General features: G+C 59.3%; 52 protein-coding genes (1 of these 52 running past the window's edge). 27 read left to right on the plus strand and 25 right to left on the minus strand.

The features are described from left to right. Window positions 1-506 precede the first annotated feature (506 nt). A complete protein-coding gene (gene tyrS / locus B0D71_RS21965; protein WP_103396598.1) occupies window positions 507-1706 on the minus strand; it encodes a tyrosine--tRNA ligase in 1200 nt (399 codons plus the stop codon). A gap of 213 nt (window positions 1707-1919) precedes the next feature. On the opposite strand from tyrS, the gene B0D71_RS21970 reads away from it, so the two are divergent. Further along, window positions 1920-3338, plus strand: a complete 1419-nt coding sequence (locus tag B0D71_RS21970; RefSeq protein WP_103396599.1) for a peptidoglycan DD-metalloendopeptidase family protein — start codon at window positions 1920-1922, stop codon at window positions 3336-3338. 2 nt (window positions 3339-3340) lie between these two features. Further along, complete coding sequence (locus tag B0D71_RS21975) at window positions 3341-4432, plus strand: anhydro-N-acetylmuramic acid kinase (protein WP_103396600.1); 1092 nt, start codon at window positions 3341-3343, stop codon at window positions 4430-4432. Between the two features lie 68 nt (window positions 4433-4500). Here the strand turns inward: B0D71_RS21975 and erpA are convergent, their stop codons facing one another. Both erpA and argC read right to left on the minus strand, forming a co-directional pair. Continuing rightward, window positions 4501-4851: an iron-sulfur cluster insertion protein ErpA gene (gene erpA, locus B0D71_RS21980; RefSeq protein WP_007906865.1), complete on the minus strand. Its 351-nt coding sequence runs from the start codon at window positions 4849-4851 to the stop codon at window positions 4501-4503. Window positions 4852-5018: 167 nt separating this feature from the next. Further along, window positions 5019-6053 carry an N-acetyl-gamma-glutamyl-phosphate reductase gene (gene argC / locus B0D71_RS21985; protein ID WP_103396601.1) on the minus strand — a complete coding sequence of 345 codons (1035 nt, stop codon included), beginning with the start codon at window positions 6051-6053 and terminating at the stop codon, window positions 5019-5021. Window positions 6054-6188: 135 nt separating this feature from the next. Here argC and hemJ point away from each other — a divergent pair, with 135 nt between their 5' ends. The 6 genes from hemJ to coq7 all read left to right on the plus strand — a co-directional run bounded on the left by hemJ (window position 6189) and on the right by coq7 (window position 10748). Continuing rightward, window positions 6189-6620, plus strand: coding sequence for a protoporphyrinogen oxidase HemJ (hemJ, locus tag B0D71_RS21990; RefSeq protein ID WP_103396602.1), 432 nt, complete (start codon window positions 6189-6191; stop codon window positions 6618-6620). A 33-nt stretch (window positions 6621-6653) separates the two neighbouring features. After that, window positions 6654-7622: an NAD(P)H-dependent flavin oxidoreductase gene (locus B0D71_RS21995; RefSeq protein ID WP_103396603.1), complete on the plus strand. Its 969-nt coding sequence runs from the start codon at window positions 6654-6656 to the stop codon at window positions 7620-7622. Between the two features lie 93 nt (window positions 7623-7715). Beyond that, a complete protein-coding gene (locus tag B0D71_RS22000; RefSeq protein ID WP_103396604.1) occupies window positions 7716-8681 on the plus strand; it encodes a DUF805 domain-containing protein in 966 nt (321 codons plus the stop codon). Between the two features lie 61 nt (window positions 8682-8742). After that, window positions 8743-9531, plus strand: a complete 789-nt coding sequence (locus B0D71_RS22005) for an SDR family NAD(P)-dependent oxidoreductase (RefSeq protein ID WP_103396605.1) — start codon at window positions 8743-8745, stop codon at window positions 9529-9531. 80 nt (window positions 9532-9611) lie between these two features. Then, a complete protein-coding gene (locus B0D71_RS22010; protein ID WP_008027110.1) occupies window positions 9612-9950 on the plus strand; it encodes a histidine triad nucleotide-binding protein in 339 nt (112 codons plus the stop codon). Window positions 9951-10100: 150 nt separating this feature from the next. Next, the gene (coq7, locus tag B0D71_RS22015; protein ID WP_008051652.1) at window positions 10101-10748 is read left to right on the plus strand and encodes a 2-polyprenyl-3-methyl-6-methoxy-1,4-benzoquinone monooxygenase; all 648 of its coding nucleotides are present in this window, start codon (window positions 10101-10103) and stop codon (window positions 10746-10748) included. A 183-nt stretch (window positions 10749-10931) separates the two neighbouring features. On the opposite strand, the gene speD is transcribed toward coq7, so the two are convergent. Together speD and B0D71_RS22025 are read right to left on the minus strand one after the other, a co-directional pair. Continuing rightward, window positions 10932-11723, minus strand: coding sequence for an adenosylmethionine decarboxylase (gene speD / locus B0D71_RS22020; protein WP_103396606.1), 792 nt, complete (start codon window positions 11721-11723; stop codon window positions 10932-10934). Window positions 11724-11962: 239 nt separating this feature from the next. Further along, window positions 11963-12385: an OsmC family protein gene (locus B0D71_RS22025; protein WP_092277352.1), complete on the minus strand. Its 423-nt coding sequence runs from the start codon at window positions 12383-12385 to the stop codon at window positions 11963-11965. 228 nt (window positions 12386-12613) lie between these two features. Here B0D71_RS22025 and crp point away from each other — a divergent pair, with 228 nt between their 5' ends. Then, a complete protein-coding gene (gene crp, locus B0D71_RS22030; RefSeq protein ID WP_103396607.1) occupies window positions 12614-13258 on the plus strand; it encodes a cAMP-activated global transcriptional regulator CRP in 645 nt (214 codons plus the stop codon). Window positions 13259-13268: 10 nt separating this feature from the next. Here the strand turns inward: crp and B0D71_RS22035 are convergent, their stop codons facing one another. The 4 genes from B0D71_RS22035 to B0D71_RS22050 all read right to left on the minus strand — a co-directional run bounded on the left by B0D71_RS22035 (window position 13269) and on the right by B0D71_RS22050 (window position 16555). After that, on the minus strand, window positions 13269-13970 hold the full coding sequence (locus tag B0D71_RS22035; protein ID WP_103396608.1) for a lipoate--protein ligase family protein: 702 nt from the start codon (window positions 13968-13970) through the stop codon (window positions 13269-13271). A 99-nt stretch (window positions 13971-14069) separates the two neighbouring features. Then, the gene (gene trpC / locus B0D71_RS22040; RefSeq protein WP_103396609.1) at window positions 14070-14906 is read right to left on the minus strand and encodes an indole-3-glycerol phosphate synthase TrpC; all 837 of its coding nucleotides are present in this window, start codon (window positions 14904-14906) and stop codon (window positions 14070-14072) included. Further along, complete coding sequence (gene trpD, locus B0D71_RS22045) at window positions 14903-15952, minus strand: anthranilate phosphoribosyltransferase (protein WP_103396610.1); 1050 nt, start codon at window positions 15950-15952, stop codon at window positions 14903-14905. Before trpD ends, trpC begins: the two co-directional genes overlap by 4 nt. A 9-nt stretch (window positions 15953-15961) precedes the next feature. Then, the gene (locus tag B0D71_RS22050; RefSeq protein WP_085727855.1) at window positions 15962-16555 is read right to left on the minus strand and encodes an aminodeoxychorismate/anthranilate synthase component II; all 594 of its coding nucleotides are present in this window, start codon (window positions 16553-16555) and stop codon (window positions 15962-15964) included. Window positions 16556-16963: 408 nt separating this feature from the next. Between B0D71_RS22050 and estP the strand changes: the two genes are divergently transcribed. Next, window positions 16964-18874, plus strand: coding sequence for an esterase EstP (gene estP, locus B0D71_RS22055; RefSeq protein ID WP_103396611.1), 1911 nt, complete (start codon window positions 16964-16966; stop codon window positions 18872-18874). A 232-nt stretch (window positions 18875-19106) separates the two neighbouring features. Here estP and trpE read toward each other — a convergent pair whose 3' ends face one another. The 10 genes from trpE to B0D71_RS22105 form a co-directional block, all read right to left on the minus strand. Then, window positions 19107-20588, minus strand: a complete 1482-nt coding sequence (gene trpE / locus B0D71_RS22060) for an anthranilate synthase component I (protein ID WP_103396612.1) — start codon at window positions 20586-20588, stop codon at window positions 19107-19109. 70 nt (window positions 20589-20658) lie between these two features. Further along, entirely contained in the window at window positions 20659-21477 is an 819-nt protein-coding gene (locus B0D71_RS22065; protein WP_103396613.1) for a phosphoglycolate phosphatase, read from the minus strand. Beyond that, window positions 21474-22148, minus strand: a complete 675-nt coding sequence (gene rpe / locus B0D71_RS22070; protein ID WP_053162900.1) for a ribulose-phosphate 3-epimerase — start codon at window positions 22146-22148, stop codon at window positions 21474-21476. The genes B0D71_RS22065 and rpe overlap by 4 nt, the downstream gene beginning before the upstream one ends. An 80-nt stretch (window positions 22149-22228) precedes the next feature. After that, on the minus strand, window positions 22229-23377 hold the full coding sequence (locus B0D71_RS22075; protein ID WP_103396614.1) for an iron-containing alcohol dehydrogenase: 1149 nt from the start codon (window positions 23375-23377) through the stop codon (window positions 22229-22231). A gap of 223 nt (window positions 23378-23600) precedes the next feature. After that, on the minus strand, window positions 23601-24425 hold the full coding sequence (locus B0D71_RS22080; protein WP_007980200.1) for an ABC transporter permease: 825 nt from the start codon (window positions 24423-24425) through the stop codon (window positions 23601-23603). A 12-nt stretch (window positions 24426-24437) separates the two neighbouring features. After that, the gene (locus B0D71_RS22085; protein ID WP_103396615.1) at window positions 24438-25685 is read right to left on the minus strand and encodes an ABC transporter permease; all 1248 of its coding nucleotides are present in this window, start codon (window positions 25683-25685) and stop codon (window positions 24438-24440) included. A 182-nt stretch (window positions 25686-25867) separates the two neighbouring features. Continuing rightward, window positions 25868-26911, minus strand: a complete 1044-nt coding sequence (locus B0D71_RS22090; RefSeq protein WP_103396616.1) for an ABC transporter substrate-binding protein — start codon at window positions 26909-26911, stop codon at window positions 25868-25870. Window positions 26912-26959: 48 nt separating this feature from the next. Next, window positions 26960-28084: an ABC transporter ATP-binding protein gene (locus B0D71_RS22095; protein ID WP_103396617.1), complete on the minus strand. Its 1125-nt coding sequence runs from the start codon at window positions 28082-28084 to the stop codon at window positions 26960-26962. A gap of 318 nt (window positions 28085-28402) precedes the next feature. Continuing rightward, a complete protein-coding gene (locus B0D71_RS22100) occupies window positions 28403-29056 on the minus strand; it encodes a response regulator (RefSeq protein ID WP_205886023.1) in 654 nt (217 codons plus the stop codon). A gap of 101 nt (window positions 29057-29157) precedes the next feature. Next, entirely contained in the window at window positions 29158-31554 is a 2397-nt protein-coding gene (locus B0D71_RS22105; RefSeq protein WP_103396618.1) for a PAS domain-containing sensor histidine kinase, read from the minus strand. A 73-nt stretch (window positions 31555-31627) separates the two neighbouring features. Between B0D71_RS22105 and B0D71_RS22110 the strand changes: the two genes are divergently transcribed. Next, window positions 31628-32617, plus strand: coding sequence for an alpha/beta hydrolase family protein (locus tag B0D71_RS22110; protein ID WP_103396619.1), 990 nt, complete (start codon window positions 31628-31630; stop codon window positions 32615-32617). A 138-nt stretch (window positions 32618-32755) separates the two neighbouring features. On the opposite strand, the gene B0D71_RS22115 is transcribed toward B0D71_RS22110, so the two are convergent. From B0D71_RS22115 to B0D71_RS22125, 3 genes are read right to left on the minus strand one after another with little or no spacing between them, the layout of a single operon-like run. Beyond that, on the minus strand, window positions 32756-33523 hold the full coding sequence (locus B0D71_RS22115) for a TerB family tellurite resistance protein (RefSeq protein ID WP_103396620.1): 768 nt from the start codon (window positions 33521-33523) through the stop codon (window positions 32756-32758). A 1-nt stretch (window position 33524) separates the two neighbouring features. Continuing rightward, entirely contained in the window at window positions 33525-34196 is a 672-nt protein-coding gene (murU, locus tag B0D71_RS22120) for an N-acetylmuramate alpha-1-phosphate uridylyltransferase MurU (RefSeq protein ID WP_103396621.1), read from the minus strand. Then, window positions 34193-35212 (minus strand): aminoglycoside phosphotransferase family protein, encoded by a 1020-nt coding sequence (locus B0D71_RS22125; protein ID WP_103396622.1) that lies wholly within the window; start codon window positions 35210-35212, stop codon window positions 34193-34195. Before B0D71_RS22125 ends, murU begins: the two co-directional genes overlap by 4 nt. Before the next feature lie 130 nt (window positions 35213-35342). Between B0D71_RS22125 and B0D71_RS22130 the strand changes: the two genes are divergently transcribed. The 11 genes from B0D71_RS22130 to B0D71_RS22180 all read left to right on the plus strand — a co-directional run bounded on the left by B0D71_RS22130 (window position 35343) and on the right by B0D71_RS22180 (window position 49543). Continuing rightward, window positions 35343-38156, plus strand: a complete 2814-nt coding sequence (locus tag B0D71_RS22130) for an LPS-assembly protein LptD (RefSeq protein WP_103396623.1) — start codon at window positions 35343-35345, stop codon at window positions 38154-38156. Further along, window positions 38137-39453: a peptidylprolyl isomerase SurA gene (gene surA / locus B0D71_RS22135; RefSeq protein WP_165798745.1), complete on the plus strand. Its 1317-nt coding sequence runs from the start codon at window positions 38137-38139 to the stop codon at window positions 39451-39453. Before B0D71_RS22130 ends, surA begins: the two co-directional genes overlap by 20 nt. Next, window positions 39450-40439: a 4-hydroxythreonine-4-phosphate dehydrogenase PdxA gene (gene pdxA / locus B0D71_RS22140; RefSeq protein ID WP_103396624.1), complete on the plus strand. Its 990-nt coding sequence runs from the start codon at window positions 39450-39452 to the stop codon at window positions 40437-40439. The genes surA and pdxA overlap by 4 nt, the downstream gene beginning before the upstream one ends. Beyond that, complete coding sequence (rsmA, locus tag B0D71_RS22145; protein ID WP_103396625.1) at window positions 40436-41254, plus strand: 16S rRNA (adenine(1518)-N(6)/adenine(1519)-N(6))-dimethyltransferase RsmA; 819 nt, start codon at window positions 40436-40438, stop codon at window positions 41252-41254. Before pdxA ends, rsmA begins: the two co-directional genes overlap by 4 nt. Window positions 41255-41370: 116 nt before the next feature. Then, the gene (apaG, locus tag B0D71_RS22150) at window positions 41371-41751 is read left to right on the plus strand and encodes a Co2+/Mg2+ efflux protein ApaG (RefSeq protein WP_007980214.1); all 381 of its coding nucleotides are present in this window, start codon (window positions 41371-41373) and stop codon (window positions 41749-41751) included. Continuing rightward, the gene (locus tag B0D71_RS22155; protein ID WP_103396626.1) at window positions 41751-42632 is read left to right on the plus strand and encodes a symmetrical bis(5'-nucleosyl)-tetraphosphatase; all 882 of its coding nucleotides are present in this window, start codon (window positions 41751-41753) and stop codon (window positions 42630-42632) included. The genes apaG and B0D71_RS22155 overlap by 1 nt, the downstream gene beginning before the upstream one ends. Before the next feature lie 33 nt (window positions 42633-42665). Beyond that, entirely contained in the window at window positions 42666-42995 is a 330-nt protein-coding gene (gene glpE, locus B0D71_RS22160; protein ID WP_007982657.1) for a thiosulfate sulfurtransferase GlpE, read from the plus strand. A gap of 297 nt (window positions 42996-43292) precedes the next feature. Continuing rightward, window positions 43293-45215, plus strand: a complete 1923-nt coding sequence (locus B0D71_RS22165) for a PrkA family serine protein kinase (protein ID WP_053162938.1) — start codon at window positions 43293-43295, stop codon at window positions 45213-45215. Between the two features lie 204 nt (window positions 45216-45419). Further along, on the plus strand, window positions 45420-46691 hold the full coding sequence (locus B0D71_RS22170; RefSeq protein ID WP_085727806.1) for a YeaH/YhbH family protein: 1272 nt from the start codon (window positions 45420-45422) through the stop codon (window positions 46689-46691). Further along, entirely contained in the window at window positions 46688-48250 is a 1563-nt protein-coding gene (locus B0D71_RS22175) for a SpoVR family protein (protein ID WP_103396627.1), read from the plus strand. The genes B0D71_RS22170 and B0D71_RS22175 overlap by 4 nt, the downstream gene beginning before the upstream one ends. Before the next feature lie 63 nt (window positions 48251-48313). Beyond that, entirely contained in the window at window positions 48314-49543 is a 1230-nt protein-coding gene (locus B0D71_RS22180) for a multifunctional CCA addition/repair protein (protein WP_103396628.1), read from the plus strand. 80 nt (window positions 49544-49623) lie between these two features. Here B0D71_RS22180 and folK read toward each other — a convergent pair whose 3' ends face one another. Further along, window positions 49624-50142, minus strand: coding sequence for a 2-amino-4-hydroxy-6-hydroxymethyldihydropteridine diphosphokinase (gene folK / locus B0D71_RS22185; RefSeq protein ID WP_103396629.1), 519 nt, complete (start codon window positions 50140-50142; stop codon window positions 49624-49626). Next, window positions 50133-50489, minus strand: a complete 357-nt coding sequence (folB, locus tag B0D71_RS22190) for a dihydroneopterin aldolase (protein WP_008051601.1) — start codon at window positions 50487-50489, stop codon at window positions 50133-50135. The genes folK and folB overlap by 10 nt, the downstream gene beginning before the upstream one ends. 74 nt (window positions 50490-50563) lie before the next feature. On the opposite strand from folB, the gene plsY reads away from it, so the two are divergent. Further along, the gene (plsY, locus tag B0D71_RS22195) at window positions 50564-51133 is read left to right on the plus strand and encodes a glycerol-3-phosphate 1-O-acyltransferase PlsY (protein ID WP_007993197.1); all 570 of its coding nucleotides are present in this window, start codon (window positions 50564-50566) and stop codon (window positions 51131-51133) included. 23 nt (window positions 51134-51156) lie between these two features. Here the strand turns inward: plsY and tsaD are convergent, their stop codons facing one another. Then, a complete protein-coding gene (gene tsaD, locus B0D71_RS22200; RefSeq protein WP_103396630.1) occupies window positions 51157-52182 on the minus strand; it encodes a tRNA (adenosine(37)-N6)-threonylcarbamoyltransferase complex transferase subunit TsaD in 1026 nt (341 codons plus the stop codon). Between the two features lie 199 nt (window positions 52183-52381). On the opposite strand from tsaD, the gene rpsU reads away from it, so the two are divergent. From rpsU to B0D71_RS22225, 4 genes are all read left to right on the plus strand, one after another. After that, a complete protein-coding gene (gene rpsU / locus B0D71_RS22205; protein WP_002551877.1) occupies window positions 52382-52597 on the plus strand; it encodes a 30S ribosomal protein S21 in 216 nt (71 codons plus the stop codon). Between the two features lie 481 nt (window positions 52598-53078). Further along, window positions 53079-55046, plus strand: a complete 1968-nt coding sequence (gene dnaG / locus B0D71_RS22210) for a DNA primase (RefSeq protein WP_103396766.1) — start codon at window positions 53079-53081, stop codon at window positions 55044-55046. A gap of 67 nt (window positions 55047-55113) precedes the next feature. Continuing rightward, entirely contained in the window at window positions 55114-56961 is a 1848-nt protein-coding gene (rpoD, locus tag B0D71_RS22220) for an RNA polymerase sigma factor RpoD (RefSeq protein WP_103396631.1), read from the plus strand. Between the two features lie 124 nt (window positions 56962-57085). After that, window positions 57086-57671, plus strand: the 5' end (the start) of a protein-coding gene (locus B0D71_RS22225; RefSeq protein ID WP_103396632.1) for an EAL domain-containing protein. The gene runs 3161 nt beyond the window's last position; 586 of the gene's 3747 nt are visible here — the first part of the coding sequence; the start codon lies at window positions 57086-57088; its stop codon lies beyond the right edge, outside the window.

Raw genomic sequence — 57671 nt, forward strand, 5'->3', positions numbered from 1 at the left:
ACTCTTCAGTTCAAACATCTTTGGGTTTTGAGAAAACCCTAAACTTGGCTCAGCAATCGTTGGTTACATCTTTGATTTCTCGCGGAGTAACTTGTGATGCTGATAATCTGTTGACTAGCAGTCTGACCCCACAAGCACCCACACGAATTGCTTGATTCAGTTGTTAAAGAGCGGTTGGTTAAGATCTTTCGTCTCAACCGAGGCGCGCATTCTACAGCAGCCTCATTTGCTGTCAAGTGATTATTTTCAGAAGTTTTCAAAGTTTCCCTTGTAACTTCAACCACTTGCGCTTCAGATCTCTCATCAGCGGGAGGCGAATTCTACAGCGTTACACGCTGCTGTCAACACCTCTTTTTCAACTCCCTTTCGGCTTCGATGAACTGAAGCGACCCACTGTCGAAAACCGCGTAACTCGTTGTTTACCAAGGAGTTTTCCGTTTCGACTGCGCCGGAAGTGGGGCGAATTATAGACATCTAAAATTCGCCGTCAACCCCTTATTTCAACCTTATTCGGATTTGAGCGTAATACGCGCAAATGCCTTCTTCCCGGCCTGGCAAACATGGGTCGCGCCCAGCGCATATATAAAGGTGCGATCAACAACCTCACCATCTATACGCACACCACCCGAACCAAGCAGATCACGAGCCACCGCCGAATTCTTGACCAGCCCTGCCTTATTAAGGACAGCAGCGATCGGCATATCCTCGGCAGCAGTCAATTCGATTTCCGGCAGATCATCCGGCAGCTCGCCATCCTTCATACGATTACCGGCAGCACGATGAGCATTGGCAGCAGCCTCCTCACCATGGAAGCGCGCAACGATTTCTTCAGCCAGCTTGATCTTGATATCACGCGGGTTGGCACCCGTCTCGACATCAGCGCGGAACGCATTGATCTCATCCATGGATCGGAAGCTGAGCAACTCGAAGTAACGCCACATCAGCGCATCCGGAATGGAAACCAGCTTGCCATACATCACGCCCGGCGCCTCCTGGATACCGACGTAGTTGCCCAAGGACTTGGACATCTTCTTCACACCATCCAGACCTTCAAGCAGCGGCATGGTCAAAATGCACTGAGCCTCCTGACCATAACCACGCTGCAGCTCACGCCCCATCAACAAGTTGAACTTCTGATCGGTGCCGCCGAGCTCGACATCTGCGCGCAGGGCTACAGAGTCGTAACCCTGAACCAGCGGATACAGGAACTCATGAATGGCGATTGGCTGATTGGTTGTGTAGCGCTTATCGAAGTCATCGCGCTCAAGCATGCGAGCCACGGTGTACTGCGAAGTCAGGCGAATGAAGTCGGCCGGCCCCATCTGATCCATCCAGGTGGAGTTGAAGGCCACTTCGGTTTTTGCCGGATCCAGAATCTTGAAGACCTGAGTTTTGTAAGTCTCGGCGTTCTCGAGGACTTGCTCGCGAGTGAGCGGCGGGCGCGTAGCGCTCTTGCCGCTCGGATCACCGATCATTCCGGTGAAGTCACCAATCAGGAAGATCACCTGATGCCCCAGATCCTGGAACTGGCGCAGCTTATTAATAAGCACGGTATGACCCAAGTGTAGATCCGGAGCCGTTGGATCGAAGCCCGCCTTAATACGTAGCGGCTGGCCACGCTTGAGCTTTTCAATCAGCTCGGACTCGACCAACAGTTCTTCCGCACCACGTTTGATCAGCGCTAGCTGCTCTTCAACCGACTTCATAACCAACCTGCAAGGCTCAGATTCAAAGGGAACCAACCATACAAGATCGCACGTCAAATACAAGGTTTGCCCGGCGCACGGACGCCAATCCGCAGGCGGAGCACCTATGGACTTGCTTCAGAGATGATTTGGTTATATTTTATACAGTTATTTCATCTTCATCATGTCATTCATCTTTTCCAATTCATCCTTTTTTCAAAGTCAAAGCCACTTATGACCACAGAATCGTCTAAAGCGCCGCCGCTTTACCCGAAAACCCACTTGCTCGCCGCAAGTGGCATCGCCGCCCTTCTCAGTCTGGCGCTCCTGGTATTCCCTTCCAGCGATGTTGAAGCCAAAAAGACGACCCTTAGTCTTGAACTGGAAAGTCCTGCTGAACAACTGACACAAGATCAAGACGCTGCTGACGTCGTTCAAGCCACAAATGAACCAACAACATCTCCCTTCGCGCAGATCGACAACAGCGCCGAGGACACCCAGCCAACCGCTCAAGCAGAGCCGGCGCCGGTCGTCGAAGAAAAGAAGCCGGCAAGCCACAGGGAAGTGATCGTCGCCAAGGGCGACACCCTCTCTACGCTGTTCGAGAAAGTCGGCCTCCCCGCCACCTCAGTGCATGAAATACTGGCTAGCGACAAACAGGCCAAGCAGTTCAGCCAGCTCAAACATGGGCAAAAACTCGAATTCGAACTGGGCCCGGACGGCCAGCTGACCAACTTGCACAGCAAGCTCAACGACCTCGAAAGCATCAGCCTGACCAAGAACGACAAGGGCTACACGTTCAACCGCATTACTGCGAAACCGACCGTGCGCTCCGCTTACGTCCACGGCGTGATCAACAGCTCGCTGTCGCAGTCTGCGGCCCGAGCAGGCCTGTCTCACAGCCTGACCATGGACATGGCCAGCGTGTTTGGCTACGACGTCGACTTCGCCCAGGATATTCGCCAGGGTGATGAGTTCGACGTGATCTACGAGCAAAAGGTGGTAAACGGCAAAGCCGTCGGCAATGGCCCGATCCTGTCTGCGCGCTTCACCAACCGCGGCAAGACCTACACCGCCGTGCGTTACACCAACAAACAAGGCAACAGCAGCTACTACACCGCTGACGGCAACAGCATGCGCAAGGCGTTCATCCGCACACCGGTGGACTTCGCACGCATCAGCTCGAAATTTTCCATGGGGCGTAAGCACCCGATCCTGAACAAGATCCGCGCCCATAAAGGCGTCGACTATGCTGCGCCGCGTGGCACGCCGATCAAGGCTGCCGGTGATGGCAAGGTGTTGCTGGCCGGCCGCCGTGGTGGCTACGGCAATACTGTGGTCCTCCAGCACGGCAACACCTACACCACTCTCTACGGCCATATGCAAGGCTTCGCCAAAGGTGTGAAGACTGGCGGCACGGTGAAACAGGGCCAAGTGATTGGCTACATCGGCACCACCGGCCTCTCCACTGGCCCGCACCTGCACTATGAGTTCCAGGTCAATGGCGTGCACGTCGACCCGCTGGGCCAGAAACTGCCGATGGCCGATCCGATTGCCAAGGCCGAACGCGCACGCTTCCTCGCCCAAAGCCAGCCACTGATGGCGCGCATGGAACAGGAAAAAGCCACTCTGTTGGCTTCGAGCAAGCGTTAAGCATGGCGCTCTATATAGGTGTGATGTCCGGAACCAGCCTTGATGGCCTGGACATTGCGCTGATCGAGCAAGCCCCGGCGATCAGGCTGATCGCCTCCCACTACATCCCCATGCCCGACTCCCTGCGCGCCGAGCTGCTCAGCTTGTGCGCCAGCGGCCCGGACGAGATCGCCCGCTCCGCCATCGCCCAGCAGAACTGGGTGAACCTGGCGGCCCAAGGCATCCACACCCTTCTCGTTCAGCAGCAACTGAAGCCTGACGATATTCGTGCGATTGGCAGCCATGGCCAGACCATTCGCCACGAACCGGCACGCGGATTTACCGTGCAGATCGGCAATCCGGCCTTGCTCACAGAGCTGACCGGCATCACCGTGGTCAGCGACTTTCGCAGCCGCGACGTCGCTGCCGGCGGACAAGGCGCACCGCTGGTTCCTGCCTTCCACGAGGCACTGTTTGAAGAACGGGGCGGCAATCGCGCCGTGCTGAATATCGGTGGATTCAGCAACCTGAGCCTGATCGAGCCCGGCAAGCCTGTCGCCGGCTTTGACTGCGGCCCTGGCAATGTCCTGCTGGACGCCTGGATTCATCAGCAACGTGGCGAAAACTATGACCGCGGTGGCCAATGGGCTGCCAGCGGCAAGGTTCAACCAGCTCTATTGAATGAACTGCTCAGCGATCCTTTCTTTGTAACCACGGGCCCGAAGAGCACCGGCCGGGAAGTGTTCAACCTGCCCTGGCTGACACAGCACCTGTCAAAACTGCCAGCCTTCGCCACCGAAGATGTTCAGGCGACGCTGCTTGAGCTGACCGCGCTGACCATCATCGAATCACTGCAAAGCGCCCAGACAGACACGCTGGAACTACTGGTCTGCGGTGGCGGCGCCCACAACACCGCGTTGATGAGTCGCCTGGCCAGCCTGCTGCCAAACGCAAGCGTCGGCAGCACCGCTACTTACGGTGTAGACCCTGACTGGGTCGAAGCCATGGCCTTCGCATGGCTGGCTCATTGCTGCCTAGAAGGCATCGCAGCCAACCGTCCGAGCGTTACCGGTGCCCGTGGCCTGCGCGTACTCGGCGCCATTTACCCCTCATAAACCCTCCAGACAGCAAAACGCCGCAAGACCCTGAGGCCATGCGGCGCTTTGTGAAACTGGCGCGCTGATCAGATCGAGAACGAAGAACCGCAACCACAGGTGGTGGTCGCATTCGGGTTCTTGATAACGAAGCGTGAACCTTCCAGGCCTTCCTGGTAGTCCACCTCTGCACCTGCCAGATACTGGAAGCTCATCGGATCGACCACCAGACTCACACCTTCGCGCTCGACGATGGTGTCGTCATCGGCCACTTCTTCATCGAAGGTAAAGCCGTACTGAAAACCTGAACAACCGCCGCCCGTAACGAATACGCGCAGCTTCAAGCGATCATTCCCCTCTTCATCGACCAGGCTCTTCACCTTGTGCGCGGCACCGTGGGTGAATTGCAAAGCCGTGGGGGTGAAGGATTCGACGCTCATGCTGACTATCTCCCGGCGTTACGCCGTCATATTGCGTGATGACGCGCATTATCCGCTTCTCCTAGAAAAGCGGTCAACTATTGTTATGGTATATCAACCAATCCAATCGCCGGCCCGGAATGCAAAAAGGCCCGTCAGACGGGCCTTTTGCTGTGCAGGATAATTCCTTACGGCAACATGCCAGCGTGAGACAGGCCCAGACGCTCATCCAGCCCGAACAGAATGTTCATGTTCTGCACGGCCTGACCCGACGCCCCTTTGACCAGGTTGTCGATCACCGACAGCACCACCACCAGATCGCCATCCTGAGGGCGATGCACGGCAATACGGCAGACGTTGGCACCACGTACGCTACGCGTCTCCGGATGGCTGCCGGCCGGCATGACGTCAACGAACGGTTCGTTGGCATAACGCTTTTCAAACAGCGCCTGCAGATCCACCGAGCGATCAACGACGGTTGCGTAGAGCGTGGAGTGAATGCCGCGAATCATCGGCGTCAGGTGCGGAACGAAGGTCAGGCCGACGTCCTTGCCCGCCGCGCGACGCAGGCCCTGGCGGATTTCCGGCAAATGACGGTGCCCTTTGACCGCATAGGCTTTCATGCTTTCCGATGTCTCGGAGTACAGCGAACCTACAGAGGCACCACGGCCGGCACCGCTGACGCCGGATTTGCAGTCAGCGATCAGATGCGCAGCATCGGCCAGGCCGGCTTCGAGCAATGGCAGGAAACCCAATTGCGTCGCAGTTGGGTAGCAGCCCGGCACGGCAATCAGGCGCGCTTTCTTGATCTGCTCGCGATTGACTTCCGGCAAGCCGTAGACCGCCTCGTCCAGTAATTCCGGCGCGCCGTGCGGCTGGCCGTACCATTTGGCCCACTCATTCGCGTCTTGCAGACGGAAGTCGGCCGACAGATCGATGACCTTGGTCCCGGCCGCGAGCAATTCGCCCGCCAACGCATGGGCAACGCCGTGCGGCGTGGCGAAGAACACCACATCGCAAGCGCCCAGGGTCTTGATGTCCGGAACACTGAATGCCAGGCCGTCGTAATGGCCTCGCAGGTTCGGGTACATGTCGGCCACGGCCAGGCCGGCCTCGGATCGGGAAGTGATGACTACCACTTCAGCTTGCGGATGCTGTGCCAACAGACGCAGCAGTTCGACACCGGTGTAACCCGTGCCGCCGACGATACCGACCTTGACCATAAACCTGCCCTCAACGAACCCACTGGAAAGCCGTCGATAATAGGGCCCGCGCGCCCCTGCGACAACCGGCAAGGTGACGTGCGGAGCGTCAAGCCTCTACTATTCCGGCTACCGTGAATTGGGGAATAACTAAAAATGCTCTATCTGTGGCTCAAAGCGTTTCATATCGTCAGTGTCGTGTGCTGGTTTGCCGGCCTGTTCTACCTGCCACGACTGTTCGTTTATCACGCACAAAGTGAAGACACGATCAGCAAAGAACGCTTCAGCGTCATGGAGCGCAAGCTGTATCGGGGCATCATGGGGCCAGCGATGATTGCCACGCTGATATTTGGCGGCTGGTTGATCAGCCTCAACCCGAGTGGGTACTTCACTCAAGGTGGCTGGATGCACGCCAAGCTGACGCTGGTGGTGATTCTGATCGGCTACCACCATATGTGCGGCGCGCAGGTAAAACGTTTTGCCCGTGGCGAAAACACCCGCAGCCATGTCTTTTTTCGCTGGTTCAATGAAGTGCCGGTTCTGATATTGCTGGCAATCGTAATTCTGGTCGTCGTTCGGCCGTTCTAAATCCAACAGGCACAACTCACCGGGGTACTTCCAATGTCGCTGCCCGCTCTGCTCGAACAACGTTTGCGTCTGCCCGTAGTAGCAGCACCGATGTTCCTGATTTCCAATCCGCAATTGGTACTCGCCTGTTGTCGTCAGGGCGTGGTCGGCAGCTTCCCGGCGCTGAATCAGCGCGAAAGCAGCGGTTTCAAGGCCTGGCTGGAAGAAATCGAAGCCGGGCTGGCGACACTGGAAAACCCCGCGCCCTATGCCGTGAACCTGATCGTGCACAACAGCAACCCACGGTTGCAGGCGGATCTGGATATCTGCGTCGAACACAAAGTGCCGATCGTGATCACCAGCCTTGGCGCTGTGAAAGAACTGGTCGACGCAGTGCACAGCTACGGCGGCTTGGTGTTCCACGATGTGACAACTCGCCGTCATGCCGAGAAAGCGGCCGAAGCAGGCGTCGATGGTTTGATTGCCGTGGCTGCCGGAGCCGGAGGACATGCCGGGACCTGGAGCCCGTTTTCGCTGATTGCCGAAATCCGCCAGTTCTTCGACAAGACCCTGTTGCTGGCCGGCTGCTTGAACCACGGCCACGAAATTCTTGCTGCTCAATTACTCGGCGCCGATTTGGCCTACTTCGGTACACGATTTATCGGCACAACCGAAAGTCACGCACCCGACGCCTACAAAGAAATGCTGCTGACATCCAAAGCGGCAGACATCATCCATACTCCAGCTGTGTCAGGTGTTCCCGCGAGCTTCATGCGCCAGAGCCTGGAGGCCGCCGGTTTCGATATGGCCGCCTTGCAAGGAAAGGGCGAGATCAACTTCGGCTCCAAGCTCAAACCTGTGAGCGATGAGGCCAAAGCCTGGAAAACCGTTTGGTCGGCAGGCCAGGGTGTAGGAGAAATCGAGGACTTGCCGAGTGTCGAGCAATTGATTGCCCGTCTCGACGCGGAGTACCGTCAGGCCCTGGAACATGCCGCCCTGTTGACCAAACGCTGGCCGCGCTGACAGCAAACCTTGGCCAGTCTTGCCCGGCTGGCCTTACACTCGCCCGATCACAACATTCTTCTTTCAACCTCTCGCGACAAGGATGCTTCGCACATGGGCGAAAATCATTTCAAGATCGTATTCGAAGGCGCCTTGCTGCCCGGTGTCGACATCACCACGGCAAAACTCAATCTCGCCGAGTTGTTCAAAAGTGATGTCTCGGCCATCGAGCGCTTGTTCACCGGGCGTCCAGTAGCGCTCAAACGCAATCTGTCGCAAGCTGATGCCCAGACCTACCTCCATGCGCTGAGCAAAACCGGCATCGATGCCCGCATCGAAGCCGAAACGCAGATCGAGTTGAACCTCGCCGACGTGCATGACCACACTCCAGCCAGCGGCCAGGCGGCTTTGACGGATTCGCAGTCCCCTTATGCCCCGCCTCGCGCGCCCGTCGGCGAAGCTGTGGCGGAATTCGCCACGCTCAAGCCATTCAGTTTCGATGGCCGTATCGGCCGCTTGCGTTACCTTGCCTGGACCCTGGTACTGACGGCTGTACTCTCGGCAGTTTGCGGGGTGTTTGCCTTGGTCGCCCTGGCCCTCATCGCCGCGGACTCTACCGCCGGCCTGATATTGGGTGGCTTGCTGGCATTGACGCTGTTTGTCGGATTTGCCTTCGTCAGCATCCAGATCACCGTTCAGCGATTGCACGATATCGGCTGGTCCGGCTGGCTGTGGCTGTTGAACTTGGTGCCGTTTGTTGGCAGTTTCTTCCCGTTTGTGGTCATGGTCGTGCCGGGCAACGAACTGGCCAACCGCTACGGTCCGCCACCTCCGCCGAACAGTACCGCGGTCAAAGTATTGTCCTCGCTCTGGCTGGTCGTTATCGCGCTGATCCTGGTCGGCGCGCTGGCCGGTGGCCTTTCGGCGATACAGGAAGAATACGAAAACGCCGCACAAAGCAGCTACGAAAGCAGTTCGGTCATCCCTGATGAAATCGATGTCGAGGTCGAACCGGCGCCAAATTCCGCCGACGATGCAGCCGAAGAGGCCCAGCCCCCTGTAGACTCTGCGAAAGAATGAACAGCGCTCCTGGCCCGTGACACCTGCGTCGCGGCGCGGAGCTGTTGCGATGGAGAACTGCATGACCCGTTACGCTCTGATCACTGGTGCCTCCAGCGGCATCGGCCTGGCAATGGCCGAAGCGCTGGCCCGGCGCGGCCGCAGCCTGATTCTGGTGGCCCGACAGCGTGATCAGCTGGAAAGTATTGCGATTGAACTGACCCAAAGGTTCGGCGTGGAAGTGTTGTTCCGTGCCTGCGACCTGGGCGAGCCGCTGCGCCTGTCCGGATTCCTGCTGGAACTGGAAGAAGGCGACCGGCAGATCGATCTGCTGGTCAACTGCGCCGGTATCGGCACATGCGGCCCGTTTCTGGCCCAGGACTGGATGACCGAGCAAGACCTGATCGAAGTGAACATCCTCGCCCTCACCCGCCTGTGCCACGCCATCGGCAACAGCATGGCCCTGCAAGGCGGCGGGCAGATTCTGAATGTGGCCTCGGTGGCGGCGTTTCAACCGGGCCCGTGGATGAGCACCTATTACGCCAGCAAGGCCTACGTGCTGCACTTTTCCGAAGGATTGCGCGTCGAGCTGAAAAAGTGCGCGATCAAGGTTTCCGTGCTCTGCCCCGGACCGACCCGCACGGCGTTTTTCCGCACCGCGCAACTCAACAGCGAAAAGCTGACCAACAGCAAACTGCTGATGAGCCCAGAAGAAGTGGCGCTCTACACCGTGCGCGCACTGGAAAAGAATCAAGCGATCATCATTCCCGGACGGCGCAACCGCTGGTTCTCCTTCCTGCCAAGGCTCGGCTCGCGCTGGCTGACACGCACCATCGCCGGCATGGTCAACAAGGCTTACTGCCCGCGCTGATCCAACTCAAGGTAAAAGGCTGGGCGCTGACATACGCCATGAGTACACTCAGCCCAGCCCAAACAACGGAGAAAAAAGCTGTGGATACTCTGTTCACCAAGATCATCAACCGGGAAATCCCGGCGAAGATCATTTACGAGGACGACCAGGTACTGGCCTTCCACGACATTGCCCCACAGGCACCGGTACATTTTCTGGTGATCCCGAAGAAGCCGGTTCGCACCTTGAACGACCTGACCGAGGACGACAAGGCATTGGCCGGACACATTCTGTTCACAGCCCAGCGTCTAGCACTGGAGCTGGGCTGTGAAAAAGGCTTCCGCGTCGTCATGAACTGCAATGAAGAAGGCGGGCAAACCGTCTACCACATTCATATGCACGTACTGGGTCAGCGCCAGATGCACTGGCCGCCGGGCTGATTACAGCCTCCCCCCTTGTGGGATCGCCGCACCGCCGCTCCCACAAGGGCATCACAACACTGTCACAACCTCTGCACCACAATGACCCAGCGCAAACCTTCCCTGGCCGATTGGGTTAAACTGGCCACCGAAATTCCCCCGGAGGTCAGCATGACTACCCAACGTCACTACTCGCCGATTGACCGCCTTCTGCTGCAAGCCGATGCCGCGATGCGCACCCTGCTGCCCTTCAGTGGCCAACCGTACCGTCCGTCGCCCGCCATCGTGCAGCCGGATGCGAAAATGAGCGACGAAGATACACGCCACGTTGCCGGCCTTATGCGCATCAACCATACCGGCGAGGTCTGCGCCCAGGCGCTGTATCAGGGGCAGGCGCTGACCGCAAAACTGCCGCAAGTGCGTGCGGCGATGGAACATGCCGCCGAAGAAGAAATCGACCACCTGGTCTGGTGCGAACAACGCATCCATCAACTGGGCAGCCACACCAGCATTCTCAATCCGCTGTTTTATGGCATGTCGTTCGGGATTGGCGCAGTGGCCGGCCTGATCAGCGACAAGGTCAGCCTGGGTTTCGTCGCCGCAACGGAAGACCAGGTGTGCAAACACTTGAACGAACACCTGGAGCAATTGCCCGCCGAGGACGAAAAATCCCGGGCGATTCTTGAGCAGATGCGTATTGATGAAGAACAGCATGCTGAAAGTGCGCTGGACGCCGGTGGGTTCCGCTTTCCGGCGCCGGTGAAGTTCGGGATGAGCCTGATGGCCAAGGTGATGACCAAGAGTACTTATCGGATCTGACTCCGTTTTTTTGTAGGAGCGAGCTTGCTCCGGGCGGCGCTCCGACGAAGGACGTCAACGATAACGGGTGTATGTGGATAAACGTGTCGCCCTCAGGTCCATCGCGAGCTCGCTCCTACAAGAGCCAGCACAATAAAAAAGGCGACTGCCGTGAGGTAGTCGCCTTTTTTGTGTTCGAGAACCTTACGCCATGTTGCGCGCGTAGAAGATTTCGAGCATTTCGTGTTTCACCCGCTCAGTCACCTGGGCACGTTGCTCAGAGGAAAGGCTGCTGGTGGCGTCGCCGAACAGGTAATTATCCAGTTCGAAGTTCTTCAGCAGCATCTTGGTGTGGAACAGGTTTTCCTGGTACACGTTCACGTCGGTCATCTGGTACGCGTCGCGAGTGTCTTCGGAGAGGTAGTTCTGGATCGAATTGATCTCGTGGTCGATGAAATGCTTTTTGCCTTCAACGTCACGGGTGAAGCCGCGCACACGGTAATCCACGGTCACGATGTCCGAATCGAACTGGTGAATCAGGAAGTTAAGTGCTTTAAGCGGTGAAATGACGCCGCAAGTCGACACGTCGATGTCCACACGGAACGTAGCAATACCGCTGACCGGATGGATCTCCGGGTAGGTGTGCACCGTGATGTGGCTCTTGTCGAGGTGGGCCAGAATGATTTCGGGCAGTGGGCCCGGGGACTCTTCGATCTGACTATCGGTCGGGGTGACCGGCTCTTCCGAGATCAGGATCGTGACGCTGGCGCCCTGCGGCTCATAGTCCTGACTGGCGATGTTCAGGATATTGGCACCAATGATATCGACAACTTCCGTGAGGATCTGCGTCAGGCGTTTCGCGTTGTACTCTTTATTGATGTACTCGACGTAAGCCTGCTGGTCTTGCGGGGTTTCCGCGTAGCAGATGTCATAGATGTTGAAGCTCAAGGTCTTTGTCAGGTTATTGAACCCGTGGAGCTTGAGTTTGCTTTTCACCGTTAAAAACTCTCTATGTGTTTGCGGCCCGGCCGCGTGATCAAGCATGCCCGTCAGATGCGAACAACGCACCTGCGTAGGACGGTTAACACCTCTTCGCGATGGCGATTTTGGTTGTCTGTTCGGGTGCGAGACCTGTCGGTTGACGGGCCACTACCCTGAAAAAAGTGGCGCATTATGCAGACGTCAGCTTGGGTTCGCCAGAGTCTGCACTGCTTTTATGATAGTTGAATGTCGATTCAACCGAGTTCGATGATCTCGTAGTCGTGGGTAATTGCCACGCCTGCCGCGCCGAGCATGATCGAGGCCGAGCAATATTTCTCGGCAGACAGTTCGATGGCGCGCTTGACCTGGGCTTCTTTCAGCCCGCGCCCCTTGACCACGAAGTGCATGTGGATCTTGGTGAAAACCTTTGGATCTTCGCTCGCACGCTCGGCTTCCAGGAAAGCTTCACAGCTCTCGACCGCCTGGCGGGACTTCTTGAGGATGCTGACCACATCGAAATTGCTGCAACCACCCACACCCAGCAGCAACATTTCCATCGGCCGGACACCCAGGTTACGTCCACCGGCATCGGGCGGTCCGTCCATGACCACGACATGACCACTACCGGATTCGCCGAGGAACATGGCTTCGCCAGCCCATTGGATGCGTGCCTTCATCGCCAAGACTCCACTGTATAAAAAAGGGTCGCCAGCTTAGCACAGGCCCCGTGATTGACAGCGCCCGGCGTCCTAGGACATATCCCACCGCGCTGTAGGTAAATGCTCGAATATTTCAGGAAGTGTCTGGTAAGCTGACGCCAATTCAATGGCGCATGGCCAGCCTCACTCCAGCGTTCGCTATTCATAAAAACCAAACATACCGTGCAGTCTTTTCGGGATACAACCATGGTTGCTATTGCCCCCAACCCCAAGATCAAGAACCTCGACAAGCTGTTGATGCATTGCCAGCGCCGCCGCTATCAGGCCAAGAGCAACATCATTTGTGCCGGCGACCGCTCGGAAACGCTGTTCTTCATCATCAAAGGCTCAGTCACCATCCTGATCGAAGATGACGATGGCCGGGAAATGATCATTTCCTACCTGAACGCCGGGGACTTTTTCGGTGAGTTGGGCCTGTTTGAGCAAGCCGGCCTGGAGCAGGAGCGCAGTGCCTGGGTGCGGGCCAAGGTTGAGTGCGAAGTCGCGGAAATCAGCTACGCAAAATTCCGCGAGTTATCCCAGCTGGACCCGGACATTCTTTACGTCCTTAGCGGACAAATCGCACAGCGTCTGCGCAACACCACGCGCAAGGTCGGTGACCTGGCATTCTTTGACGTGACCGGTCGAGTCGCCCGCTGCCTGTTGGAGCTGTGCAAAGAGCCGGACGCCATGACTCACCCCGACGGCATGCAAATCAAGGTAACCCGTCAGGAAATCGGGCGGATTGTCGGTTGTTCCCGGGAGATGGTCGGTCGCGTGCTCAAGGATCTGGAAGAGCGCAATCTGGTGGACGTCAAAGGCAAGACCATGGTGGTCTTCGGTACGCGATAAGCTCGAAAACCTAGCCGCTGAACATCTGTGCCAGCATCAACCGGTAGAGTTCGTCGAGACGCGTCAGCGCATCGGGTGCGGCGAACTTCTCATGCAGCGCAATGTGGCTTTCGGCGCGTACTCGCTGTTCCAGACCGCAGGCCTCGTTGAAACGATTGACCGCTGCAACCATCGACTCTCGCTCGTTATCCACCAGCATCGCCCCATGTACCAGTCCCACCGGACGCTGCCCACCCTGACTCTGACGCCAGCGCTGGGCGGTACCGACCATCTTGCGTCCATCGAGATTGACGTTGAAGCGACCGTCACAGAAAGCGCCTTCGATTTCACCCAGTGACGAAGTACCGCCCAGTTCATCCAGCAACTGGCAAATCGGGTCGCACAGACGACGGTAACCAGATTCGATGCGATTCAGATCACCCTCGCTGCGGGGCGGCGCGTAAACCAGCGCGATGTTGATCGTAGTGGCCGATTGCGGCACCGGTTCGCCGCCGGTATCGCGCAACAACACGGGCCAACCCGCTGCTGCCGAGACTTCACAGGCGGCTTCGAAGCCTGGCAAGCGATTCAATCGACGCGGCATGACCAATGCCTGATCGCTCGGTTGCCAGAACAACAGGCCGGACTCCCCATTACCAGCACAGACCGACGCCAGCAAATCCTGCTCGGCTTGCAGGCCGGCTTCGATGGTCATAGAGATTGGCAGCGACATTGACGACTCCGGCAGACATGAGGTCTTAAGGGAATTTGAGAGCCTCATCGCGGGCAAGCCCGCTCCCACAGGGAATCGGGTTGCCTGCAATGGCGGGGGTTAGTCGAGGGTCGAACCGCTGACTGGAACGCCGCGCTCAGGGAAGAACAGACGCTGCAACTCGGTACCCGGGCTTTCGGCACGCATGAACGCCTCGCCGACCAGGAATGCGTAGACGTCACTGATTTCCATCAGTTCGACATCGGCGCGGTTGAGAATGCCGCTCTCGGTGATGACCAGGCGATCGCGCGGAATACGCGGCAACAGGTCGAGAGTGGTTTCCAGGCTGACTTCGAAGGTGTGCAGGTTGCGGTTGTTCACGCCAACCAGTGGAGTGTCGAGGGTTTTCAAGGCCCGCTCCAGCTCATCGCCGTCGTGGACCTCCACCAGCACGTCGAGGTTGACGCTTTTGGCCACGGCCGCCAGTTCGGCCATTTTCACGTCATCCAGCGCGGAAACGATCAACAGCACGCAGTCGGCACCCAAGGCCCGGGCTTCAACGATCTGGTATGGGTCGATCATGAAGTCCTTGCGGATCACCGGCAGCTGGCACGCCGCGCGGGCCTGCTGCAGATAGGCGTCAGCGCCCTGGAAGTAGTCGATGTCGGTGAGCACCGACAGGCAGGTCGCGCCGCCCTTCTCGTAGCTTCTGGCGATGTCGGCGGGAACGAAGTTCTCACGGATCACGCCCTTGCTCGGCGAGGCTTTCTTGATTTCGGCAATGACTGCCGGCTGCTTCAGCTTGGCCTGAGCCAGCAAGGCCTTGGCAAAACCACGGGGTGCATCGGCCGCCTTGGCCAGACTTTCCAACTCGGCGAGGCTGACACGAGCGCTGCGCTCGGCCACTTCCTCGACCTTTCGCGCCAGAATCTTTTCCAGAACCGTCGGTACACTCATCCCTCATTCTCCACTTTGAATACCGCGGTAAACGCACCCAGTTCCTCGAGCTTCTCCCGAGCGAGACCGGTGTGCAGCGCATCGTGCGCAAGTGCAACTCCCTCCTTCAAACTGCTGGCATGGTCGGCGGCGTACAGTGCGGCACCGGCATTGAGCATGATCATCTCGGCTGCTTTCTGACCGTTCTCGGTCTTGCGCTTGCCCAGGGCATCGCGAATCAGTTCCAGGGAAGCCGCCGGGCTTTCCACCGCCAAGCCATGCAGGCTCTGGCTCTTCATGCCCAGGTCTTCCGGCTCGACCCAATACTCGGTGATCTGACCATCCTTTAGCTCAGCGACAAACGTCGGCGCGGCCAGGCTGAATTCGTCGAGGCCATCCTTCGAATGCACCACCAACACATGCTTGCTGCCCAGACGCTGCAACACTTCCGCCAGCGGCCGGCACAAGGCCTGGGTGAATACGCCAACTACCTGATGCTTCACACCGGCCGGATTCGTAAGCGGGCCGAGCATGTTGAACAAGGTTCGCAGGCCCAGATCCCGGCGCGGACCGGCAGCGAATTTCATCGCGCTGTGGTGAGTCTGGGCAAACATGAAACCAATACCAACGTTGTCAATGCAGCGCGCCACTTGCACCGGTGTGAGGCTCAGGTAGATGCCGGCCGCCTCCAGCAGGTCGGCGCTGCCGCTCTTGCCCGACACCGCACGGTTGCCGTGTTTGGCTACCGTACAACCGGCCGCCGACACCACGAAAGCGGAAGCGGTCGACACGTTGAAGATATTGGCACCGTCGCCGCCGGTGCCCACCACATCGACCACACCGTCGAGGGTCTTGAGTTCGACCTTGTCCGCCAGCTCGCGCATCACCGACACCGCGCCGACGATCTCGTCGATGCTTTCGCTCTTCATGCGCATGGCCATCATGAACGCGCCAATCTGCGCATCCGAGCATTGCCCGGTCATGATTTCGCGCATCACATCGCGCATTTCATCGGTGCTGAGGTCGAGGTGATCGACGATACGGCTCAGGGCTGTCTTGATGTTCATGATGAGTCCTTAGCGCGTGCCGCCGGTTTGTTTGAGGAAGTTGGCGAACAGTTCGTGGCCCTGCTCGGTGAGGATCGACTCAGGGTGGAACTGCACGCCTTCTATGTTAAGGGTCTTGTGACGCAGGCCCATGATCTCGTCGACCGAGCCGTCTTCGAGCTGGGTCCAGGCCGTCAGCTCCAGGCAATCGGGCAGGGTTTCGCGCTTGACGATCAATGAATGATAGCGGGTCACCGTCAGCGGACGATTCAGGCCTGCGAATACACCCTTGTCCTCGTGAAATACCGGGCTAGTCTTACCGTGCATCACTTGGCGGGCGCGAACCACATCACCGCCAAAGGCCTGGCCGATGGACTGGTGGCCGAGGCAAACGCCAAGAATCGGCAGTTTGCCGGCGAAATGCTTGATCGCTTCAATCGAGATGCCGGCTTCGGTCGGAGTGCAAGGACCGGGGGATACAACGATGCGCTCAGGGTTTAGGGCTTCGATTTCAGCGATGGTCAGTTCATCGTTGCGCACGACTTTGACCTCGGAGCCGAGCTCGCCCAGGTACTGCACAACGTTGTAGGTAAAGGAGTCGTAGTTATCGATCATCAGCAACATGGCGTTTAGAACCTCTTGAATCCACTGACTTTAAAGATGGCCTTCGAATGATTGACCCGCAGAGCGCTGCGCTTTGTCAGGTGCCGGAGTAGCGCCAGCAAAGCGGCATTTCAAACAGGTAAAGAAGGCGAAGCGGTACAGGTCCGGCAAGGCCGGCAAAAGAATTCAGGCGCGCCAACGCCAGCGGGCGTGTGCCTTGATGACTTGATCCAGGAGTTTACTGATGATCAACACGGGGAAGGTCTCGTTCGTACGTCCCGGCACAGTAACTTAGCTGGGCAGAGCGTGCAATATCGCCGGGGGTACTGCCCGCGAAACTCTTAAAGGCTTCGCGACAGATGGCAAAAGGCCGAACGTTTTTGGTACTGTCGTTTCGTTCACTACAACAATAAATAAACGGACTTGCTCATGATCAAACAGTCGTTGTTTGTACCGCTCGCAGGATGCTTGCTCGCGATGGCATGCGCCCAGGCGAACGCCGCACCCAATCCTTATACAAACTTCGTGGTCTTCGGGGACAGCCTCAACGACGCCGGGACCTTTGCCGACACCGGTGGGCCTGCCGGGTCGACGCAGCGCTTTACCAACCGGACGGGGCCGGTGTATCTGGATGGCAGCGGCGAAGTCCGCTCGCTCAACTCCACACAGATACTAGGTGGAAAACTGGGGTTCTCGGCGGACCAGACCGCCTCTTCATCTTCGGCGGTGCGTGCCAGCAACGGCCAGCCCGATGGTAACAACTGGGCCGTCGGCGGTTACCGCACCGACCAGATCCTGGATTCGATCACCAGTACTTCCGCCACCGGTGAACGCACCCGGGCCGGCTATCTTCCATCCAATAACTTTCGCGCCGACCCGAACGCCTTGTATTACCTGTCGGGTGGCGGTAACGACTTCCTGCAAGGTCGCGTCACCAGCTTGCCCCAGGCCAGTGCCGCCGCCGACCGACTGGCCGACAGCGTGCAGACACTGCAAACCGCCGGCGCCAAGTACGTCATGGTCTGGTTGCTGCCCGATATCGGCTTTACCCCGGCGTTCAACGGCACCCCGCTGCAAGCGTTCACGTCCCAACTCAGCGCCCAGTTCAACACTGAACTGGTAAGCCGACTGCAGAACATCAATGCCGAAGTCATCCCCCTCAACATTCCGGTACTGCTCAAAGAGACGTTCGCCAACCCGGCGCAGTTTGGCCTGGCCACCGACCAGAACCTCATCGCCACCTGCTTCAGCGGCAACGGTTGCACCGAGAATGCCCGCTACGGCATCAACAGCGCCACGCCAGACCCGACCAAGCTGATCTACAACGACTCGGTGCACCCCACCGAAGCCGGACAGCGCCTGATTGCGGACTATGCGTATTCCCTGCTGGCGGCGCCGTGGGAGCTGACCTTGCTGCCGGAAATGGCCCAAGGCACCGTGCGTGCGCATCAGGATGAATTGCGCAATCAGTGGCTGGCCGATTGGGAAAACTGGCAAGGCGTTGGCCAATGGCGAGCCATTGTTAGCGGCGGCGGACAGCATCAGGACTTTGACAGTCAGGACAGCGCCGCCAGTGCCGACGGCAACGGTGCCAACCTGAACATCGGTGGCAGTTACCGCCTCGATGATGCCTGGCGCGTCGGTTTGGCGGCCGGTTTCTATAACCAGAAACTCGAAGCCGGCAGCAACGACTCCGACTACAAACTCAACACTTACCTGGGCACGGTATTCGCCCAATACCAGCAAAACCGTGTATGGGCTGACGCGGCGTTGACGGCCGGGCATCTGGATTACGACAGCCTCAAGCGTAAATTCCAGTTGGGCGTCAACGAGCGCGGCGAAAAAGGCGATACCAGTGGCTATGTCGAGGCCTTCAGCGCTCGCCTGGGTTACGACATTGCCCAACAAGCCAGCAGCCCTTGGCATGTGTCGCCGTTTATCAGCGCTGATTTCTCCAAGGCGAAAGTCGACGGCTACTCGGAGGACGGCAACAATTCCACGGCGCTGACCTTTGCCGACCAGGAGGTTATTTCCCGACGCCTGGGTGCTGGCCTGCAGGGCAAATACCAGATCACCCCGCAAACCCAGGTGTTCGGCGAAGCGGCAATCGAGCGTGAGTACAACGACGATACCCAGGACGTGGGCATCAACCTCAACACCTTGCCGAACAACCAGTTCACGCTGGAAGGCTACACCCCGCAAAGCCACTTGCAACGTGTGAACCTGGGGGTGAGCCACAACCTCACCCGCGACCTGGCATTGCGCGCCAGCTACAACATTCGCAAGGACGACGACTTCACCCAACAGGGCATCAACGTAGGGATTGCGCTGGACTTCTGATGTGCAGGCAATAAAAAACGCGGCGCCCTCACAGGCGCCGCGTTTTTTTATGGTGAATACTTATTGTGGCGAGGGGGCTTGCCCCCGTTGGGTTGCGAAGCGGCCCCCAGCATTCCTTCAGGCTTATCTAATTGCCGGAGTTTGCGACTGCTGCGCAGCCGAACGGGGCGATGCGGCGATCCGACAAGCCCCCTCGCCACAAAAGCTCGCTCCTACAAGGTTTTGCGTGAAATCAGGCGTCCGGGGTTTGTTCGGCCAAGGCAACAGCGCGGAACATCGCGCGGCGCTTGTTCAGGGTTTCTTCCCATTCCAGTGCCGGTACCGAGTCGGCGACAATGCCGCCACCGGCCTGCACGTGCAGCTCACCGTTCTTGATCACCGCCGTGCGGATCGCAATGGCGGTGTCCATGTTGCCGTTCCAGGCGAAGTAACCGACCGCACCGCCGTAGACGCCACGCTTGACCGGCTCCAGCTCGTCGATGATTTCCATCGCGCGAATCTTGGGTGCGCCGGACAAGGTGCCCGCCGGCAGAATCGCTCGCAGTGCGTCCATTGCCGTTAGTCCGGCTTTCAGTTGCCCGGTGACGTTGGACACAATGTGCATCACGTTGGAATAGCGCTCGATCACCATCTTCTCGGTGAGTTTCACCGAACCGATTTCCGATACCCGCCCAGTATCGTTGCGACCGAGGTCGATCAGCATCAAGTGCTCGGCGATTTCCTTGTCGTCCGACAGCAAGTCCTTTTCCAGCGCCAGATCAGCCTCTTCGTTGGCGCCCCGAGGACGGGTGCCGGCAATCGGGCGCACGGTGATCAGGTTGTCTTCGACCCGCACCAGCACTTCCGGCGAACTGCCGACAACGTGGAAATCACCGAAGTTGAAGAAATACATGTAAGGCGTCGGGTTGAAGCAGCGCAGCGCGCGGTACAGATCGATCGGCGCAGCCTTGAAGTCGATCGACATGCGCTGGGACGGCACGACCTGCATGCAGTCACCGGCCAGGATGTACTCCTTGATCGTGTCGACGGCTTTTTCGTAATCGCCCTGGGTGAAGCTGGAGCGAAACACCGGGTCAGCCGATTGTTGCTTGCTGAAGTCCAGGCCACGACGCGGGGTGATCGGCTGGCGCAGCTTTTCCAGCAGTTCTTCCAGGCGGGCGCGACCTTGCTCGAAAGCGTCTTCCTGAGCCGGGTCGGCCAGGACGATGGCGTGCATCTTGCCGGCAAGGTTGTCGAACACCACCACGGCGTCAGAGACCATCAGCAGAATATCCGGCACACCCAGCGGATCAGGGTTCGGGCATTTGCCCAGACGCTTTTCCACATAACGCACGCAGTCATAACCGAAGTAACCCACCAGGCCACCGTTGAAACGCGGCAGGCCGGCAATGGTTGGCACGTTGTAGCGAGCCTTGAAAGCTTCGACGAAGGCCAGTGGGTCTTCCACGTCGTGGCTTTCGGTCTCGACGCCATCGACGGTCACGCTGACGTGATGGTCGTGAACCCGCAGCACGGTGCGGCACGGCAGGCCGATGATCGAGTAACGGCCCCACTTCTCGCCGCCCTGTACGGACTCCAGCAAGTAGGAATTGGGCTCGTCAGCCAGTTTCAGGTAGATCGACAGCGGCGTGTCGAAGTCGGCCAGGGTTTCGCAGGCAAGTGGAATGCGGTTGTAGCCGGCAGCGGCCAAACGCAGGAATTCTTCGCGGATCATGAGGTGCCTCGTGGCTTGAGGGTCGAACGGTCAGGTATGCAAACGCGCCGGATAACCGGCCAGGATCAAGTCAGGCGCGCCAACGCCAGCGGGCCAGGGCCTTGATGACTTTCATCCAGAGTTTGCGAGTGACCACCACGATGGCGTTTCCAGAAGGGGGTTTGACAGCGTCGGCCAACGTTATCTCAGCGGCCGGATCCAGGCAACCGGGAATTAGTTTGCGCAAGTCGTCGATCACCAGCGCCGGCGACTCTTCGGCAATCGGCCGGCCGTGGTTATAGCCGTAGCTCAGACCCACGCACTTGACCCCCGCCGCTTTCGCCGCCAGCACATCGCTGCGCGAGTCACCAACGAACAACGACTGCGAAGCCGGAATGTTGGCCATCTTCATCACGAAAAACAGCGCCGCCGGATCGGGTTTTTTCTGTGGCAGGGTGTCGCCGCCGATGATCCAGCGGAAATAGCGGCCGATCTTCATCTGATCCAGCAGCGGTGCAACGAAACGCTCCGGCTTGTTGGTGATCAGGGCCATCTCGACACCCTGCTTCTTCAGCCATCTGAGGGTGTCGCGCACGCCGGGGTAAACCACAGTCAACTCATGGCTTTCGCCATAAGCCTGCATGAAATACTCCAACGCCCGCTCGGCCTCGGCCTCATCGACCGCCGAATGATCAATAGCGCCGGCCAGAGCGCGGCGCACCAACACCGGCGCGCCATTGCCGACCCATTCGCGCACCGCTTCCAGTCCGGCGGGTTGGCGACCGAGTTTGAGCAGCATCTTGTCCACAGCCACTGCCAGGTCCGGGACCGAATCGATCAATGTGCCGTCCAGATCGAACATCACCAGCCGCGGCAGTTGCCCCGGGAACAGCTGCTCAAAGCCACTCATGGGCGAGCCAGCGCCAGTTCGGAACGCATCTTGTCGATGACTTCCTGATAGTTCGGCGCATTGAAGATGGCCGAGCCGGCGACGAAGGTGTCAGCACCGGCCGCAGCGATTTCGCGAATGTTGTTCACGTTCACGCCGCCGTCGATTTCCAGGCGAATATCGCGGCCCGAAGCATCGATCAGCGCCCGCGCCTCACGCAGTTTGTCGAGGGTTCCGGGGATGAATTTCTGCCCGCCGAAGCCCGGGTTGACGCTCATCAGCAGGATCATGTCGACTTTGTCCATCACGTACTTGAGCACGTCCAGCGGGGTCGCCGGGTTGAACACCAGGCCCGACTTGCAGCCGCCTTCGCGGATCAGTTGCAGGGAGCGATCGACATGCTGCGTGGCTTCCGGGTGGAAGGTGATGTAGGTCGCCCCGGCTTCGATGAAGTCACCGACGATGCGGTCCACCGGGCTGACCATCAGGTGCGCGTCGATCGGCGCGGTCACGCCGTACTTGCGCAGTGCCGCGCAGACCATCGGGCCGATGGTCAGGTTCGGTACGTAATGGTTGTCCATGACATCGAAATGCACGAAGTCGGCGCCGGCGGCCAGGACGTTGTCCACTTCTTCACCCAGGCGGGCGAAGTCGGCGGAGAGAATCGACGGAGCAATTACGAAGGGCTGCATGACGCACCTTTTCTGAGCAGAATCACGATGGCGCGCATTGTATACCTCATGCTTTGACGCGCGCACCGTGAGCGCGATGATCAGTAGGCAGCGCGGTAGATCTTCTCGATATCAATCGCGCTCAATTTGCGTGGATTGTTGCGCATCAAGCGTTCAATGCCCGCGGCTTCCACTGCCATGGCGGGGATGGCATCTTCGGGAACCCCAAAACTGCGCAGGCCCTGAGGGATTTCCACGGCCGCACACAACGCGGTCATGGCCTGCACGGCCTTGTCGGCCGCCTCATTGGCACTCAGATGAGCGGTCTTCACCCCCATCGCTTCGGCAATATCCTGCATGCGTTCAATGCAGGCCATCTTGTTCCAGGTCATGACATAGGGCAGTAGCAAGGCATTGCTGACACCGTGGGCAATGTTGAAACGCCCACCCAGCGGATACGCCAGCGCATGCACCGCGCCGACCCCGGCATTGCCGAACGCCATGCCGGCCATCAGGCTGGCGGTGGCCATGTCTTCCCGGGCTTGCAGGTTCGACGGGTTGGCGTAGGCCTTGGGCAGCGCCTTGGCGATCAGCTTGATGGCGCCGATGGCCAGTGAATCGGTAATCGGCGAGGCGTTGACCGACAGATAGGACTCGATGGCATGCACCAGCGCATCGACACCGCTGGCCGCCGTGACGCTGCGCGGGCAGGTCAGGGTCATTTGCGGACTGACCAGCGCCACGTCCGGCAACAGGTAGTCGCTGACAATGCCCTTCTTCAGTTGTGCGACCTTGTCGGAAAGGATGGCGACATTGGTCACTTCCGAGCCGGTGCCGGCCGTGGTCGGAATGGCAATCAGCGGCGGGCCTTTGCGCGGCACCTGATCGATACCGAACAGATCCTCCAGCGCGCCGTGGTACCCGGCGTAGGCCGCCACGCTTTTGGCGATGTCGATGGCACTGCCGCCGCCCAGACCAATCAAGCCATCGTGCCCGCCTTCTCGGTAGACCCGCATGCAGTCTTCAACGATGGCGATTTCCGGGTCCGGCAGTACCCGGTCGAAAATCTCGTAACTGCGTTCGCCCAACTGCACCAGCGCCAGCTCCACCGTGCCGGACTTGACCAGGGCGGCGTCGGTGACGATCAGTGGGTTATCGATGTCCAGACGCGTCAGTTCGGCAGACAGTTGCTCGATGGCACCTGCGCCGGTGATCAGTTTGTGAGCGATTTTGAAAGAGGAAAGACTCATGTGCGCAGCCTCTTATAGGTAGGGGAGCTGGGCACAATAGTAGCTGGGGATTGCGGGTTGTCTGCCATTCAGGCCATGAATGACCGGCGCTGCCGAAAACCAGCAAAAACACCTGTAGGAGCGAGCTTGCTCGCGAAGAACCAGAGAACGCCGCGGGGTTTCAGGTTTCCCGCGTTATCGTTTACGTTCATCGCGAGCAGGCTCGCTCCTACAGGGGATCGGATCAGACCTGAGCAGTACGCAGTTTCTCGCTACGCCCGCGCAGCCATTCCAGGGTCAGCAACAGAATCACCGAGAAGGCAATCAGCAGCGTCGCGGCGGCGGCGATGGTCGGGCTGAGGTTTTCGCGGATGCCGCTGAACATTTGCCGTGGCAGGGTCGCCTGCTCGGGACCTGCGAGGAACAGCGTCACCACCACCTCATCGAACGAGGTCGCGAAGGCAAACAGCGCCCCCGAGATCACGCCCGGGGCGATCAGTGGCAAAGTCACCCGGCGGAACGTAGTCAGCGGCGAAGCGCCCAGACTCGCAGCGGCCCGCACCAGATTGTGGTTGAACCCCTGCAAGGTCGCCGACACGGTAATGATCACGAACGGCACACCCAGCACCGCATGCACCACGATCAACGAGAAGAAGCTGTTACCCAACCCCAGCGGTGCGAAGAACAGGTAACTGGCCACACCGATGATCACCACCGGCACCACCATCGGCGAAATCACCAGCGCCATCACCAATGCCTTGCCGGGGAAGTCGCCGCGAGTCAGGCCAATGGCCGCCAACGTACCGAACACCATCGCCAGCACCGTGGCCGCCGGGGCGACGATGATGCTGTTCTTCAGGGCGCGCATCCATTCCGCCGAGGCGAAGAAATCGTGATACCACTGCAGCGAGAAGCCCTGCAGCGGGTACACCAGGAAGCTGCCGGAGTTGAACGACAGCGGAATGATCACCAATACCGGCAGGATCAGGAACAACAAAATCAAGCCGCAGAGAATCCGCAAGCTGTAGAACCACACCCGTTCGATGGGCGACATATAAGGACTCAGCATTTCGTTCTCCCCTTAGCTCAGGCGCAGGCGGCTCGCGCCCACCAGCCAGCTGTAAATCAGATAAAGCACGACCGTCGCGAGCAACAGCAGCCCACCGAGTGCGGTCGCCATGCCCCAGTTGATGCTGGTGTTGGTGTAGAAGGCGACGAAGTAGCTGACCATCTGATCGTTCGGGCTACCCAGCAAGGCCGGGGTGATGTAGTAGCCGATGGCGAGAATGAACACCAACAGGCAACCGGCGCCGACACCGGCATAGGTCTGCGGGAAGTACACCCGCCAGAAGCTGGCGAACGGATGGCAGCCGAGGGAAATCGCGGCGCGCATGTAGGTTGGCGAGATGCCTTTCATCACGCTGTAGATCGGCAGGATCATGAACGGCAGCAGGATGTGCACCATGGAGATGTAGACACCGACGCGGTTGAACACCAGCTCGATCGGCTTATCGATGATGCCCATGGCCATCAGGCCGCTATTGATCAAGCCACCCGATTGCAGCAACACGATCCACGCCGCGACCCGCACCAGGATCGAGGTCCAGAACGGCAACAGCACCAGAATCATCAGCAGGTTGCTCTGCCGCGATGGCAGGTTGGCCAGCAGGTAAGCCAGGGGATACGCCAGCACCAGGCAGATCACGGTGATGATCAGGCCCATCCAGAAGGTGCGAGCGAAGATGTCGAGGTAGATCGCCTGATCCGGGGTGGCCGGGGCGATTTCGCCGAGGTCGTCGATGCGATGATCGACGGCCGCCAGCAGGTAATACGGGGTGATGCTACTGGTGTTGCGGCGCACCGCTTGCCAGTAGGCCGGATCGCCCCAGCGCTCATCGAGACCTTCCAGCGCTTCTTTATAAGAGGTCGGCTCAGTAGCCAGCGGCAAGGCACGGGCCGTTTTGGTCAGCAGGCTGCGGTAGCCGGCCAGTTCCATGTTCAGGCGTTTGGACAAATCGCCCAGGGTCTGATTCTTGCGAGCCTCGGCGAGGTCTTCGGCCGCTGCTTTGTAAACCGGTTCAGCGGGCAGGCCACGGCCGTCCCAACTGGCGATGGCCGTCACGGTGCGCGGCATGCCGCCAACCACTTCCGGGTTGCCAACGCTTTTATAGAGCAGCGCCACGATCGGCACCAGGAACACCAGCAACAGAAACAGCACCAGCGGCGCGATCAACGCCTGAGCCTTCCAGCGGTTGACCCGCTCGGCGTGCTTGAGCCGCTGCTTCAAGGTGGGGCTGGTGCCCTCGTTCAGGGGAACGGCGATAGCCATGACGTACTCCGGGAATCTTTGATCGTTACAGAGGCGGCGAACCGCCCCTGTTGTGTTGAAACACCGCAACCTGTGGGAGCGAGCTTGCTCGCGATGAGGCCATCACATTCAGCATCTATGTTGATTGACCCACCGCTTTCGCGAGCAAGCTCGCTCCTACAGCGTAAGCCCGCGGTGCGGTCTTACTTGGCAGCCCAGGCGTTGAAGCGCTGTTCCAGCTGCTCGCCGTTGTCAGCCCAGAAGCTGACGTCGATCTGCACCTGGTTGGCGATGTTTTCCGGGGTGGTCGGCATGTCTTTCAGGACTTCCTTGGCCAGCAACGGTACGGCTTGGGTGTTGGCCGGGCCGTAGGCGATGTTTTCCGAGTAGGTTTTCTGCTGCTGTGGCTGTACCGAGTAAGCGATGAACTTCTTCGCCGCTTCAGCACGCTTGGCATCCAGACCTTTTGGAATGGCCCATGCGTCGAAGTCGTAGATGCCGCCGTTCCACACGACTTTCAGGTTGCTTTCTTTCTGCACGGCAGCGATACGACCGTTGTAGGCCGAACTCATGACCACGTCACCGGAAGCGAGGTACTGCGGCGGTTGTGCGCCGGCTTCCCACCACTGGATGTTCGGCTTGAGCTCATCGAGCTTCTTGAACGCGCGGTCCTGACCGTCTTTGCCGGCCAGCACTTTGTAGACGTCTTTCGGCGCAACGCCGTCGGCCATCAGTGCGAATTCCAGAGTGTACTTGGCGCCTTTACGCAGGCCACGCTTGCCCGGGAATTTCTTGGTGTCCCAGAAATCGACCCAACTGGTCGGTGCGGAAGCCAGTTTGTCGGCGTTGTAGGCCAGCACGGTCGACCACACGAAGAAGCCCACGCCGCAAGGCTGGATGGCGCCCTTGACGTAATCTTCGGTCTTGCCGAACAACGCGGGGTCCAGCTGCTCGAACATGTCTTCGTCGCAACCACGGGACAGCTCTGGCGATTCAACCTCTACCAGATCCCAGGACACACTCTTGGTGTCGACCATGGCCTTGACCTTGGCCATTTCGCCGTTGTACTCGCCGGCCACGATCTTGCCGTTGCCTGCCGCTTCCCACGGTGCGTAGAAGGCTTTGACCTGAGCCGCCTTGTTCGCCCCGCCAAAGGACACCACGGTCAGGTCCGGGCCGGCCGCCATTGCGTGTGCCGCGCCCATCATGCCCAGTGCCAAAGCGGTGAATTTCAGGGATCTCAACATTTATTGTTCTCTCCACGTGCAGGGTTGGTGTTGGTATTGCCGGGGCGATCAGTTCGCCTCTAGAAGCGGATCGAGTGCACGAACGTGCTCGACCTGCCAGCCAAGCGGTACCACGTCACCGACGGCAAGCGAAGGATCAAGCTCGGCAATCGGTTGTTTCACGAAGAAGTCGGTCTTGCCGCAGACTTCCATGCGAACCCGGACGTGGTCGCCCAGATAGATGAATTCCTCGACCCGCCCGGAGAAGCGGTTGACGCATTGGTCGCTGGAGCCATTGAGGCTCACTCGCTCCGGACGAATGGACAGGGTCACCGGCTCGCCGGTCTGGCCGATGTTGACCGCCAGCGCCTCGACTTTTTCCCCGCGACCAAGCTCGACCACGCAGCGCTCGCCGTTCTGGCTGACCAAGCGGCCATTGAGGCGGTTGTTCTCGCCGATGAAGTTGGCGACGAAGGTGTTTTTCGGCTCTTCGTAGAGAGTGCGCGGCGGCGCGATCTGCTGGATTTCGCCCTGATGGAACACCGCCACACGATCGGACATGGTCAAGGCTTCGCCCTGATCGTGGGTCACATAGACCACGGTCACACCCAGGCGCTGGTGCAGGTGCTTGATCTCCATCTGCATGTGTTCACGCAGTTGTTTGTCGAGTGCGCCGAGGGGTTCGTCCATCAGCACCAGTTGCGGCTCGAACACCAGCGCCCGGGCCAATGCCACGCGCTGTTGCTGACCACCGGAGAGCTGCGCCGGGTAGCGCTGGGCGAAGGCATCGAGCTGGACCATGCTCAGCACGCGCTTGACCCGGGCACTGACGTCGCTCTTGTTCATGCCGCGCACGGTCAGCGGGAACGCCAGGTTCTCGGCCACCGTCATGTGCGGGAACAATGCGTAGTTCTGGAACACCATGCCGATGTCGCGCTTGTGCGGCGGCACGTTGTTGATGGCGCGCCCGGCCAACAGGATTTCGCCCGCGGTCGGCGTTTCAAAGCCGGCGAGCATCATCAGGCTGGTGGTCTTGCCGGAACCGGACGGCCCGAGCAACGTGAGGAATTCGCCTTTGCGAATGTCCAGGTTGAGGTCTTTGACGATCAGGTTCTCGCCGTCGTAGCTCTTCTGCACTCCACGAAAGCTGACCAGAACATCATTGGCCCCTGCGCTTGAATCGACCTGGCTCATACCCACACCTTTGTTGTTGATGACTGCTGTGGGATTAAGCCTAGTGGACGCTGGGGGCCACGCAAATCGGGGCGCAAGAGAGATTCGCCTCAGCCGGATGGAAGGTTGGGGGTAGGGATTGCCCTACAAGGATGGCGCGTTTTGGCAAATGCAGGGGCAGCGCTCAGCTATAAGCCGCAAGTAATGGCAAAAGCGGTTGTTCGGCATGTCGTAAATGGATATGGCGTCGCGTTATCCCTGTAGGAGCCGGCTTGCTGGCGATAGCGACCTCAAGAACACCATCGCCAGCAAGCCGGCTCCTACAGGGGATCAGCGGTATCAGAGGAGCTTGTGCTCCATCGCGTACTTCACCAGCTCCGCCAGCGAGGTGATGTTGAGCTTTTGCATCAGCCGCGCCTTGTGGGTGCTGATGGTCTTGCTGCTCAGCGCCAGTTGCTGGGCGATGTCGTTGACGTTGGCGCCCTGGGCCAGACGTTCGAACACGGAAAATTCGCGCTCGGAGAGCAACGAATGCAGTGGACGGGAGTCGGTCAAGCCGACCTCGAAAACCATGCGGTCGGCCAAGTCCGGGTCGATGTAACGCCCGCCTGACGCCACCTTGCGAATGGCCGTCAGCAACAGCGCCGGGTCGCTGTCCTTGGTCGCATAACCCGCCGCCCCGACCTTGAGTGCCCGGGCAGCCATCTGCGCTTCGTCGTGCATCGACAACACCAGGATCGCCGGCGGATTGTTCAGGGCGCGAATCCGCGGAATGGCTTCCAGGCCATTGACGCCCGGCATGGAGATATCCAGCAACACCACTTCGCAGGGCACATGACGCAAGGTGTCGAGCAGCTGCTCGCCATTGCTCGCCTCCCCCACCACCAGCAAGTCCTTGGCCAGGCCAATCAGTTGCTTGATGCCTTCGCGGACAATGGTGTGGTCTTCGGCTACCAGTACACGGATCACGTTCTTCTCCAGATTCAAGATCATTCGCGAGCAGGCTCGCTCCCACAGAAGACTTGTGAACACCTCAACTCCAATGTGGGAGCGAGCCTGCTCGCGAAGGCGTCAGCCAAGACAACATTAAACAATCAGGCCCCATCCAATGGCACTCGCACACTCAGGCTCGTACCCTCACCCGGCTCACTCTCCAGCAACAACTCACCACCCAGGATCAACACCCGCTCACGCATTCCGACGATCCCAAAGGACGTTGGCCTGCCAGGCGCAGCGACAAATCCTACGCCATCATCCGCGACAGTCAGGCACAACTCGTCGCCTTCCAGCGTCAGTGTCAGTTCGACAGTATGCGCCTGGGCATGGCGCATGACATTGGTCAGCGCTTCCTGAAGGATCCGGAACAGGCCGATGGCCTTGGCGTCGCTGAGCACCGGCAGATTGTCCGGCACCTGCACCAGGCACGGAATCTGCGTACGCGCCTCGAAACGCCGGGCCTGCCATTCGATGGCGGAGGCAATACCGGCATCGAGAATCGGCGGGCGCAATGCGGTCGCCACGTCGCGAACCAATTGGAACAGTTGAGCGATCAGGCGCTTCATGCTGCCCAGGCGCTCATTAAGGCCGGGATCAAGTTGTGCGTAAGCCAGTTCGCACATGGAGGTTTCCAGCTTGAGCACGGTCAGCATCTGGCCCAGTTCATCGTGAACCTCCCGTGCGATGCGCGCTTTTTCTTCTTCGCGCACGCTTTCCAGGTGCGCGGACAACTCACGCAGTTGTTCCCGGGAGCTGGCCAGCTCAAGTTCGATGCGTTTGCTCTCGCTGATGTCCCAGACGATGCCGTCCCAGACATAGGCGCCGTCTTCCAGCTGACGGGTGATGGCCTTGATTTCCGCCCAGCGCTGCTCGCCCTGTCGCGTGAGGATTCGCCCCTGCCACGACCAGTCGCTGTCGGTATCCAGCGCATGATCCTGGGTCTGGTGATAGCTGGCCTTGTCATCCGGATGCACGAGGCTGCGCAGGCCTTTATCACGATGCGCCAGCGTGGCCGGTGAGTAACCCACCAGGCTTTCGCTGCCTTCACTGATGTAGGCAAAGTCGATCTGGCCAGTCACCGGTGCTCGCTCTAACCGGAAAACCAGCCCTGGAACGTTGGCGGCGATACCTTGCAGCCGCGCTTCGCTTTCCTGCAATGCCGCCAGGGCACGGCGTCGCTCGGTGACGTCATTGAGGTAAACCACCAGGTATTCGCCATCGCGAAAGCGCAGAAAACTCAACGAGACATCGGCCGGCAGGATGCTGCCATCGGCGCGCACACAGTTGGTTTCGAAGCTTTGCGGGCCGTCTTCACTGGCCCTGGCGCGCTTCCACAAATTGAGCCAGCGGTCCATGTGCAGACCGGGTTCGAAATCGATCAAGGGCCGATCGATGATCCCGCCGGGCGGGTAGCCGAGCATGCCTTCCGCCGCACGGTTGGCATAGCGCACGTGACTGTCCCAGTTGACCCAGAGGATGCCGACGGTGCTTTGATCGATGGAAAACTGGGTGAGCCGCAACGCCTCTTCGCTGGCGGCACGCAAGGCAATGTCTTCCTGCGCGGCCATCAAGCGTTGTTCCAGGCTGTGCTGCTGGCGACGCTGCCAAAACACAATGGCCATGCAACTCAACGCCAGCACGACCAGCAACAGGCAAAGGTTTTGCCAGAACCCCGGGGATTCGGTGAGCCGCGGATATTTGGGTTGCAGCCATTGATTGTGCAGTTGCTCCAGATCCTTGGCCGGGATCGCCCGCAAAGCACTTTCGACGATGCCCGCCAGTTCCGGTTTGTCACGTCGCGTGGCCACCCGCAACAGCTGCGGCAGGCCGACATCCCCCACCACCACTAACCCGGCAAACTCCGGTTCGACGGACAAGCGCCCCAATTGCGCCTCATCGACCACCGCATAAGCCGCCTGCTGGCCAGCCAACAATTGCAATGCCTGGCGCTCCATCGGGACGCCTTGCAGATTCAGGTGCGGATAGTTGCTGTGCAAGTAATCGGCGATGGCACTGGGCATGCGCACGGCGACGCGGGTCTGGCTGTCGAGCTTTTCCAGTTCGACCGCCCCGGCGCTTTTCTGGTCGCTGACGACCAGTTGCGGTACACGCATGTAGGGGTCGGTAAATTGCCAGAGGCGCAACCCGCCAGGGGTTTGGGTCAGCCCGGGGGCGATGTCGATTTCGCCTTCGCGGGCTGCAGCTTCCAATTGTTCAAGGTCGGGAAAATTGCGCCAGCTCAGTTCGACATTAAGAGTCTTTGCCAGCCACTTCATCAAGTCGACATTCACCCCGGACAGGCGCTGCAAACGGCGATCGTATTGCGCATAGGGCGCCTGCAACACCAGGCCGACGCGCAACTCGCTCTGCTGCGCCAGCCAGTGCTGTTGATTCGGGGTCAACTGGGCAACGTGCGCCGGGGGCACGGCCGCCGCCCAACCCATCAAGGGAAACCACAAACAGCCGATAACCCACAGGCAGCGAAAACGCATCATTGAACTCTCACACCCTGACAAATACTGACCAACCCATTAGGCTGCCGGAACCACTTCTGGCCTGGAATATCCGATGCTCCCTGTCTACCGCCTGGCACTGCCAGCATTGTGCCTGTCGTTGATCCTGCCTTGCGCTTTTTCCGTTGAGGCGGCCGACCCGGCGCCTGCCGCCACGGAAAAAACCACTGAAGAAAAACCACTCGAACGTCAGCCGCTGCCTGAGCGTAGTCAGGAAGAAGCGACTGCACTTGAGCGAAAAATTCCAGCTCAGGAACAGCAACGACTGCAAGCGGGCGCCGACACGTTTCTGGCCTTGTGGAAACCGGCCAATGCCGCCGAACCCAAAGGCGCGGTGATTATCATCCCGGGCGCCGGCGAAACCGTTGACTGGCCGCAAGCAATCGGTCCTTTGCGACGCAAATTGCCGGACGCCGAATGGAGCAGCCTGAGTATCACCTTGCCGGACCTGCAAAGCGATGCCATTGCGCCACGAATCGTGGAAGCAGCGCCGGCTCCCAGGCCCCCCGAAGCCGGCAGTAAAGACTCGACCACCGCGGCCCCCATTGAACAGGTGGCCGGTGGCGAGGCCGATGTGGCCGACAAGGTCATCGCCGAGACCACCGAAGAACAGTCCAAGGCAGATGCCGAGCGCATTTTTGCCCGGATCGACGCTGCAATCGCGTTCGCCGAACAGCAAAGCGCCCGGAACATTGTGGTGTTGGGGCATGGTACCGGGGCTTATTGGGCCGCGCGCTACCTGAGCGAGAAACAGCCGTCGCAAGTCGAAAAGCTGGTGATGGTCGCCGCCCGGACACCGGTGGCAGCGGAGCCCGAGCTGGCGGAGCTAACGCCAACCCTGAAACTGCCAACCGCGGATATTTTCTACAAGGACAAGGCGCTGGACCGCAACGCCGCACTGGAGCGCCTGCAGGCCAGCAAGCGCTTGAAGTCATCGACATTCAACCAGGTCGCGCTCAAGGCGTTACCGGATACCAAGGCCGAACAAGAGCAACTGTTCCGTCGGGTGCGGGGTTGGTTGAATCCGCAGAACCCGGCGGACTGATAGATCGAGGCGCCTTCATCGCGGGCAAGCCACGCTCCCACTGGTTTTATGTCGATCACAAAATTGCGCACGACACAAAACCTCTGGGAGCGCGCTTGCTCGCGATAGCGGTATCACCAGCGACGCAAGTTTTCCGGACTAGCGAAAATCCCGCCGCTCCCGAATCAGCGTATAGGCGCTATGCAGCTCACGCGTTCGCTCGGTCGCCTCACGAACCTGCAAAGCCGTCGCCCCGCTACCGGCAATCTTGTCTGGATGATGGCGACTGAGAAGGCGCCGGTAAGCACGTTTGATCTGCGCCGGTTCAGTGGTGGCCGATACCCCCAGAAGCCTCAAGGCGTCCTGATAACTCGGCACACTGTTGCCCACCGGCCGCTTCTGCGGCTCATAGTCGTGGGCCAGCGCCTTTACCTGATGGGGCGTCCAGCCCAGCCACAGGCCCCACTGACTGATCAGCTCGCGCTCACTGCTGCCGGCACGACCATCAGCCCACACCATCCGCCAGCAGGCGCGCAGCACGCCTTCTGCCGCATGGGGCTGGGCACTCAGGCGACGCAGATAGCCGCGCAGCCGGTCGCGGCCGGACTTGCCGCGATTGAACGCGGCAATGGCACGACGCTGGGCCGGCCCGGACATGTCCAGCGCGCGCATTTCCGCCCGGGCCTGATCGATGTGCCCGGCCATCACCTGGCCGTCGCACTTGGCCAGGCGCCCCAACAAGACAAACAGCAATTCATCGTTACGCAGCACCGGGCGACCGCCCAGCTTTTCCCGCAAGTGTCCCCAGCTCTGCAGGTGCAAGCGCCGGTCCAGCGCCTGCCCCAACAACGCGCCGAGTATGGCCCCCGGAATGCTGGCTATGGCAAAACCCGCTCCGGCTCCGATCAGAGTCCCTGGCCACAGCATGTCAGCGGCTCGCTTCTATTAATGTTTCAACTTCGGCCAAACGTTCGTGAGTACCGACATCCACCCAGTGCCCTCTCAATTGCTCGCCGGTCACTTGACCGTCAGCCATGGCCTTGCGCAACAGCGGCGCGAGCTTGAAGGCCCCCGCGGTGCAACCGTCGAACAGCTGCGGATGCAACACGGCTATACCGCTGTAGGTCAGAGTGGCCGCATCCGGCTGACCGTCACGCACCTGGTTTTCGACCAGGCTGAAGTCCCCGGTCGGATGGTGGGGCGGGTTGCTGGCCAGTACCAGATGCGCCAGTCCGTTGATGGGCTGATGCAGCACGCTGAAGTCGTAATCGGTCCAGATGTCGCCATTGACCACGACAAATGCTTCATCCCCCAACAACGGCAACGCACGGAAAATCCCGCCGCCGGTTTCCAGGGGCTCACCTTCCGCCGAGTACTGAATACTCACGCCATAGCGCGAGCCATCGCCCAGATAGTCTTCGATCTGTTGGCCCAGCCAGGCGTGATTGATCACGATGTCGGTGAACCCGGCGGCGGCCAATGCCCGCAGGTGATACTCGATCAGCGGCACGCCACCGGCGCGAACCAGTGGTTTTGGCGTGGTCAGGGTCAGCGGGCGCATGCGCTCGCCTTTGCCCGCGGCCAGAATCATTGCCTTCATGCTTTCACTCCGGCACGCAGACTGGCCAGCAGCACATCCAGTTCGGCCAGTTCAGGGCGGCGAGCGATTACCGCATCTATATACGCAAAGAAACGCGGCACATCGCCCAGATAACGCGGTTTGCCGTCGCGATGGCAGATGCGCGCGAAAATACCGATGACTTTCAGATGACGCTGCACGCCCATCAAGTCGCTGGCACGCAGGAAATCCTCGAACTGCGGTTGAACCGGAATGCCGAGGGCGCCCGCTTGTTGCCAGTAGCTTTCGAGCCAGCCGTGCACGCGCTCCTCGGGCCAGCTGAGGAAGGCGTCCTTGAACAGACAGGTCACGTCATAGGTCACCGGGCCATATACGGCATCCTGGAAATCCAGCACACCGGGATTGGGCTCGCTGAGCATCAGGTTGCGCGGCATGTAGTCGCGATGCACCAGGACTTTTGGTTGTGCCAGGGCGCTGTCGATCAACAGATCGCTGACTTGCTGCCAGAGTACTTGCTGCGCCGCGTCGAATTCGATGCCCAATTCGCGCTTCACGTACCACTCGGGGAACAGTTCCAGCTCGCGACGCAGCAACGCCACGTCATAGCTCGGCAGCGGCGCAACCATCGGCAACTGCTGGAAAGCCAGCAACGCTTGCAGGGCATCCTTGAACAAACCATCGGCGTTTTCGCTATCGATGACGTCCAGATAGGTCTTGTTGCCCAAGTCATTGAGCAAAAGAAAACCGCGTTCCAGGTCTTCGGCATAAATTTTCGGCACATTTATTCCGGATTTCGCCAGTAGAAAGGCGATATCCACGAAGGGTTTGCAGTTTTCCTGGGGCGGCGGCGCGTCCATCACGATGAAACTTTTGCCACCGCCTTCCCAACGGAAATACCGCCGAAAACTCGCGTCGCTACTGGCCGCAGTCAATGTGGCCGGGGGGACGGCGCCCCAGCCCTGCTCGGCAAAAAGGGTCGCCAATTGTTCATCGAGCCAAACTTTCAGGTGTTGCAAGCGTACATCTTGATCAGGCATTGCAAGGGTCTCCGACGGCGCTAGCCGTCAAGCGGGTCATGCTTTATTATCCAGCATCTTTTTCAGACCATCGAGAGGCGTGCGGCCCACACCGCGGGCAGATGGCACGCAGGAAGCCCGGACTAATAAGATGGCATTGAAATCCCCCGCGTTTCGTAAAAAATTTCCGTTGTTGGTTACCGGCAGTTTGCTGGCGCTGCAACCCCTTGCCACTTCCTACGTGGTCGCCGCGGAACAGTTTGACTGCTCAGTCTCTGCTTCGGGTTCCTGGGACTGCGCGCCAAAGGCGCCGGCGGCGGCATTGCCACCGCGTCCCGTCCATGACGGCAGCGCAGTTTCCGCCACCGGCGAAGCCCCGACCGAGAACGGCTCCAGTGAAGACACTGGCGCCAAGCCGGTGCTGGTCACCGAATCCAAAGGCCGTGGCCTGAAGTCACGTAGCGAAGACTACAGTCACCTCGACTGGGTTCCCCGCGAGCAGCTCACCGCCGCACAATTGGCCGAAACCGGTCCTTATTGCTCTGGTTCCTATATCGAACCGATTCGTCCTGGCATGAATGACAAGACGAATAAAAGTGACGCGCCTACCTTTATCGGCGCAAAAGCCTCCCGCTATAAGCAGGATGAGCAAGTCGCAACCCTGGCCGGCGACGTTGTCATGCGCCAGGGCAGCATGCAGGTCGAAGCCGACGAAGCCAACCTGTACCAGGCCGAAAGCCGTGGCGAACTGAACGGCAACGTGCGCATTCGCGACAACGGCGCCCTGATCGTCGGCGACCACGCCGATGTGCAGCTCGACACCGGTGAAGCCAAGGTCGACAACGCCGAATACGTGATGCACAAATCGCGCATCCGCGGTAATGCCCTGTACGCCAAGCGTGCCGAGAACGCCATCATCCGCCTCAAGGATGGTACGTACACCACGTGCGAACCGAACAGCAACGCTTGGCAGCTCAAGGGCAACAACATCACCCTGAACCCGGCCACCGGTTTCGGTACGGCGACCAACGTGACGCTGCGGGTCAAGGACATTCCGATCCTCTACACGCCGTACATCTATTTCCCGATCGATGACCGTCGCCAGTCCGGCTTCCTGCCGCCGACCATCGGCACCGGCAGCGATACCGGCTTCATGCTGGTCACCCCGTACTACTTCAACCTGGCGCCGAACTACGATGCCACGTTGTACCCGCGCTACATGGAAAAGCACGGCTTGTTGATGGAAGGCGAATTCCGCTACCTGACCAAGTCCAGCGAAGGCCAGTTCGGTGCGGCGTACCTGAACGACGAAAGCGACGAGCGCGACAAGCAGTCCGACGCCGAAAAAACCCGCTACATGTACAACTGGCAGCACAAGGGTGGTCTCGACTCGCGCGTGCTCACGCAAGTCGACTACACCAAGATCAGCGATCCGTATTACTTCCAGGATCTGCAGACCGACCAGATTGGCGTGAAAAGCAACGACTACGTGAACCAGCAGGGTTCCGTGACCTATCGTGGCGAAGGCTATACCGCTCGCGCGAATGCCCAAGCCTATGAACTGGCGAGCGTATCGAACATTACGCCGTACGACCGCCTGCCACAGCTCACCCTCGACGGCATGCTGCCTTACCATCCGGAAGGGCTGGACTTCTCGTACAGCACCGAACTTGTACGGTTTGATCGGAATCTGCGGAGCGGGACATACTTTGACGAAGACGGTGTCGGCAGTCCCCGTCTTGATAACAACGTTCAAGGTCTGGCTCGCGCCAACGGCGACCGCCTGAATCTCGCGCCAGCCATCAGCCTGCCGATGAACTCGACGTACGGCTTCCTGACACCGAAGCTCAAGTACCAGTACACCCAGTACCAACTGGATCTGGACGGTACCGGCAAAAGTCAAATCGCGGCTCAGAATCAAGCCGCAGCTGCAAACGGGACTGAAAACCTCAATGGTCAGTTCGACAGCAACCAGAACCGTGGCGTACCAATCGCCAGCATCGATAGCGGCCTGTACTTTGATCGCAATACCCAGTATTTCGGCAAAAACTACCGCCAGACCCTCGAGCCGCGCCTGTTCTACCTGTACGTGCCTGAGGTCGACCAGGAAGACATCCCGGTATTCGACACCAGCGAATACACCTTCAACTACGCGTCGCTATTCCGTGACAACCGCTTCTCCGGCTCCGACCGTGTCGGCGACGAGAACAAACTGTCCCTAGGCGTGACCAGCCGTTGGATCGAAGACAACGGTTTTGAGCGCCAGCGCATCAGCGTCGGCCAGGCCTTGTACTTCAAGGACCGCGAAGTTCAGTTGCCGGGTATCGATGCAAAAACCCGCAAGGATACGCAAGCCAGCGTGTCGCCTTACGCCCTGGAATACGAGTATCGCTGGAACCGCGACTGGCGTACCACGGCCGACTACAACTGGGACCCGGACAGCCGCAGCCCTCGCTCGGGCAGCGCGATGTTCCACTACCAGCCTGAAGACAACCCGAACAAGGTGGTCAACGTCGGCTATCGCTATCGCAATGACCAGATCCGTTATGACCAGAACACCGGTCAATGGAGCGTTGGCGGCGGTGACTACGGCACTCCTGGCCAGCCGGGCTACGTGAAGGACTACTATAAGATCGAACAGCACGACTTCTCGGTGATCTGGCCGATCGTGCCGCAATGGAGCGCTATCAGCCGCTGGCAGTATGACTACAACCGCAACCGTACCCTGGAAGCCTTCGGTGGTTTCGAGTACGACAGCTGCTGCTGGAAACTGCGCCTGATCAACCGTTACTTCGTTGATTACGACGAGTTCAGCCAGGAAGCACCGCAAAACGAAAAAGGCGACCATGGCGTCTTCCTCCAAATTGTTCTGAAGGGACTCGGCGGCCTCACTGGCGCCAAGGCAGAGAGCTTCCTCGACAAAGGCATTCAAGGTTATCGTGAACGTGAAGACCAAGCTTTCTGATTGTCTGCGCCCGCTGATGCTGGGCGCGTTGTTTCTGACTACGGCGGCCAGTGCCGCCGTACAGTCCATCGATAAAGTGGTGGCCATCGTCGACAACGACGTGGTCATGCAGAGCCAACTGGACCAACGTGTCCGTGAAGTTCAGCAAACCATTGCCAAGCGGGGTTCTGCCGTGCCGCCGTCCAGCGTGCTGGAGCAGCAGGTACTTGAACGCCTGATCGTCGAAAACCTGCAACTGCAGATCGGCGAGCGCTCCGGCATCCGCATTACCGATGAAGAGTTGAACCAGGCTGTCGGCACCATTGCCCAGCGCAACAACATGTCGGTTGAGCAGTTCCGCGCCGCCCTGACTCGCGACGGTCTGTCCTACGACGACGCACGTGAGCAGATTCGCCGCGAAATGGTCATCAGCCGTGTGCGCCAGCGTCGGGTCGCCGAACGCATCCAGGTCTCCGAGCAGGAAGTGAAGAACTTCCTGGCATCGGATCTGGGCAAAATGCAGCTGTCCGAAGAATTCCACCTGGCCAACATCCTGATTCCTACGCCGGAAAGCGCCAACTCCGACGCCATTCAGAGTGCCGCCAAACAGGCCGATGCGATTTACCAGCAGCTCAAGCAAGGCGCTGACTTCGGTCAGTTGGCAATCGCCAAGTCCGCCAGCGAAACCGCACTGGAAGGTGGCGACATGGGCTGGCGTAAAGCCGCTCAACTGCCTCCGCCGTTCGATCGCCTGCTGAGCACCATGCCGGTGGGTGATGTCACCCAGCCAATGCGTACCCCGGGCGGCTTCATCATCCTGAAGATCCTCGACAAGCGTGGCGGCGAGACCCAGATGCGCGATGAAGTGCATGTGCGTCACATCCTGGTCAAGCCGAGCCCGATCCGCGACGAAGCGAAAACCAAGGCTCTGGCCGAATCGCTCTACAGCCGTATCCAGTCTGGCGAAGACTTCGGTGAGCTGGCGAAAAGCTACTCGGAAGACCCGGGTTCCGCCCTCAACGGCGGCGACCTGAACTGGATCGACCCGAACGCGCTGGTGCCCGAGTTCCGCGAAGTGATGGCCAAGACCCCGCAAGGTCAGCTGTCCAAGCCGTTCCAGACTCAATACGGCTGGCACGTCCTGGAAGTCCTTGGCCGTCGCGCCACCGACAGCACCTCACAGGCTCGCGAGCAGCAGGCAATGACCGTTTTGCGTAACCGCAAATACGACGAAGAGCTGCAAACCTGGCTGCGTCAGATCCGTGACGAAGCGTACGTGGAAATCAAACTCCCTGGCGCCGACCAGGCAGCACAGTGAAACCCCAACGTTTCGCGCTGACACCCGGTGAACCAGCCGGCATAGGTCCCGACCTGTGCCTGCTGCTCGCCTCGCAAGCCCAGCCCTACCCCCTGATTGCCATTACCAGCCGCGACCTGCTCATCGAGCGGGCCGCGCAACTGGGCGTGGCTGTCGACTTGCTGCCGGTCACACCGGACAACTGGCCGGATGCACCCGCGCCCGCCAACAGCCTGTACGTCTGGGATACACCGCTCAATGCCAAGGTCGTTGCCGGGCAACTGGACAAGGCCAACGCTGCCTTCGTCCTGGAAACCCTGACCCGCGCCGGCCAGGGCTGCCTGAACGGGGATTTTGCCGGCATGATCACCGCGCCGGTGCACAAGGGCGTGATCAACGAATCCGGTATCGCCTTTTCCGGGCACACCGAATTCCTCGCCGACCTGACCCACACCGCGCAAGTGGTGATGATGCTGGCCACACGCGGTTTGCGCGTGGCCCTGGTGACCACTCACCTGCCGCTTCGCGAGATTGCCGATGCAATCACGCCAGAGCGCCTGGAGCGCGTCACGCGAATCCTGCACGCCGACCTGCAAAACAAATTCGGCATCGCCCGGCCACGCATCCTGGTCTGCGGGCTCAATCCGCATGCCGGCGAAGGCGGACACCTGGGCCATGAAGAAATCGATATCATCGAACCCACATTAGAGCGCTTGCGCGGCGAGGGCATGGACCTACGCGGCCCCCTGCCCGCCGACACTCTGTTTACCCCCAAATATCTGGAGCACTGCGATGCGGTGCTGGCGATGTACCACGACCAGGGCCTGCCGGTGCTGAAGTACAAAGGCTTCGGCGCGGCAGTCAACGTGACCCTCGGCTTGCCGATCATCCGCACCTCGGTCGACCACGGCACTGCCCTGGACCTGGCCGGCAGCGGCAAGATCGACACCGGCAGCCTGCAAGTCGCCCTGGAAACCGCCTACCAGATGGCCGAGACCCGTTTATGACCGAGCAATACCAACACAAGGCGCGCAAACGCTTTGGCCAAAACTTTCTGCACGACGCCGGCGTTATCGACCGCATCCTGCGTTCCATCCATGCCAAGGCAGAAGACCGCCTGCTGGAAATCGGCCCGGGCCAGGGCGCACTGACCCAAGGCCTGCTCAGCAGCGGCGCGCAACTCGACGTGGTGGAGCTGGACAAGGACCTGATCCCGATCCTCAACCAGCAGTTTGCCGGCAAGAGCAACTTCAACCTGCATCAGGGCGATGCACTGAAGTTCGACTTCAACAGCCTGAATGCCGCGCCAGGCAGCCTGCGGGTGGTCGGCAACCTGCCGTACAACATCTCCACGCCGCTGATTTTTCACCTCCTGCACAACTCGCACCTGATTCGCGACATGCACTTCATGCTGCAAAAGGAAGTGGTCGAGCGCCTGGCTGCGGGCCCGGGTGGTGGTGACTGGGGCCGCCTGTCGATCATGGTTCAGTACCACTGCCGGGTCGAACACCTGTTCAACGTTGGCCCAGGTGCGTTCAACCCGCCACCGAAAGTCGACTCGGCCATCGTGCGCCTGGTGCCCCACGCGGTACTGCCGCATCCGGCCAAGGATCACCGCTTGCTGGAGCGCGTTGTGCGCGAGGCGTTCAACCAGCGCCGCAAAACCCTGCGCAACACCCTCAAGCTGCTGCTGAGCAACGCCGAAATCGAAGCCGCCGGCGTCGATGGCAGCCTGCGTCCCGAGCAGCTCGACCTGGCCGCCTTCGTGCGCCTGGCCGACAAGCTCAGCGAGCAAGCACCACAAAAGCCTGCCGCAGACTGACAGGCGATGAGCGCTATCGGGTAGGACGCCACTCTGGTCTACTACCCGATACTTGGCCTAGACTGAACTCCATCAGCTACGCCCCGCTTCCCGCTTCGTTTTTAAGGCCCCTTTGCATGTCCGATCCTCGCTATCAGGTCGACGTCAGCGTCGTCACTCGCTATCTGGCAGAACAATCGCAACCCGAGCACGATCGCTTTGCCTTCGCCTACACCATCACCGTGCAAAACAATGGTGAAATGCCCGCCAAACTGCTTTCACGGCACTGGGTCATCACCGACGGTGACGGGCATGTCGAAGAAGTGCGCGGCGCAGGCGTAGTCGGCCAGCAACCATTGATCGACCCAGGCAAGAGCCATACCTACAGCAGCGGCACGGTCATGACCACCAAGGTCGGCACCATGCAAGGTACTTATCAGATGCTTTCCGACGACGGCAAACACTTCGATGCCATCATTGCGCCCTTCCGCCTGGCGGTGCCCGGAGCCCTGCACTGATGGCAACGTATGCTGTCGGCGACCTGCAAGGCTGCCTTCAGGCCCTGCAATGCCTGCTCAAACAAGTGGCGTTCGACCCTCAACGGGATCGCCTGTGGCTGGTGGGCGACCTGGTCAACCGCGGCCCGCAGTCGCTGGAGACCCTGCGCTTCCTCTATAGCATCCGCGAATCGCTGGTGTGCGTGCTCGGCAACCACGACCTGCACCTGCTGGCGGCCGGACGCAACATCGAACGCCTGAAGAAGGCCGACACCCTGCGCGAGATCATTGAAGCGCCCGATAGCGCCGAACTGCTCGAATGGCTGCGCCAGCAAAAGCTCATGCACTACGACGAACAGCGCAACGTTGCACTGGTCCATGCCGGCATTCCACCGCAGTGGTCGCTGCGCAAAGCCTTGAAATGTGCCGCCGAAGTCGAGACCGCCTTGCGTGACGACAACCTGTTGCCGCCCTACCTCGATGGCATGTACGGCAACGACCCGGCGAAATGGGACAACGACCTCAAAGGCGTGACTCGCCTGCGGGTGATCACCAACTATTTCACGCGCATGCGCTTTTGCACCGCCGAAGGCAAACTCGATCTCAAGAGCAAGGAAGGTCTCGATACCGCACCACCTGGCTACAAGCCCTGGTTCCAGCACAAGGAACGCAAGACCAAGGATGTGAAAATCATCTTCGGTCACTGGGCTGCGCTGGAAGGTAACGTCCATGAGGCGGGCATCTCGGCCCTCGACACCGGCTGCGTCTGGGGCGGCGCCCTGACCCTGATGAACGTTGACAGCTTTGAGCGCTTGTCCTGCAAATGCGACGAACACGGTCATGCCGTGCCGCCAGTCGCCTCATCCATTTCCCAAACATCGCCAGCCAGCGCTCCGCGCTAGACTGCCCATTCAGCCGAGCCACAGGAGCCCGCCATGAGCGAATTCAAACGTATCCCCCCGGAACAGGCCCAGGCCCTGCGCGAACAAGGCGCAGTGGTGGTCGACGTCCGCGACCCGGCCACTTTTGCCGCCCTGCACATCGCAGGCTCGAAGCATCTGGACAATCATTCCCTGCACGCTTTCATCCAGGGCGCCGATCTCGATGCGCCGACCGTAGTGGTCTGCTATCACGGCAATTCCAGCCAGGGTGCCGCCGCCTACCTAATCAGCCAGGGCTTCTCCGACGTCTACAGCATGGATGGCGGATTCGAGTTGTGGCGTACGACCTACCCTGCGGAAACAGCACAAGGCACTTCCGAATAATTTTTTTGTAACGTTGCAGGCCCCGGCTCCCGCGGGCTAGCGCGGTGGCAGACGAACGGTCTGCCACAACTAATTACGTATCTCGCCTTTACCTCCCGAATTCCCAACTATCCTTAAGCCCAGGCCATCCAAAACAGGGGAGAGCCGGTACACCGGCGCACGGGTCATCGGGAGTAGCTTTCGGAGTCGTCAGCTCCGGGAGAGTTCTGGGGGGTAAACAGCAATCGCCTGTACGGTTGCTGCCAGCATCGACTGAGTGATCCGGCGTCGGCTCCACGTATCGAGCGAGGTGACGTCATGAGTATCTTTAGCCACTTCCAACAACGTTTCGAGTCCACACGCCAGGAAGAACTCTCACTGCAAGAGTATCTTGAGCTGTGCAAAAAGGACCGCAGCGCCTACGTTTCCGCCGCCGAGCGTCTGCTGCTGGCCATCGGTGAACCGGAACTGCTCGACACCTCGACCAACTCGAGACTGTCGCGCATTTTCTCCAACAAGGTCATTCGCCGCTATCCGGCCTTTGAAGACTTCCACGGGATGGAAGAATGCATCGACCAGATCGTGTCGTATTTCCGCCACGCCGCTCAAGGCCTGGAAGAGAAGAAACAGATCCTTTACCTGCTCGGCCCTGTCGGTGGCGGTAAATCGTCCCTGGCCGAAAAACTGAAACAACTGATAGAAAAAGTGCCCTTCTATGCCATCAAGGGCTCGCCGGTGTTCGAGTCCCCCCTGGGTCTGTTCAACTCCACTGAAGATGGAGCGATCCTCGAGGAAGACTTTGGCATTCCACGGCGCTACCTCAACACCATCATGTCGCCATGGGCAACCAAACGCCTGGCCGAATTCGGTGGCGACATCAGTCAGTTCCGTGTGGTGAAACTCTACCCGTCGATCCTCAACCAGATTGCCGTCGCCAAGACCGAACCCGGTGACGAAAACAACCAGGACATCTCGGCGCTGGTGGGCAAGGTCGATATCCGCAAACTGGAGGAGTTCCCGCAGAACGACGCCGACGCCTACAGCTACTCGGGCGCCCTGTGCCGGGCCAACCAGGGTCTGATGGAATTCGTGGAGATGTTCAAGGCACCGATCAAGGTGCTGCACCCACTGCTGACCGCCACCCAGGAAGGTAACTACAACAGTACCGAAGGTCTCGGCGCGATTCCGTTCACAGGGATCCTGCTGGCGCACTCCAACGAATCGGAGTGGCACACCTTCCGCAACAACAAGAACAACGAAGCCTTCATCGACCGGATCTACATCGTCAAAGTGCCGTATTGCCTGCGGGTCAGTGACGAAGTGAAAATCTACGACAAGCTGCTGTTCAACAGTTCGCTGGCCAAGGCGCATTGCGCGCCGGATACCCTGAAGATGCTGGCCCAGTTCACCGTGCTCTCTCGCCTCAAGGAGCCGGAAAACTCCAACATCTACTCGAAGATGCGCGTGTACGACGGCGAGAACCTCAAGGATACCGACCCGAAAGCCAAGTCGATCCAGGAATACCGCGACAACGCCGGTGTCGACGAAGGCATGAACGGTCTCTCCACCCGCTTCGCGTTCAAGATCCTGTCGAAGGTGTTCAACTTCGACCCGCACGAAATCGCCGCCAACCCGGTGCACTTGCTCTACGTGTTGGAACAACAGATCGAACAGGAACAGTTCCAGGCCGAGACCCGCGAACGCTATCTGCGCTTCCTCAAGGAGTACCTGGCACCGCGCTACATCGAATTCATCGGCAAGGAGATCCAGACCGCCTACCTCGAGTCCTATAGCGAGTACGGCCAGAACATCTTCGATCGTTATGTGCTGTACGCCGACTTCTGGATCCAGGACCAGGAATACCGCGATCCGGAAACCGGCGAAATCCTCAACCGCGTAGCCCTGAACGAAGAACTGGAGAAAATCGAAAAACCGGCCGGCATCAGCAATCCGAAGGATTTCCGCAACGAAATCGTCAACTTCGTCCTGCGTGCCCGGGCCAACAACAACGGCAAGAATCCGACCTGGCTCAGCTACGAAAAACTGCGGGTGGTCATCGAGAAGAAAATGTTCTCCAACACCGAGGACCTGCTGCCAGTCATCAGCTTCAATGCCAAGGCCAGCAAAGAGGACCAGCAGAAACACAACGACTTCGTCACACGGATGGTCGAGCGGGGCTACACCGACAAACAGGTACGACTGCTGTCCGAGTGGTACCTGCGGGTCAGAAAATCACAATAACCCGCTGCCGGTCAGACCGGTTGTCGTCAGCCAGAGACCTGTGTGCGCTTTTTCTGTTACACAGGCCTCTGGAAGGTGTTCGAAAGTCGGTAGCGAGTTCAGGCAGCATCCAAAGCGCTTGGGGGAGCGTTCAATATCCCTCGGCTCTCGGTTCGATGCTGTATCACCGCTCGCCCCTTTCAGGACAGCTTCTAAGGAGCAGTCATGAGCTATGTGATCGACCGACGTCTCAATGGCAAGAACAAGAGCACGGTAAACCGCCAGCGGTTTCTGCGACGCTACCGTGATCACATTAAAAAGGCTGTCGAAGAGGCGGTCAGCCGGCGCTCCATTACCGATATGGAACACGGCGAACAAATCAGCATTCCCGGCCGCGACATCGACGAGCCGGTGCTCCACCACGGTCGCGGCGGCAAGCAAACAGTCGTACACCCGGGCAACAAGGAATTCACCAGCGGCGAACATATTGCCCGCCCGCCGGGAGGAGGCGGCGGTCGAGGCCCCGGCAAGGCCGGCAATTCCGGCGAAGGGATGGACGAGTTTGTCTTCCAGATCACCCAGGAAGAATTCCTCGAATTCATGTTCGAGGATCTTGAGCTGCCAAACCTGGTCAAGCGCAACCTGACCGGTACCGACACCTTCAAGACCGTACGTGCCGGGATCAGCAGCGAGGGCAACCCGTCGCGGATCAACATCATCCGCACCTTGCGTTCAGCCCACGCCCGGCGGATCGCACTGTCCGGCAGCAGCCGGGCAAAACTGCGCGAAGCCAAGGAAGAACTTCTGCGACTCAAGCAGGAAGAACCGGACAACTTCGGCGATATTCAGAAAATCGAAGAAGAAATCGAAAAACTCAGTGCGCGCATTAATCGCATCCCGTTCCTCGACACCTTCGACCTCAAGTACAACCTGCTCATCAAACAACCCAATCCCAGCTCCAAGGCCGTGATGTTCTGCCTGATGGACGTGTCTGGCTCGATGACCCAGGCGACCAAGGACATCGCCAAGCGCTTCTTTATCCTGCTGTACCTGTTTCTCAAGCGTAACTACGACAAGATCGACGTCGTATTCATTCGCCATCACACCAGCGCCCGCGAAGTGGATGAAGAGGAGTTTTTCTACTCCCGGGAGACCGGTGGCACCATCGTTTCCAGCGCCTTGAAACTGATGCAGGAGATCATGGCCGAACGTTATCCGAGCAATGAGTGGAACATCTACGCCGCCCAGGCCTCCGACGGTGACAACTGGAACGACGACTCTCCGATCTGCCGCGACATCCTGATCAACCAGATCATGCCATTCGTGCAGTACTACACTTACGTTGAGATCACCCCGCGCGAACACCAGGCCCTGTGGTTCGAATACGAGCGCATCGCCGAAGCCTTTTCCGACACGTTTGCCCAGCAACAACTGGTCTCGGCCGGGGATATCTATCCGGTCTTCCGTGAACTCTTCCAGCGCAGGTTAGTGACATGACCGCCAAAGAGCAGAAGCGCCAACCCATTTCCACCGGCTCCGAATGGACGTTCGAGCTGATCCAGGCGTACGACCGCGAAATCAGTCGTATTGCGGCCGGTTATGCCCTCGATACGTACCCTAACCAGATCGAAGTGATCACCGCCGAGCAGATGATGGACGCCTACGCCTCGGTCGGTATGCCGCTGGGTTATCACCACTGGTCCTACGGCAAGCATTTCCTAAGTACTGAAAAATCCTATACCCGCGGCCAAATGGGGCTGGCGTACGAGATCGTGATCAACTCCGACCCGTGCATCGCCTACCTGATGGAAGAAAACACCATCTGCATGCAGGCGCTGGTGGTGGCCCACGCCTGCTACGGGCACAACAGCTTTTTCAAAGGCAATTACCTGTTCCGCACCTGGACCGACGCCAGCTCGATCATTGATTACCTGGTGTTTGCCAAGCAGTACATCATGCAATGCGAAGAACGACACGGTATCGACGCGGTTGAGGACCTGCTCGACTCCTGCCATGCGCTGATGAACTATGGTGTCGACCGCTACAAACGCCCTTATCCGATCTCCGCGGAAGAAGAACGCCGTCGGCAAAAGGACCGGGAGGAGCATTTACAGAAACAGATCAACGATCTGTGGCGCACCATTCCCAAGGGCGCGGACAAGTACAGCGACAAGGACAACGCTCGCTTCCCCGCCGAACCTCAGGAAAACATCCTGTATTTCATCGAAAAACATGCGCCGCTGCTGGAGCCATGGCAGCGGGAAATCGTGCGCATCGTGCGCAAGATCGCCCAGTATTTTTATCCACAGCGCCAGACTCAGGTGATGAACGAGGGTTGGGCCACGTTCTGGCACTACACCCTGATGAACGACCTGTACGACGAGGGCCTGGTCACCGACGGCTTCATGATGGAGTTCCTGACGTCCCACACCAGCGTGGTATTCCAGCCTGGCTTCGATAGCCCTTACTACAGCGGCATCAACCCCTACGCCCTGGGTTTTGCCATGTACCGAGACATCCGTCGCATGTGCGAGGAGCCAACGGAAGAAGATCGCCGCTGGTTTCCTGACATTGCCGGTACCGACTGGCTGGCAGCCATCAAGTTCGCCATGAGCAGCTTCAAGGATGAGAGCTTCATCCTGCAGTACCTGTCACCCAAGGTGATCCGTGATCTGAAGCTGTTCAGCATTCTCGATGACGACCAGAAGGACGACCTGCTGGTGCCCGCCATTCACGACGAAGGTGGCTACCGCATCATCCGTGAAACCCTCGCGGCGCAGTACAACCTGGGCAATCGCGAACCCAACGTGCAGATCTACAGCATCGACCGGCGTGGTGACCGTTCCTTGACCCTGCGTCACCAGCAACACGACCGCAAACCGCTAGGGGACTCGACCGAAGAAGTACTCAAACACCTGCACCGCCTCTGGGGTTTCGACATTCACCTGGAAACCCTGCAAGGGGAAACCGTGATGAAAACCCACCATGTGCCGCCCAGAAGCGAGCACAGCGAAGGTGATTACGGGCGCCTGGACCTGGCTGTCATCCATCTTTGATCCGGTTTGTGCCTCCGGAAGCTCGATGCAACGGTTATCCTGTCGAGCTAACGGAGGTTTTTTATGCGTATTTATAAAGTCGGCGGTGCAGTTCGCGATCGCCTGCTGGGTAAACCGGTTACCGATATCGACTGGGTCGTGGTCGGCGCCACCACCGAAGAAATGCTCGCCAAGGGCTTCCGCCCGGTGGGCGCGGACTTCCCGGTGTTCCTTCATCCAAAGAGCGGTGAGGAATACGCCCTCGCCCGCACCGAACGTAAAAGCGGGCGTGGTTACGGCGGGTTCACTTTTCACGCCAACCCTGAAGTCACCCTCGAAGAAGACTTGATTCGTCGCGACCTGACCATCAATGCCATGGCCGAAGACGATCAGCAGAACCTGACCGACCCGTACCACGGCCAGCGCGATCTCGAAGCTCGCCTGCTTCGCCATGTTTCCCCGGCATTTGCCGAAGATCCCCTCCGCGTCCTGCGTGTTGCCCGCTTTGCGGCGCGTTATGCTGCGCTGGGCTTTACCGTCGCCCCGGAAACCCTGGAACTGATGCGCCAACTCAGCGAGTCAGGCGAGCTTGAGGCGCTGACCCCGGAGCGCAGCTGGAAGGAAATTTCCCGCGCCTTGATGGAAGATCAGCCACAGGTATTCGTTGAGGTTTTGCGCGCCTGCGGCGCCCTCAAGGTGCTGATGCCCGAGGTAGACGCGCTGTTTGGCGTACCACAACCCCCGGCCCATCACCCGGAAATCGATACTGGTGCACACACCCTGAGCGTTTTGCAGCAAGCCGCCACACACAAACAACCACTGACAGTGCGCTGGGCTTGCCTGCTGCACGATCTGGGCAAAGGCCTGACGCCAGAGGAAGAATGGCCGCGACACATTGCCCACGAGTTCAAAGGCCTGAAGCTGATCAAAGCGGTCAATGAACGCTTCAAGGTGCCGAGGGACTGCCAGGAGCTGGCGCTGCTGGTGGGCGAATATCACACCCATGGCCATCGCGCCCTGGAACTCAAGCCATCGACGCTGCTGGAGTTACTGCAGAGCTTCGACGTTTACCGTCGGCCACAGCGCTTCGAAGAATTCATCGCCGCATGCGAAATGGATGCGCGTGGACGCAAAGGGCTGGAATCGAAAAATTATCCACAAGCTGATTATTTGCGCGGCGCAGCAACTGCGGCCCGCAGCGTGGCGGTTCAGCCGTTGCTGGAGAAAGGATTCAAGGGACCGGAGTTGGGTGAGGCGATCAAGCGTGAGCGACTAAAGGCCTTGAAAGCCTACAAAGAGACGGCGTCTACCTGAAAAGCTTCGCGAGCAAGCCCGCTCCCACAAAGTTAGCGAAAACCTGTGGGAGCGGGCTGCTCGCGAAGAGGCCTGTCAGATCACAACAAATCTGAAGGTGTCAGTTGCTCACCGCGCCACTCGAAAGCCACTGGCGCCAGCACCTGATCAATCTGCGCTTCACTCCACAAGGTCGCAAAGCTCTTGCCTACGCCCGGGTGCACTCGATCCGGCGCTATCAACGACAATGGCCACAGTACGAACGCATTTTTCAGAATTTCTGCCCGAGGCAAGACCAGGCCATCGAAGTTGCCCACCAGATCACCGAACAACAACACGTCGATATCCAGAGGTAATCCTCGGCGATCCGGCGCATATCGGCCGTTATCCGCCTCGATGAACTTCAATCGACGATCAAGCTCAATCAGCGGCAGATCAGTGTATGCCGACACCACGAAATTGAAGAACGGCCCGCTCTTGATGCCCACCGGCTGACTTTCGAACACCGCCGAACAGCGGATATCGACAAGAAACGCCGCCAATGCATTGAGCCCCGCCTGCAAATGGGTTTCACGCTCGATATTGCTACCAAGCCCGAGGTAAACCTGAGTCAGCGACATCCGCGCTCGATCTCCACACCTACACCGCCGGTGGCAGCCGGGACCGCGCCAGGCTTGGTCAGCTTCAGGCGCATCCAGGTGATCTTGAATTCGCTCATCAGTACTTCAACCAGGCGCTCAGCGAAGGTTTCGACCAGCTGGAATTGCGCCTGCTCGGCAAATGCCTGAATGCGCGAGGAAACACTGGCGTAGTCGAGCGCCAGGGTCAGGTCATCACCGGCTGCGGCCGGGCGATTATCCCAAGCGAAGCTCAGATCAAGACGCAAGCACTGTCGGATGCCTCGTTCCCAGTCGTAGGCACCAATCACCGTGTCGACTTCCAGGCCCTCGATAAACACTCTGTCCAAGCACTTCTCTCCGCTACACGACAAGGGCGCAATGCGCCGTTAGAATCAGGGCTTCCTCACCCGGAATAGTTAGCATGTTTTGGTTACTGGCGATCCTCGCCTACCTGCTCGGCTCTCTGTCCTTTGCCATTTTGCTCAGCCGCCTGACCGGTAACCCCGATCCGCGAATGAGTGGCTCAGGCAATGCCGGCGCCACCAACATGCTGCGCCTGGCCGGCAAGAAACTCGCCATCCTGACCCTGCTCGGCGACCTTTGCAAAGGCCTGCTGCCGGTACTGATTGCGCGTCTTGCAGGTCTTTCCCAGCAGGAGCAGGCCTGGATCGGCGTCTATGCCGTTATCGGCCATCTGTTTCCGTTGTACTTCCGCTTTCGCGGCGGCAAGGGTGTCGCCACCGCTGCCGGCATGTTGCTGGGCCTGTATCCGCCTGCAGCCCTTCTGGCCGTCTGCGCCTGGCTCCTGACGTTCTACCTGACCCGCACCAGCTCCCTGGCCGCCCTGATCGCCACACCGCTGACCCTGCCGTTGCTGGCTTGGCAAGAGCCGGCTGCCCTGCTGCCCATGAGCACGCTCACCGGGCTGATCGTCTGGCGTCATCGCGGCAATCTACGCGACCTGTTCGCCGGGCGCGAACGGCATTTCTAGCGACCGGACATGAGCGCCGCTCATCACAACGCCGACAACTGCTCCATCGGCCAGCGTGCCTGCACACTGATCGCCAGACTTTCCTGCTGGCCGGCTTGCAAGCGCTGGCAGCCGGCAAAGGCGATCATTGCGCCGTTATCGGTGCAGAACTGCGGACGGGCATAAAACACATCACCCTTCATATCGCCGAGCATTTTTTCCAGGGAAGTGCGCAACGCCTTGTTGGCACTGACCCCTCCGGCGATCACCAGGCGCTTCATGCCGGCAGCCTTCAGGGCACGCTTGCACTTGATGGTCAAAGTCTCCACCACGGCTTGCTGGAACGCCAGCGCGATGTCGCATTGGGCTTGCTCGCCGTCGTCCCCAGCGTTGACGCACTGTTGCCAGGTGTTCAACGCAAAGGTTTTCAGGCCACTGAAGCTGAAATCCAGGCCCGGACGGTCGCACATCGGACGCGGGAAGACGAAACGTCCTGCAACGCCCTGCTCTGCTAGGCGCGCGATCTCCGGTCCACCCGGATAATTGAGCCCCATCATCTTCGCCGTCTTGTCGAAAGCTTCGCCGGCAGCGTCATCCAGGGTCTCACCCAAGAGCGTGTACTGACCAATTCCGTCGACCTGAACCAGTTGCGTATGGCCACCGGACACTAACAAAGCGACGAACGGAAATTCTGGCGGTTGCGACTCCAGCATCGGCGCCAGCAAGTGGCCTTCCATGTGATGCACGCCGAGGGCCGGAATGCCCCAGGCAAAGGCCAGTGCCTGAGCACAGGAAGCCCCTACCAGCAAGGCACCGACCAGGCCAGGACCCGCGGTGTAGGCGATTGCATCGATCTCGGTCGGCACGCAGTCGGCCTCGGCCAACACCTGACGAATCAAGGGCAGCATGCGTTTGACGTGATCGCGCGAAGCCAGCTCCGGCACCACGCCACCATAGGCGCGGTGCAGGTCGATCTGACTGAACAGCGCGTCGGCCAGCAGGCCGCGTTCACTGTCATATAATGCGACACCAGTTTCGTCGCAGGAGGTTTCTAATCCCAGTACTAGCATGGGTTTGCGCCTTGTTTAGGCTGAATTCGAAGGCGCGCATAATAGTCGTCGCGTGATGCCCCGACCAGCGGTTTTCGATCAGAGGCTTTGCATTCCGAGCGTTGAGGGGTTAACATCCGCAACCCTTAAAAACCGACGTCTTCAAGTGCTCTTTTGCCGCGAGGATGTTGACCCCGGTAATGAATGAAGGTAGCTCTGGATGCCAGCCGTCAAAGTAAAAGAGAACGAACCCTTCGACGTAGCTCTGCGTCGTTTCAAGCGCTCCTGCGAAAAAGCCGGTGTACTGGCTGAAGTTCGTAGCCGCGAATTTTACGAGAAGCCAACTTCTGAGCGTAAGCGCAAAGCAGCAGCCGCTGTTAAGCGTCACGCCAAGAAAGTTCAGCGCGAACAGCGCCGCGCCGTTCGTCTGTACTAATACACAGACGATCGTAGCAAGCTTCTGCCAAGCCCGGCCCTCAGCCGGGCTTATGGCATTTGCGTAAAACGCTTGATGCTTCACCGTCAACGCCGCAGACGCGACCGAGACAAATCTGCTTTACCGCGTCAGACCTGGCTTTTTTGCCAGCAGTGCACGTCTTTTCTGACGAGCCTTTCAAGGCTACTGACGAGCACACCCACTGATTCCTCTCACGACGATCAGCCCAAGGCACCTGCTTGCGTGCCAAATGATGAGCTATCCGAGGCCTGCTACTGGCCGCAGCCGGATTCAGCGCAACACATTCGAACCGTCGAATACTGATTGGCATTAACGTCAGTGGATTTTCGGCAGATACACTTCCCGACAGCGATTACGCAGACGACACTGGTCGAGCCGCACACTTTGCGCGCCTCAAGCAATGACCGCGTTCGGTCGCCGTACGTTTCGGGTCCCATTCAGCGCAGATGACGAGAACGCCATGGCCGGGCTAATTCCCCAGAGCTTCATTGACGACCTTCTGAACCGCACCGACATCGTCGACGTGGTCAGCTCGCGCCTGCAACTGAAAAAAGCCGGCAAGAACCACACTGCCTGTTGCCCGTTCCATAAAGAAAAGACTCCGTCGTTCAGCGTCAGCCCCGACAAGCAGTTTTATTACTGCTTCGGCTGCGGCGCTGGCGGCAACGCCCTCGGCTTCATCATGGACCACGACAACCTGGATTTCGTCCAGGCTGTCGAAGAACTGGCCAAAGCCGCCGGCATGGAAATCCCCCGCGAAGAAAGCGGCCGCCCGCACAAGCCGCGGCAGCCGACCGATTCGCCGCTGTACCCGCTACTCAGCGCCGCCGCCGACTTTTATCGCCAGGCCTTGAAAAGCCATCCATCGCGCAAGGCCGCCGTGGACTACCTGAAAGGTCGCGGGCTGACCGGCGAAATCGCCCGGGACTTCGGCCTGGGCTTTGCACCGCCTGGCTGGGACAACCTGTTCAAGCACTTGAGCAGCGATACCCTGCAACAAAAAGCCATGATCGATGCCGGCCTGCTGATCGAAAACGCCGAAAGTGGCAAACGTTACGACCGTTTCCGCGACCGAGTGATGTTCCCGATCCGCGACAGCCGCGGGCGCGTCATTGCCTTTGGCGGCCGGGTATTGGGCGACGACAAGCCGAAGTACCTGAACTCCCCGGAAACCCCGGTATTCCACAAGGGCCAGGAACTCTACGGCCTGTACGAAGCGCGCAAGACCAACCGCAACCTCGACGAGATCATCGTCGTCGAAGGCTACATGGACGTCATCGCCCTGGCCCAGCAAGGCCTGCGCAATGCCGTCGCAACCCTCGGCACCGCCACCAGCGAGGAGCACCTCAAGCGACTGTTTCGTGTCGTACCGAGCGTGCTGTTCTGCTTCGACGGCGATCAGGCCGGTCGCAATGCTGCATGGCGGGCACTGGAGGCGACGCTTTCGAGCTTGCAGGACGGTCGTCGCGCACGCTTTCTGTTCCTGCCCGAAGGCGAGGATCCGGACACATTGGTCCGCTCCGAAGGCACCGACGCCTTCCGCGCACGGATCAACCAGCATGCACAGCCTCTGGCCGATTACTTCTTCCAGCAATTGACGGAAGAAGCCGATCCTCGCTCACTCGAGGGCAAGGCCCACATGGCCACCCTCGCCGCGCCATTGATCGACAAAGTCCCGGGCGCCAACCTGCGCACCTTGATGCGTCAGCGCCTGAGCGAAATCACCGGCCTGAGCGGCGAAGCGGTGAGCCAGCTGGCACAAAGCGCCCCACCGGAAGCACCACCGGCCTACGACCCGGGCATCGATTACGACGCAATGCCCGATTACAGCGACTATCATCAGCCGCAGGCACAGGAAATGTATGTGCCGCAGCAGGAATGGACGCCGAAGAAACCCGGTGCAGGAGGCAAGAAATGGGACAAGAAACCCTGGGACAAAAATGGCAAGCGGGGCGGCGATCGTGATCAACCCCGCGCGCCACGGGTGCCCGCCGCCGTAGAACCGCCGACCCTCGCCGCCTTGCGCACGCTGCTGCATCACCCGCAACTGGCCGAAAAAGTCGAGGATGCCGGGCACTTCGCCGCTGAGGATCACACCAACACCCAATTGTTGGTGGCGCTACTCGAAGCCGTGCAGAAGAATCCCAAGCTAAACTCAATTCAGCTGATTGCCCGCTGGCACGGCACAGAGCAAGGTCGCCTGCTCAAGGCCCTGGCGGAAAAGGAATGGCTGATTGATGGAGATAACCTTGAACAACAGTTTTTCGACACCATTACTAGCTTGTCAGCCCGCCAACGCGAGCGAAACCTGGAACAACTTCTTAGAAAAGCACGTCAAAGCGAATTGACCAGCGAAGAGAAAAATCAACTGCGCGACCTCTTGAGTCGCAATGTTTCCGCATCAAACCCGACCTCAACTGGCGCGTGAGGTCATAGCTCAGGTATAATCCTCGGCTTGTTTTTTGCCCGCCAAGACCTTCAGTGGATAGGGTGTTATGTCCGGAAAAGCGCAACAGCAGTCTCGTATCAAAGAGTTGATCACACTTGGTCGTGAGCAGGGCTACCTGACTTACGCGGAGGTCAACGACCACCTGCCGGAGGATATTTCAGATCCGGAACAGGTGGAAGACATCATCCGCATGATCAATGACATGGGGATCAACGTATTCGAGGTTGCGCCAGATAAGGATTCCCTTATGCTGGCCGACGCCGATACCGACGAAGCCGCAGCCGAAGAGGCCGCTGCAGCGTTGGCTGCGGTCGAGACCGACATTGGTCGCACTACCGACCCGGTGCGCATGTACATGCGCGAAATGGGTACGGTGGAGCTCCTCACTCGTGAAGGCGAAATTGAAATCGCCAAGCGTATTGAAGAGGGCATCCGTGAAGTGATGAGCGCAATCGCGCACTTCCCTGGCACGGTTGATCATATTCTCTCCGAGTACACCCGCGTCACCACCGAAGGTGGTCGCCTGTCCGACGTCCTGAGCGGTTATATCGACCCGGACGACGGCATCGCGCCGCCTGCGGCAGAAGTGCCGCCGCCGATCGACGCCAAAGCCGTGAAAGCGGATGACGCTGACGACGACGAAGACGGTGAAGCCTCGGATGACGAGGAAGAAGCCGAAAGCGGTCCGGATCCGATCATCGCTGCACAGCGTTTTGGCGCTGTGGCCGATCAGATGGAAATCACCCGCAAGGCGCTGAAAAAGCACGGTCGCAACAACAAGGCAGCGATTGCCGAGCTGTTGGCCCTGGCCGAGCTGTTCATGCCGATCAAACTGGTGCCGAAGCAATTCGAAGGCCTGGTCGAGCGTGTTCGCAGCGCCCTGGATCGCCTGCGTCAGCAAGAGCGCGCAATCATGCAGCTCTGCGTTCGTGATGCGCGCATGCCGCGTGCAGACTTCCTGCGCCAGTTCCCGGGCAACGAAGTCGACGAAAGCTGGAGTGATGCCCTGGCCAAAGGCAAAGGCAAATACGCTGAAGCCATTGGTCGTCTGCAACCGGACATCCTCCGTTGCCAGCAGAAGCTGACCGCGCTGGAAACCGAAACCGGTTTGACCATCGCTGAAATCAAGGACATCAACCGTCGCATGTCGATCGGCGAGGCCAAGGCCCGCCGCGCGAAGAAAGAGATGGTTGAAGCCAACTTGCGTCTGGTGATCTCGATTGCCAAGAAGTACACCAACCGTGGCCTGCAATTCCTCGATCTGATCCAGGAAGGCAACATTGGCTTGATGAAAGCGGTAGACAAGTTCGAATACCGTCGCGGCTACAAATTCTCGACTTATGCCACCTGGTGGATCCGTCAGGCGATCACTCGCTCGATCGCCGACCAGGCCCGCACCATCCGTATTCCGGTGCACATGATCGAGACGATCAACAAGCTCAACCGCATTTCCCGGCAGATGCTGCAGGAAATGGGTCGCGAACCGACCCCGGAAGAGCTGGGCGAACGCATGGAAATGCCTGAGGACAAGATCCGCAAGGTATTGAAGATCGCTAAAGAGCCGATCTCCATGGAAACCCCGATCGGTGATGACGAAGACTCCCATCTGGGTGACTTCATCGAAGACTCGACCATGCAGTCGCCAATCGATGTTGCAACCGTTGAGAGCCTTAAAGAAGCGACTCGCGAAGTGCTGTCCGGTCTCACTGCCCGTGAAGCCAAGGTACTGCGCATGCGCTTCGGTATCGACATGAATACCGACCACACCCTCGAGGAGGTTGGTAAGCAGTTCGACGTGACCCGTGAGCGGATTCGTCAGATCGAAGCCAAGGCGCTGCGCAAGCTGCGCCACCCGACGAGAAGCGAGCATCTGCGCTCTTTCCTCGACGAGTGATACCAGAACCCCCGGCCCAGGCCGGGGGTTTTGTTTTATGGCAGATTAATATCGCTGCACCTCCCCCTCCGCCCCGTAGCCCGTCTACACTCGAAACATTCCCCCGAGCCATAACGAGACCGTTATGCCCAGACTGCCGACCGTGCTTTTTTTGCTGTCGCTGATGACCTGGACCGCAACGGCTGGCGCGCTGACTCTCACAGACGATGAACGTAGCTGGCTGGCGGCTCACCCGGACTTGCGCCTGGGTGTGGATGCGTCGTGGCCGCCTTTCGAATTTCGTGACGATGAGGGCCGCTACCAGGGCCTTGCCGCGGATTACATCGAAGTTATCCGCAAAAGGCTGGCGACCCGGCTCACGCCCATCGAACCGGTGAGCTGGACCGTCGTCCTGGAGCAAGCCAAAAAGGGCAAAATTGACCTGCTGCCGGGCATCATGTCGACCCCGGAACGCCAGAAATACCTGTCGTTCACACGCCCCTACCTGGATTTTCCGATTGTCATCCTGGCCCATGTCGGGGGCCCGCAGCCACATAACCTGAAAGACCTGTACGGCCTGAAAATCGCCGTGGTGGAAAACTACGCCCCCCACGAACTGCTACGCACCCACCATCCCGACTTGAACCTGGTGGCGATGCCCAACGTCAGTTCGGCGCTGCAGGCGCTGGCCACCGACGAAGTAGACGCCGTGGTAGGCGATCTGGCTTCCA

Origin of the sequence: Pseudomonas laurylsulfativorans, assembly GCF_002906155.1 — a bacterium.
GTDB lineage: Bacteria > Pseudomonadota > Gammaproteobacteria > Pseudomonadales > Pseudomonadaceae > Aquipseudomonas > Aquipseudomonas laurylsulfativorans.

Excerpts from the sequence above, each read along its gene's own strand:
- tyrS (WP_103396598.1), bottom strand. The coding sequence starts at position 1,706 with ATGAAGTCGGTTGAAGAGCAGCTAGCGCTGATCAAACGTGGTGCGGAA.
- B0D71_RS21970 (WP_103396599.1), top strand. The coding sequence starts at position 1,920 with ATGACCACAGAATCGTCTAAAGCGCCGCCGCTTTACCCGAAAACCCAC.
- B0D71_RS21975 (WP_103396600.1), top strand. The coding sequence starts at position 3,341 with ATGGCGCTCTATATAGGTGTGATGTCCGGAACCAGCCTTGATGGCCTG.
- erpA (WP_007906865.1), bottom strand. The coding sequence starts at position 4,851 with ATGAGCGTCGAATCCTTCACCCCCACGGCTTTGCAATTCACCCACGGT.
- argC (WP_103396601.1), bottom strand. The coding sequence starts at position 6,053 with ATGGTCAAGGTCGGTATCGTCGGCGGCACGGGTTACACCGGTGTCGAA.
- hemJ (WP_103396602.1), top strand. The coding sequence starts at position 6,189 with ATGCTCTATCTGTGGCTCAAAGCGTTTCATATCGTCAGTGTCGTGTGC.
- B0D71_RS21995 (WP_103396603.1), top strand. The coding sequence starts at position 6,654 with ATGTCGCTGCCCGCTCTGCTCGAACAACGTTTGCGTCTGCCCGTAGTA.
- B0D71_RS22000 (WP_103396604.1), top strand. The coding sequence starts at position 7,716 with ATGGGCGAAAATCATTTCAAGATCGTATTCGAAGGCGCCTTGCTGCCC.
- B0D71_RS22005 (WP_103396605.1), top strand. The coding sequence starts at position 8,743 with ATGACCCGTTACGCTCTGATCACTGGTGCCTCCAGCGGCATCGGCCTG.
- coq7 (WP_008051652.1), top strand. The coding sequence starts at position 10,101 with ATGACTACCCAACGTCACTACTCGCCGATTGACCGCCTTCTGCTGCAA.
- B0D71_RS22025 (WP_092277352.1), bottom strand. The coding sequence starts at position 12,385 with ATGAAGGCACGCATCCAATGGGCTGGCGAAGCCATGTTCCTCGGCGAA.
- crp (WP_103396607.1), top strand. The coding sequence starts at position 12,614 with ATGGTTGCTATTGCCCCCAACCCCAAGATCAAGAACCTCGACAAGCTG.
- B0D71_RS22035 (WP_103396608.1), bottom strand. The coding sequence starts at position 13,970 with ATGTCGCTGCCAATCTCTATGACCATCGAAGCCGGCCTGCAAGCCGAG.
- trpC (WP_103396609.1), bottom strand. The coding sequence starts at position 14,906 with ATGAGTGTACCGACGGTTCTGGAAAAGATTCTGGCGCGAAAGGTCGAG.
- trpD (WP_103396610.1), bottom strand. The coding sequence starts at position 15,952 with ATGAACATCAAGACAGCCCTGAGCCGTATCGTCGATCACCTCGACCTC.
- B0D71_RS22050 (WP_085727855.1), bottom strand. The coding sequence starts at position 16,555 with ATGTTGCTGATGATCGATAACTACGACTCCTTTACCTACAACGTTGTG.
- estP (WP_103396611.1), top strand. The coding sequence starts at position 16,964 with ATGATCAAACAGTCGTTGTTTGTACCGCTCGCAGGATGCTTGCTCGCG.
- trpE (WP_103396612.1), bottom strand. The coding sequence starts at position 20,588 with ATGATCCGCGAAGAATTCCTGCGTTTGGCCGCTGCCGGCTACAACCGC.
- B0D71_RS22065 (WP_103396613.1), bottom strand. The coding sequence starts at position 21,477 with ATGAGTGGCTTTGAGCAGCTGTTCCCGGGGCAACTGCCGCGGCTGGTG.
- rpe (WP_053162900.1), bottom strand. The coding sequence starts at position 22,148 with ATGCAGCCCTTCGTAATTGCTCCGTCGATTCTCTCCGCCGACTTCGCC.
- B0D71_RS22075 (WP_103396614.1), bottom strand. The coding sequence starts at position 23,377 with ATGAGTCTTTCCTCTTTCAAAATCGCTCACAAACTGATCACCGGCGCA.
- B0D71_RS22080 (WP_007980200.1), bottom strand. The coding sequence starts at position 24,425 with ATGCTGAGTCCTTATATGTCGCCCATCGAACGGGTGTGGTTCTACAGC.
- B0D71_RS22085 (WP_103396615.1), bottom strand. The coding sequence starts at position 25,685 with ATGGCTATCGCCGTTCCCCTGAACGAGGGCACCAGCCCCACCTTGAAG.
- B0D71_RS22090 (WP_103396616.1), bottom strand. The coding sequence starts at position 26,911 with ATGTTGAGATCCCTGAAATTCACCGCTTTGGCACTGGGCATGATGGGC.
- B0D71_RS22095 (WP_103396617.1), bottom strand. The coding sequence starts at position 28,084 with ATGAGCCAGGTCGATTCAAGCGCAGGGGCCAATGATGTTCTGGTCAGC.
- B0D71_RS22100 (WP_205886023.1), bottom strand. The coding sequence starts at position 29,056 with ATGATCTTGAATCTGGAGAAGAACGTGATCCGTGTACTGGTAGCCGAA.
- B0D71_RS22105 (WP_103396618.1), bottom strand. The coding sequence starts at position 31,554 with ATGATGCGTTTTCGCTGCCTGTGGGTTATCGGCTGTTTGTGGTTTCCC.
- B0D71_RS22110 (WP_103396619.1), top strand. The coding sequence starts at position 31,628 with ATGCTCCCTGTCTACCGCCTGGCACTGCCAGCATTGTGCCTGTCGTTG.
- B0D71_RS22115 (WP_103396620.1), bottom strand. The coding sequence starts at position 33,523 with ATGCTGTGGCCAGGGACTCTGATCGGAGCCGGAGCGGGTTTTGCCATA.
- murU (WP_103396621.1), bottom strand. The coding sequence starts at position 34,196 with ATGAAGGCAATGATTCTGGCCGCGGGCAAAGGCGAGCGCATGCGCCCG.
- B0D71_RS22125 (WP_103396622.1), bottom strand. The coding sequence starts at position 35,212 with ATGCCTGATCAAGATGTACGCTTGCAACACCTGAAAGTTTGGCTCGAT.
- B0D71_RS22130 (WP_103396623.1), top strand. The coding sequence starts at position 35,343 with ATGGCATTGAAATCCCCCGCGTTTCGTAAAAAATTTCCGTTGTTGGTT.
- rsmA (WP_103396625.1), top strand. The coding sequence starts at position 40,436 with ATGACCGAGCAATACCAACACAAGGCGCGCAAACGCTTTGGCCAAAAC.
- apaG (WP_007980214.1), top strand. The coding sequence starts at position 41,371 with ATGTCCGATCCTCGCTATCAGGTCGACGTCAGCGTCGTCACTCGCTAT.
- B0D71_RS22155 (WP_103396626.1), top strand. The coding sequence starts at position 41,751 with ATGGCAACGTATGCTGTCGGCGACCTGCAAGGCTGCCTTCAGGCCCTG.
- glpE (WP_007982657.1), top strand. The coding sequence starts at position 42,666 with ATGAGCGAATTCAAACGTATCCCCCCGGAACAGGCCCAGGCCCTGCGC.
- B0D71_RS22165 (WP_053162938.1), top strand. The coding sequence starts at position 43,293 with ATGAGTATCTTTAGCCACTTCCAACAACGTTTCGAGTCCACACGCCAG.
- B0D71_RS22170 (WP_085727806.1), top strand. The coding sequence starts at position 45,420 with ATGAGCTATGTGATCGACCGACGTCTCAATGGCAAGAACAAGAGCACG.
- B0D71_RS22175 (WP_103396627.1), top strand. The coding sequence starts at position 46,688 with ATGACCGCCAAAGAGCAGAAGCGCCAACCCATTTCCACCGGCTCCGAA.
- B0D71_RS22180 (WP_103396628.1), top strand. The coding sequence starts at position 48,314 with ATGCGTATTTATAAAGTCGGCGGTGCAGTTCGCGATCGCCTGCTGGGT.
- folK (WP_103396629.1), bottom strand. The coding sequence starts at position 50,142 with ATGTCGCTGACTCAGGTTTACCTCGGGCTTGGTAGCAATATCGAGCGT.
- plsY (WP_007993197.1), top strand. The coding sequence starts at position 50,564 with ATGTTTTGGTTACTGGCGATCCTCGCCTACCTGCTCGGCTCTCTGTCC.
- tsaD (WP_103396630.1), bottom strand. The coding sequence starts at position 52,182 with ATGCTAGTACTGGGATTAGAAACCTCCTGCGACGAAACTGGTGTCGCA.
- rpsU (WP_002551877.1), top strand. The coding sequence starts at position 52,382 with ATGCCAGCCGTCAAAGTAAAAGAGAACGAACCCTTCGACGTAGCTCTG.
- dnaG (WP_103396766.1), top strand. The coding sequence starts at position 53,079 with ATGGCCGGGCTAATTCCCCAGAGCTTCATTGACGACCTTCTGAACCGC.
- rpoD (WP_103396631.1), top strand. The coding sequence starts at position 55,114 with ATGTCCGGAAAAGCGCAACAGCAGTCTCGTATCAAAGAGTTGATCACA.